This is a genomic window from Sneathiella sp. (assembly GCF_047631475.1).
Taxonomy (GTDB): Bacteria; Pseudomonadota; Alphaproteobacteria; order Sneathiellales; family Sneathiellaceae; genus Sneathiella.
The window spans coordinates 57672-113680 of sequence record NZ_JBLHZT010000007.1 but is presented as its reverse complement, the minus strand read 5'-3'; the positions used below and the strand labels follow the sequence as shown (position 1 = coordinate 113680).

Sequence of the window (56009 nt, the reverse complement as noted above, 5' to 3'; positions counted from 1 at the left end):
CAATCTCACCGGAGATATCATCTCCGACTGAATAACTGCTCTCGGTATTTTCGATACAAAAGCCGGCGGGTGACCAGTCTTTGGCGAGGTAAGCCTTTTCTCCAATAATGACCACAACGCGTGGTGCCGTATTTCTGTGATACAAGCGCCTATTTTTATCGTCAGGAATATCGTTCATTTTTTTATCCTGTTTCCTGCCAATTTTGTTCAATTGGGCTATCGATATTATATTACACTAGTTGTTAATGCGTGTTACAATAATTAAATACACTATTAACGGGAAAATTTAAGATTATCTTAACTTCTGGATCCGGTGCCCCTTATATGTCAAATCCTCAAAAAGTTTTACTGCTCACAGGCGCAAGCCGCGGTATAGGCCACGCCACTGTTAAAAGATTTAGTGCTGCAGGCTGGCGGGTTCTAACTGTTTCCCGACAGACTTTTTCAGAACACTGCCCTTGGGAGGGCGGCGAAGAAAGCCATGTTCAACTTGATCTGTCAGACACAGATGGATTGGCGGCCGGGATTGAAACCATTCGCGAAAAACTGAACGGCTCCCCTTTGCATGCCCTTGTGAATAACGCAGGAATTTCACCTAAAGGACCCAATGGAGAACGGTTCAGCACGTTGAATTCCGGATATGCGGATTGGTTACATGTGTACAACGTAAACTTGTTTGCCCCGCTTTTATTGGCACAAGGATTGTTTGATGAACTAGTGGCTGCGAAAGGCGCCATTGTTAATGTGACGTCTATTGCGGGCAGCCGGGTCCATCCTTTTGCCGGTTCCGCTTATGGTACATCAAAGGCCGCGTTGTCGGCTATGACACGTGAAATGGCCGCTGATTTTGGACCATTTGGGGTTCGCGTCAATGCAATTGCACCCGGTGAAATTGACACCGCTATTCTGTCGCCTGGGACAGAAGACATGGTGAAAGAGCTTCCGCTTCGGCGTTTAGGGCGCCCTGAAGAAGTTGCGTCGACGATCTACTTTCTATGTGATGCTCCGTCTTCTTATGTTACTGGGGCTGAGGTACATATCAATGGTGGGCAACATGTTTAATGCTGCCCACATTGCGGGTTAGGCTACGCGCCAGTTATTCTCATCCACATCGGCGGCAACCCGATCCAGGCCCCGTTTAAACCGGTCGAACATCGTGTTGATTTCGTCCTCTGTTATAATAAGGGGTGGGCACAGAGCCACATTATCACCGGCAACGGCCCGGCTGATTAATCCTTCATCCTGCATGTAAGCAACAGCTTTTGCACCTAACGTCAGGCTAGGATCGAAGGAGGCTTTCGTTTTTTTGTCAGCGACAATTTCAACAGCGCCTACAAGGCCGCAGACCCTAACCTCGCCAACCAGGGGGTGATCTTGTAGGTCGTTGAAGCGTTTTTGAAACAAAGGAGCGACTTTCTGGACATGCTCCAGAATACTTCTTTCTTCCATCAGCTCCAATGTCCGAAGCGCTACTGCAGCAGGAACCGGATGACCCGAATAGGTGTATCCATGCGCAAATGCACCGTGCTTTTCGCTTTGACGAACGAGTTCACCATAAATTTCCTGTGATACTAGAACCGCCGCAATGGGCAGATATGCGCTTGATAGTGCTTTGGCGCAGCTGAGGATATCTGGTTTGATACCAAAAGTTTCCGATCCCCACATATTTCCGGTCCGGCCGAAGCCACAAATGACTTCATCCGCAATCATCAGAATGTCATATTTCTTCAAAATCGCCTGAATTTTCTCAAAGTAGCCTTTTGGCGGTACAATGACACCCCCGGCTCCCATCACTGGTTCAGCTATAAACGCGGCCACTGTTTCAGGCCCTTCGGCCAGAATTTTTTGTTCCAATTCGGCCGCCATGCGGGTTGAAAATTCTTCTTCGCTCTCGCCCTCCAGCCCAAAACGGTAGTAGTGCGGACAGCTAGTGTGGGTGATGTTTTCAATCGGAAGGTCAAAGTCATTATGTAAAGGCGGCAGGCCTGTCATGCTGGCAGCTGCCACCGTTACGCCATGATAGGCCTTTTGCCGGCTGATAATCTTCTTTTTCTCAGGGCGACCCTTTGAATTGTTATAATACCAGACCAGCTTTACGACAGTATCATTGGCTTCTGAACCGGAATTGACAAAAAAAGCTTTGGACAGATCACTTGATGGCGCCATCTCGAGTAGTTTTTCTGCAAGTAAAATACCCGGCTCTGTCGATTTGCTGGCAAAGGAATGATAATAGGGAAGCTTGTGCATCTGCTTCGTTGCGGCGTCGATCAGCTCTTTTTCACCAAAACCAAAAGACGTGCACCACAACCCTGCCAGTCCTTCGATATATTCTTTCCCATTATCATCATAAACGTAAATGCCTTTACCCGTTTCGATGATGAGCGGACCCGTTTTTTCGTGTGCAGACAGATTGGTGTAAGAATGGATTACATTTCGGACATCCCGGCTGGCTAAAGAATTGCCTTGCGTAAAATTGGAGCTGCTCATCTGGATTTCTTTCTTGGTGGGTTACTTGATGTTTTCGGTCAGGCTACTCTTCTGTCATGAGGTCGTCAATTGGGGATGAGCTGTTGCCAGAAAAATCAGAACATGTGTAAATAGTGAAAAAAGAGGGGGATTGAATGGGTGCACTTAAGCTTACTTCAGCGGATGGCTTGTCGCTTCACGTCTACGAATGGTTGCCCGAAGGAGAGACGATGGGTGTTGTTCAGATTGCGCATGGCATGGCAGAGCATGGGGCGCGATACCAGCGTCTGGCTGAATTTTTAAATGGCGCAGGCTATGCCGTATATGCAAATGATCATCGCGGCCATGGATTGACAATCCCAGAGGGTCGCGTTCCCGGGCACATGGCGGATAAAGGGGGATGGCGTTTGGCGGTGGATGATTTATCTCTGATCAATGAAGAGATCAAGCGGCGCCATGCCAATAAGAAAGTTATCCTTATGGGGCATTCCATGGGCTCATTTATGGTGCAGGACTATTTGGCTCGTTATGGGGATACCATCGCCGGTGCCGCGTTAAGTGCAACCAACGGTCCCCCAGGCGGTCTAGGAAAGCTTGCGCAGCTTGTGTCACGTATTGAAAAGCTGCGCAATGGGAATGAAGGACACAGCACGTTACTTGCCAACATGTCATTTAAGGCCTTCAATAAAGCGTTTGCACCCAACAGAACAGAATTCGACTGGCTCAGCCGTGACGAACTGGAAGTCGATATGTATGTCGAAGATCCTCTATGCGGGTTTGATTGTTCTATTGCAACATGGATCGGCCTTCTGGATGCCTTGACCCGTATTGGGTCGGATCAGGCTATGTCGCAAATGGACAAAGAAATGCCGATTTACGTTTTTTCTGGAACTGAAGATCCGGTGGGAGAGAAAACTAAAGGGGTGGAGAGACTGCTTAAAGCCTATCAAAAAAATGGCTTCAAGAATGTTGAGCATCGGTTCTATAACGGGGGTCGGCACGAAATCTTGAACGAGACCAATCGGGATGAGGTCATGAAAGATTTACTGACTTGGATCGAGAAAACGGTGCAAAGTTAGCGGCGTGTCATTTCTTTCAGGCGTTTGATCCATGTTTCGATCCGTATTTTGTTCGCGTCGAAATCGGAGCGGCCATAAACGGAACGGCTGTATATTGCGAGGCTGCTTTTCCCGTCGCCAAGCGCATAAAACTTAACGGACACGATGTCAGGATATCGGACAAGGCGGGTTCTCTGTACCAGATCCTGCTGATTGTTGGTCCCCAGTTTTGTAAGTTTTTCGATCCGTTTTTGCTCTTTCAGCATTGCCACCCAGTTTCGTTTCAATTCCTCAAGTGGGACGTCAAAAACCGGACTGGTTTGTTGCTCCTGTGCGATGCAGGCAGAGGGTGGGCAGATCAGAAACTGATTTGGGTTTTCAGATAGTTGAAGCGTTTCGAAATTAGTGGGCTCAACATCGCCAACACGGAGCAGCGCCGTCAGTGGAATCTCGCCCAACGGTGTAAAGAAAATCGGAATGCTGAAGGCACCCAATGTGACAATGCACCATAGGATTACTTTCAGGATTTTTTTAATCATACAGCTTTGTTTCCAATGCTTCCGGTTCTCGAAACTGATTTGTAATCTTCTTGTAACACAGAGCACTGTATTCGCGAACCAGAATTGTTTGCTGTAAAACGTGATTTACTAAAAGAAGAGGGGAACGTTCAGATATACGCCAAACTCTTTTCCAAAATCGCAGGAAACCCGAGCATGGACCCGACCTTGCCTGTCCAGAAAACGTTGTTCAGTTTCGATGGGGAAGATGCCTTCATGCCAGATATTCGGGTGAATATATAAGCCTTGCGAGCCATCACACCAGAAAGCCACGACTTTGTCAGGACTGATATCGTCTCCCGGAAGTGCCAGGGGAACGACAAAAGGCTGGTTGCTCAATGGAAAGAAAAGCTGGCCACCATCCGGGTGGTAATTTATATGCCAAAGAAGAACCTGATTTCGCGCAACCGTTGGAGCCTCATTCGAGGCCTGTTGCGGGTCACAAGCCCAACCGAGAACATATTCACCAGAAACGGCATCATTACGCCCCATCAGAACATCGCCTTCCCAAAGCCCGGAAAAAACGCCTTCGACAAATCCGCCTTCGTCTCCTGTATCAGGGTCGACAGGGCGCCAGCCTTGTGCCGGCCAGCGGACGATTTCGATGTTCAGATCATCAGGGTTATCGACAAGCATACCGTATCCCTGGACAGTTTTTTCTGTAGCACGGACTAACGGGACATCAAACAAGGGGAGGGAGGGCTTTTCCTGAACGTCAAATAAGTAGGTAGGGACACTATGCATCATGTTTCTTTCCATCAGATTAGCCTGACTTGATTGTCTTCGTTCAACAATTAGGTGGCGCGTGCCCCAGCCCTTTTTATTTTAATGGCAGCGTCCTTTTCCTTGATTTGCTTTGATGTTAGGCGGGACCCGTCGGGGCTCCATCCTGGCGGGCCAAAAATATACATCCAAAAAGATTTGAGACTCCGTGCAGAAAGAATGTCTTTGAAGAGGCCTGCCCATTCATGCAGCGCAATAACAATCGGATTGAAACTGGCAATCTGTTTGACGATACCATATCGGCAGGGCTCGGCGTCATCTTCAGGCACGAATGTGCCAAACATTCTGTCCCAGATAATCAGGGTTCCCGCGTAGTTAGCATCCAGATATTGCGGGTTGATCGCGTGATGGACACGGTGATGCGATGGCGTATTGAAGATATATTCAAAAGGGCGCCACATCTTTTGAATGCATTCAGTATGGATCCAGAATTGATAAACAAGATTGATACCTTGCTGAAAGGCAATAAGCGCCGTAGGGAAGCCTAAAATGGAGAGTAAAAGCCAAGGCACCCAGGTGCCAGCCAGACCGCCGGTCCAGGTTTGGCGGAGGGCTGTGCTCAGGTTATAATATTGTGAAGAATGATGGTTGATATGGGCTGCCCACCAAATACGGTGCTCGTGACTGAGCCGATGAAACCAGTAATAGCAGAAATCCTCAGCGAAAAAGATCAGAACAAAGGCATACCAGTGATACCCGATATCGAAGAAACGATATTGATAGACCCAATGCGAAACGCTGGCGACGATACCAAGATTAATCAGTCCAATTGCGAAATTACCGAGTCCCATTGCAAGAGACGCGGCACTGTCCCGGGTCTCATAATTTGACTTGCGAGGGAAAAAACGTCCCAAAATTACTTCCATGATAATAAGCAGAACGAAAGCGGGAATAGCAAAGGTAACCGGATCAGGGAGAGGCATGGCTTTGTTCCTCCAAAAGCAACTTTTTAAGAGACGGCAAGGTCTTGTCCTCAAATGAGAGTTTGAGCGCCGGATGTCCCCAGTCTTGTCGGTCGAAATGGATTGTGGTGGGAGAGGCTGCAGAAAGGCGCAGGCCATCACGTTCAACCATTTGCACGACAATTTTATTGCCAAAGCTTCTGACTAAACGGAGTGTCTTATCCTGAACGGGGACGACAAGGGCGGCATGTTTGTCCGTGCTCATTAAAATGGATTGGATCTCGAGATCCGGTTGTTCAAACCGTAAATGTGTCCTGATTGCTTTTTCACTGAGAAATAAGTTTTTAGGGCCCGAAATAAGGCGGATCAAACCGATCATTATCAGGACCGCCAGAGCGGCCGCCGGAATCAGAATATAGGGTTCAATCTGCATAAAGGCCGCCTATAAGAATGTTATCATGTTGTATTATCACCAATTTTATGGACCAGAGACAACTAGTATTTACTGAAACCGATAGGTTTGTCCGCCTGACGTAGGGGCATGCCCGTATTGCTGTGATATCGCCGTTTTCTGTGCGATTACTCTTTACCAATCTTGGCAGTTTGCCTATGTTGCGTGTAACCAAAAACCAATAAACTGATATGGGAACAAACTATGTTGGGTCTTATCCAAGATCGGCCATTGCTGATATCCTCGCTAATTGAATATGCCGGAATTTATCACGGAGATGTTGAGATCGTTTCTCGGTCTGTAGAAGGTCCTATTCACCGGACCAATTACCGTGAAGTAAATCTTCGGGCAAAGAAGCTCGCTCAGGCGCTTGAAAAGCTTGGCGTCGAAACAGGTGATCGTATTGGAACGTTGGCCTGGAACGGTTATCGCCATGTCGAGATCTACTTTGGTGTTTCGGGCATGGGATCTGTTTGCCATACGATTAATCCCCGCCTTTTTCCAGAGCAGATCGCCTATATTGTCAATCATGCAGAAGACAAATTTATCTTCGTTGATTTGACCTTTGTGCCATTGATAGAAGCCGTTGCAGAGCATCTGCCGAATGTAAAAGGCTTTATTGTCATGACGGACGAAGCCCATATGCCCGAGAGCAAGCTGGATAACCTGCTTTGTTACGAAACATTGGTGGAAGCGGAAGATGGGGACTATGAATGGCCCGTTTTCGATGAAAATACCGCTTCCAGCTTGTGTTATACCTCAGGAACAACCGGTAATCCGAAAGGTGTCTTATATTCCAACAGATCAACCGTTCTGCACAGTTTCTGTGTTTGCACCAATGATGGCTTGGGTATCTGCAATCAGGACAGCATTTTGCCGGTTGTCCCGATGTTCCACGCCAATGCGTGGGGTATTCCTTATGCCGCGGCCATGTCTGGTGCGAAAATGGTAATGCCTGGCGCCGCCATGGACGGTGCCTCCATTTATGAACTAATGGAAGCTGAAAATGTCACCCTCTCAGCAGGTGTTCCAACCGTTTGGTTGATGCTGTTGGGTCATGTAAAAGAAAATAATCTGAAGTTTTCATCCATGAACCGGACGGTTATCGGTGGGTCGGCTGCACCACGCTCTATGATCGAAACTTTTGTCAATGATTATGGGGTTAATGTTGTTCATGCGTGGGGCATGACAGAGATGAGCCCGCTGGGAACAACAGGTAACCTTCTTAAGAAGCACGAAGATTTACCAGAAAGCAAAAAAATTGACATTCGCCTCAAACAGGGACGCGCCGTTTTTGGTGTTGATCTGAAGATTGTCGATGATGAAGGGGTTGAGCAACCGCGTGATGGCGTCGCGTTCGGTCGGTTACTGGTTCGCGGTCCTTGGATCACAAGCGGGTATTTCCGGGGTGAGGGCGGTAATGTCATTGATGAGGATATGTGGTTCGATACAGGCGACGTCGCCACTTTGGATCCTGATGGCTATATGCAGATCACGGACCGATCCAAAGACGTGATCAAATCAGGTGGTGAGTGGATTTCATCCATTGATGTTGAAAACGAAGCTGTTGGTTGTCCTGGTATTGTCGAAGCCGCTGTCATTGCTGTGCCCCATCCGAAATGGGATGAGCGCCCGCTCGTGATTGCTGTAAAAGAAAGTGGACATTCTGTCACCCGTGAGGATGTTATTCATCATCTAGAAAATACACTGGCAAAATGGCAGTTGCCTGATGATGTTGTGTTCGTTGACGAACTGCCGCATACAGCAACAGGTAAGCTATTGAAAACGAAGCTGCGCGAAGATTTTAAAGATTACAAGCTTCCAACGGCATAGTCGTTGATGTTTCGTGACAAAAAAGCACGGCTGTTTAGCCGTGCTTTTTTTGGTCTTTTTTAGAAGCGCGTTAATTCGGCTTGCCACATCTGTTCTGTTTGTAGGTTTCGATAACCTGAACAACATCATTGATTGTCAGGCCATCTCTTTTCAAAACGGCGAGAAAAATAGGGTCGGAAAACATCTCATCTATTTTGGGTTCTAAATGTATGTGTCCATCGCTTTTCATCGTGTGGCTCCTTTGCCATCTAAATTCGATGGCTCTCAAGTACACATGAAATACGACGCTTTTATGAACATTTTGTTTAGAAAATATGAGGCTGGCACAGACTTTAAGTCGCCGGGTTTTTGAGCTCGTTAAGACTTGTCGGTTTCTGTCGGATCTATTTTCAGGTCATCCAGTTTTTTGCGGGCCGCTTCCTGCTTCTTTTTATCAATTTCTTTTGATTGCTTGGTTCGCCCAAAGAGTAGCCGGTTGGAAGAAGCGGTTTTTTCCTCCTCTTTTTTTGCTTTCTGTTTTCTGAATTTATTCAGATTAACAACATCACCCATTACGATTTGACCCTTGTGTGAAACGACCCCTCATTCAACATTAGAATTTTTTTAGGTAATTGCAAGCTAAGCCACAGATCGGTCACACTATTCAGACATTTCAAGGAGTTTGCGCAAAACATACAGCCTCACGGCGCTGGAGAGGTTCCCAGATCGTTCTTCATCCAGGCGACCAATCAGAGCGTTTATGCTGATTGATTGATCTTCTGCCATTTGGCAGAACAAATCCCAGAATTCTTTTTCGACAGAAATGCTGGTGCGATGGCCTGATATGCTGACTGATCGTTTGATGATTTCGTCGGGCATATCAGGCTAGTCGTCTTTATTTTTTTCGAGCAAAGAAGTCATTGCCTTTGTCATCGGTTACGATAAAGGCTGGAAAGTCTTCGATTTCAATGCGCCAGATGGCTTCCATGCCAAGTTCTTCAAATTCCTGAACTTCAACCTTTTTGATGTTGTTCTGCGCAAGAATGGCCGCTGGTCCGCCAATTGAGCCCAAATAGAAGCCCCCATGTTTGGCGCAGGCATCAACGACCAATTTGCTTCTGTTTCCTTTCGCCAGCATGATCATGCTGCCGCCATGGGACATAAACTGATCCACATACCCGTCCATCCGGCCAGCGGTTGTTGGCCCAAACGATCCAGAGGCATATCCTTTAGGCGTTTTGGCAGGACCCGCATAATAAATGATGTGGTCTTTAAAATACTGCGGCAGATCTTCTCCGGCTTCTAATCTCTCCCGAAGTTTTCGGTGTGCAAGATCGCGGGCAACGATAATCGTACCGGTCAAACTAAGGCGAGTACGGATAGGATGCTGGCTGAGTGTTTTCAGCAGTTCATCCATCGGTTGGTTCAGGTCTACTTTTACAACATTTTCGTTCAAATGCTGGCTTGAGATCTCTGGCAGATATTTGGCCGGGTCTGTTTCAAGCTGTTCAAGAAAGACACCTTCTTTAGTAATCTTGCCTTTAACCTGACGGTCCGCGGAACAGGAAACGCCAATTCCAATTGGGACACTGGCACCGTGACGCGGCATGCGAATGACCCGCACATCATGGCAGAAGTATTTTCCGCCAAACTGAGCGCCAATACCAATATTCTGGGAAATCTTGTGGATAGCAGCTTCCATCTCGACGTCTCGATAGGCACGGCCGAGTTCGTTCCCTGTGGTCGGTAGCTCGTCATAATATTTGGTTGAGGCAAGTTTCACGGTTTTCATTGTATCTTCGGCAGAGGTGCCGCCAATTACAATGGCCAAGTGGTAGGGCGGGCAGGCCGCGGTTCCCAATTCGGTTATTTTTTCTTCGATAAAGGGAAGTAGCCGATCTGGGGACAGAACGCTTGGGACGGCTTGGTGGAGGAATGACTTGTTAGCTGATCCCCCCCCTTTTACAATGAACAAAAATTCATAAATATTGCTGTCTGTCGAATAAATATCGATTTGCGCTGGCAAATTTGTGCCGGTGTTTTTTTCATCAAACATGCTAATAGGTGCAAGTTGAGAATAACGCAGATTTGTCTCGGTAAAGGTTTTGAAGACGCCTTTTGACAAAGACTCTTTATCATTGCCGCTGGTCCAGACATACTGGCCTTTTTTGCCCATAATAACCGCTGTGCCTGTATCCTGACAGCTGGGTAGAACCATTCCCGCTGCGATGTTGGCATTTTTCAGTAATTCTGTGGCGACAAATTTATCGTTTTCTGACGCCTCGTCATCTTCCAGAATGCTGGCCAGCTGAGCCAGATGCGCCGGGCGAAGAAGGTGAGAGGAATCCCGGATTGCCTCTGCACATAGAAGTTCAAGTGCTTCAGGCTCGATCTTGAGAACTTCTTTGCCGTCCACATCGATTGTGGAAACGAAGTCATCCGTGAGTTTGCGGTAGGGAGTCGCACTTTCACCGAGCTGGAACATTTCCTGATATTGAAATTCTGGCATCTCTTCTCATCCTGGCGTAACTGTTTTTGAAATTATTTGGGTTGCGCAAGCAGTTGAAAACGACAAACGGCCTTCAACGCCTTCTGTTATTTTTTACGAAAGGCGTCCAGAGTGATCACTTCACCCGCTTTTGGTTCTTCTTTTTCGTCACTTGCAGACACATCTTCTAGCGCCTCATCATTCTGTGTCGCTGTTGTGTCGGCGGTCTCAAGGGTGTCATCTGGCCCAAGATTAAATTGCAAGCCGAATTGTACGGAAGGATCGGCAAATGCGGTTACGGCATCAAACGGAATTTCAAGTAATTCCCTCTGATGGTTGAAGCTTAGTTCAAGACTGAATTTATTCTGTTCGACGGTTAGGTTCCAGAATTGGTGCTGAAGAACAATGGTCATTTCGTCCTGATATCGTTCCTGTAAATGCGCGGGCAAGTTAATACCGGGGTAATTCGTTTTGAAGGTAATGTAAAAATGCTGCTGGCCAACCAGTCCATCCTTTGCGGCACAGCGAAGGGATTCCCTGACAACTTCCATCAGAGCTTTTTCAACCAGTTGATTATAATTTATTTCGCCGTCCATCACGCTAACCTTACTCCAGCTTTATCGTGTCATCTGCGTTTCGGCGCAGTTGCGGTATGTTCTTCCCAATCAAGTGGAGGGGCTTCTGTTGCCAGGTGCCCCTCCGAACCCCGTGTAGCGGCTGTTAAGCGGCTACGGCAAATGCTTCGTTGTTATCGTTAGCATTTGTAAAATTGACCCCGGTAACGGTGGTATCATGCCGAGCGAAAATTACATCTTTACTGCGCGCGTCGAACCTATTTCGCCCCCAGCAGAAAAACAGGGCGTTACTTTCCTGTGTTTCTGGTGGAGGCGCCGGGTACCGCCCCCGGGTCCGCAACGTTTATTCCACGCAACGTTTATCGCCATAGTTGGTTGCCCAACAAGCGTAATATAGATACTTGCTCGACAGATTGAAAGGGGGCAGTTTGGAAAATTCAAATAGGCTGTAATCGGCGCTCTTTTATGAAAAAGGTATGGTCGTGATCATTTTTTTCTGACTTCTCATGGAATTCAGAAAAGATCGTTTGCCAATCTTGGTCGATTAACGGTGAAAAGTGCGTGTCACCGGAAATGTTTGTATGGACGAGAGTTAAATAATACCGGTCAATCTGGTCAGCAAAAAGTTTATAGATTTCACCGCCGCCCACAATTGTGATTTCGTCAATTCCCTTTGCTTCCGCGTCTTGTTTGGCAAGACTGAGGGCTTGATCAATGTCATGCGCAACAAGGGCGCCGTCCACTGAATAATCGGTGTCACGGGTGAGGATAACGCTGGTTCTTCCAGGAAGGAGACCGGGAAGCGATTCAAACGTCTTACGGCCCATTATCATGGGCTTTCCAAGCGTCTTGCTTTTGAACCATTTAAGATCATTGGAGAGACGCCACGGAAGGGAATTGTCCGATCCGATCACGTTATTTTCAGAAACTGCCAGGACGGCACTAATAATCATTGGGGATACCTTGCTTCTAAACAGCGATTGGTGCCGGAATGTTCGGTTCTGCTAAGTAATCACGCACCTCGAAATCGTCGAAAGTGAACGAAAACAGATCCTTTACGTCTGGATTGATATGCAAGGTTGGAAGGGGGCCGGGTTTCCTCGACAGTTGCTGTTCGGCCTGATCAACGTGGTTAGCATATAAATGGGTATCGCCAAAACTGTGAACAAACTCACCGGCTTTCAATCCGCAAACTTGCGCAATCATGCGTGTGAGCAAAGCGTAGGACGCAATGTTAAACGGTACGCCCAAAAAGACATCGGCACTGCGCTGATAAAGTTGGCAGGAAAGTTTCCCGTCGGCCACGTAAAATTGAAAAAGGCAATGGCAGGGCGGCAATGCCATGTTTTCGACTTCTGCCGGGTTCCAGGCGGAGACAATATGGCGCCGGGAATCAGGGTTGGTTTTGATTTGCGCCAACAGGTTGCTTATCTGGTCAATCGTCGTCCCGTTTGGTCCGGGCCAAGAACGCCATTGTGATCCGTAAACGGGCCCGAGGTCCCCGTTTTCATCAGCCCATTCATTCCAGATGCGAACACCATTATCGTTCAGATATTTGATGTTTGTATCGCCTGCTAAAAACCAAAGCAATTCGTGGATAATTGATTTTAAATGCAGCCGCTTGGTCGTTAGCAAAGGGAATGTTTCACTCAGATCAAAGCGCATTTGGTGACCAAAAATACTATAGGTCCCGACACCGGTTCTATCGGATTTGAAGGTCCCAGTTTCTTTTACGGTTTTAAGTAGGTCCAGATACTGTTGCATATTTCTTCTGTGCTTGAAGTTTTCGGTCAAAATTTTACTCGCAAGCAAGATAGAATACTTGCGACTTCTCTGACAGTGCATAATATCGTTTATTCAGAAAAAGTAGGGAAATTTCACAATTAATGAATTTACAGAAGCAAGGCGTCAAAGCATCAGCCCGTGCAGAAAACTGTTTAAGATTTCTGCCTCATAACGCCTTATCTGTAGGGATTATCGGCGCGGGAGCAGAACTGCTCGCACAGGAATACAGGTCGATCAATCCAGTCGGCAACGTGACATTTGCACCTGATATAGCGGTCCTGACTGATGACCCTGATCACCTTTTGGAAAGCCTTCTTTTCCTTGGCTGCTCGGCCCAAACACAGAGTCTAAAGGGGATATTGAAACAGGCAAAAACTGTTCTGTCAGGATCAGGTGTTTGTATCCTGGAAATAAAAAACCCTCTGTTTTTCAAATTGCTGCCGGGCCAAAAATGGGAATCGAGCCTCCTTGAAAAACAATGGGCCCATACGAAAAAGAATATTTTGGATGGGTTGGGGGATGGTGGTTTTTTTGTCGATCAGACCCGGATATCGCGCAGCTCGGTACAGGAATTTGAAGTATGGATGGAGGGTCACGCGATCCAGAAGGGGCTTTCTCCTCAGATGAAAAAGCTGCTTTGTGCTCCGTTTTTTCTATATCGCCTTACGTCAAACCCTGTTTCCCGCTTGCAAATTCAGGCGAAGGTTCTCAAACCTGTGGGCGGCGTCAACGATGTCCGCATAAATGAGCCGCTGCGCGCGATGGCGTCATTGCCGGGCGTGACCTGTCATGCGTCAAGGCATATTGTCTTAAAGCCGCAACCGGCGAATGTTGATAAGATCATTCTTCTCCACCGGCCTATTTTGAAAATCGAACCAGCCTTGGCTGAGATACAAAAGATGCGCGAAGCGGGGTATCTTATTGTTACTGAATTTGACGATTATCCTTCCCTATGGCCGGAAATCGAAAAAAATGGGTATCTCTCGTTTCGAGGGGTGCATGCTGTTCAGACAACCACGCCCGAATTGGCCAACTATTTTCGAGAGTTTAATCCGACCGTTAAGATATTTGCAAATCAATTGGATCGGTTGCCTTCAAAACACCAGAAGTCCAGTGAAACGCCGGTCCGGTTGTTCTTTGGGGCGATTAATCGCCAGGATGATTGGCGACCAATTATGCCATCGCTTAACAAGGCGCTATCAGAGGCGACAACGCCTTATTGGGTTGATGTTGTGATGGACAGAGAGTTTTATGAAGCGCTGGAGACAGATCGGAAGACATTTACGCCACTTTGTCAGTATGATCTTTATAAATCTCATTTAAAACAGGCAGATATTGTTCTCATTCCCTTGCAGGACACGACCTTTAACCGAATGAAGTCTGACTTGAAATTTGTCGAAGCTGCGGCGCATGGTGCTGTGCCAATAGCAAGTGCAGTGGTCTATCCCGCATGTGACCCAGGGGGGGAATTTTCGATCATCTGTCATCAGGACGAGGCGTTTGGGGAGGCTGTCGCGGAGCTCTTAAACAATACCGAAAAACGGCAGAGACTTCAGAAAAACGGAGTGCAGTATGTAGTGCAGAACAGACTGCTTTCTCTGCACCTGACTGAGCGTGAAAACTGGTATCGGGGTTTGTTAAAGGACTTTGAAAAGCTGGACGATGCGTTAGCCGAACGCTTAACCCATTTTGCCCGCTAACTTTCTACTTTTTCATCCAGAAAGTGGCGGCCCTCAGAATCTTCAATTTCTAAAACCCATAAATCTCTGTCGAAATCGATTTGTTTTTCAATATAGCGATCGGCGGTTTCTTCATCGACCCAATCGGCACCCGTTCCCTTTAACCATTTGCGAGAGCCATCTTCAAAGTTGGTTGTCGGTGTTAAAACCATACATTGATTGTTCAGTCGATTTACTTTTATGAGCGCGGATCCAGCTGTTTCATCTCCGCGTCTGGTCACAAAAACAGGGATGTTTAGAAAGCTGCATTTGCGAATATGCGCTTTTATCCAAATCTCTGCTTTCAGCCGCGGTTCCATAAGATCTCCTGTCCGATCATTTTGTAAATCCGGCAGACCCTACGGGGAAATGGCTGCTTCCTCAAGCAGGATCTGGTCGCGTACCCGAAGCAACAAATTTCGGCGTCTCAGATCATTTTGTGTTTCGCAAAACGAAGCATCCTGTTCCAGCCTTTCCAAGACATCCGGTCCGTATTTATTCTGGTAGTGCTGGCAAAGGGTAAAAGACAAGCGTTCATGACGGCTCATTAAAACTCTCCTCTATTCTGATGTGACCTCCATATGGCGAAAGCAATCAACCTGATGGTCGTTTATCATTCCCACAGCCTGCATAAAGGCATATACGATTGTCGGTCCGACAAATTTGAACCCACGTTTTTTAAGATCTTTTGAAATGCACTGGCTAAGCGCTGTCTGCGCCGGTACTTCTGCCATGTTGGTCCAGCTGTTTTGCAGGGGAACACCATCAAGATAATTCCAAAGCAGGTTAGAAAATCCGTCTTCTTTTTCTTCTATTTCCAGAAAAAGCTGTGCCCCTGTGATCGTTCCCAAAATCTTGGCCTTGTTTCTTACAATGCCCTTATCCTGCATCAGGCTTTCAATTTTTTCCGGCGTGTAGCGAGCGATGATTTCGGGATTAAATCCATCGAAGGCAGCAATAAAATTGTCTCGTTTCTTTAAAATGGTGATCCAGGAAAGACCCGCCTGAAAACCATCCAGAATGAGTTTTTCGAAAAGAGCACGGCTATCCCAAACAGGGACCCCCCATTCGGTGTCGTGATAGGCTTGGTAAAGAGGATCGTCCCCACACCATTTACAGCGTCGAATTCCGTTCGCGTCTACGTTTACATCGCCAAGCATTACGGATTAACCCTCATGTTCTTTTTTTGTTCTCAGCAAATAATTATCGTTAATTTTTGTGTTTCGCAAACAATATTTACTCAGAATGTTCCGGCAGACGAACATAAGTCGGCTTGGTAAGTGCAATATTCTCCGGACTAACGGGGGCGCCTTGTTCAATTTTCTCCCATGCATCCAGCCGGGTAAGAGCAAGACCAAAGGGGGCGGTGAAGGATAAAACAGTGGCGGCTTCCTTTCCGTCCACTTTGAAAACATCGCCAACAGAAATATTCTCATCACTCTTAAACTGGAACAGGCGCTTGCGAATTTTTGCTCTGTGCTTGGTTCTGGCTGTCAGTTCCTGTCCGACATAACACCCTTTTGAAAAGCTGACCCCGTTTAGCTCTTCAAAGTTAATCTCCAACAGGAAATTTTTCTCAGGCTCAATATCACTACCCCCTTCGGGCACACCCAAGGATAATCTGAATTTCGTATAGTCATCAAAAGGGACACGCGCGGCGCTTGAAAAAAAGTCGGGTTGTGCTGCTGTGACCGGGCAATAGAAACGATAGCCCAGTTGCGGTAGCCGGGGATCCGCAAAAAGGAGGCTGCTCTTGTCCTCCTGTGCGCCCTGCTGATCATGGTAGGACGTTGCCAAAGCCTGCGCTGTATCTCCAAACAGGGCATATAGGTCAAGGTCGGCCGTGACGTCCTGAATGTCAACCTTTGCCCGGAGCTTATACATCGTCAGACGTTTAATTAAATCATCTTTGCGACTTGCCGGGCAATCCAAGTAAAGTGCTTTTTCTTTCTTGCTGATGATAAAATCGTGAAGAAATTTACCTTGCGGCGTTAGAAGCGCTGAATAAATAGACTGCGTTTTTTCCAGCAGTTTTAAATCATTTGTCACTAGATTTTGCAGAAACGCAAAGGCATCCTCGCCAGAGAGACATACCAGACTACGGTTTTCAAGTTTTGCAATGGACGCGACAGACATAATACAGCTTCTTTTTTTGAAAGACAGGGAGTGGATATCCTAGCATCGCTTATTCAGTATGCAAGGGCTGGGGGGTTGGCATTTTGTGACGGTGGGGGTAATAAAGGGCATTCTTAATTGAAAGGCTAAACACATGCGTGCCGATCTATTGATCAAAAACGGAACCGTTGTCTCTGCTCGCGGAATTGAACAAGCAGATATCGCGATTGAAAACGAAAAAATCGTTGCAATCGGATCTTTATCCAGCTGGTCTGCCAGCGAGGAAATAGACGCATCCGGGCTGCATGTGTTTCCTGGCGTTATCGATAGTCAGGTTCATTTTCGCGAACCCGGATTGGAGCATAAAGAGGATCTGGCAACTGGCACAGCCGCCGCGGCCATGGGCGGTGTTACCGCTATTTTTGAAATGCCAAACACCAAACCCTTGACGTTGACGGCCCAGGATATGGCCGACAAAGTACGGCGCGGCCGGGAAAAGGCGTGGACTGATTTTGCATTCTTTATCGGCGCGGCCGCTGAAAATGTTCCGAATCTTCCGTCGCTGGAACGTCAGGAAGGCGTTGCTGGCGTTAAGTTGTTTATGGGATCCTCCACAGGAAGTCTTTTGGTCGATCGGGACGAAGATATTCGCAAAGTCCTTGAAAATGGTGTTCGCCGCGTCGCAATTCATGCGGAGGATGAGCCCCGGTTGCTGGCACGCCAGCATCTTGCAGTCGATACGCCCGTCAATCACCCGGTATGGCGTGATGTGGAATGTGCAAGGCTAGCAACAGAGCGGGTTTTGCGGATTGCCCGTGAAACCGGTCGCAGAATCCACGTTCTGCATATTACAACGAAAGAAGAAATGGCACTGCTTGCCAAATACAAGGATGTCGCAACAGTTGAAGTGACCCCGCAACATCTGACTTTGCAGGCTCCAGACTGTTATGAAGAACTGGGAAGTTACGCACAAATGAACCCACCAATCCGGGAAGAAGCGCATCGGTCTGGCCTATGGGAAGCGTTACAACAGGGCGTGGTGGATGTCATCGGATCGGATCACGCTCCACACACAAAAGAGGAAAAAGCAAAGCCTTATCCTCAGTCACCGTCTGGCATGCCTGGGGTGCAGACTTTGTTTCCTCTGATGCTTGATCACTGTAACAACGGCAAACTGTCCTTGCAGCATCTGATGGACCTTACGTCGGCGGGGCCAGCTCGCGTGTATGGTATCGCCGGAAAAGGCAGACTTTCCCTCGGCTTTGATGGGGACATCACGCTGGTTGATTTAAAACGAAAACAAAAAATAGAAGAAAGCTGGCTTGCATCAAAATGCGGCTGGTCACCGTTTACTGGAAAAACCGTTACCGGTTGGCCCGTAGGGACCATTATTCGGGGTCGGCAGGTAATGCGCGACGGTCAACTACTTGGCTCGTCAGCCGGCCAGCCCGTGCGCTTTCAGGAAACGCTTTAATAGATTGGTCTGCGGCCCTGATTGAAAGGGCTGCAGGCTTCTTATTTGCCTTTTGCTACGAAATCAGGGTTGTCATAGCCGTCTTTGCCATATTTCAGTGGAGCGCCTTCCAGCGTTTCAACGGATCCGCCTGCCGCTTCCAAAATAGCCTGGCCAGCACCGATGTCCCACTCCATGGTACGGCCGAGCCGCGGATAGAGATCTGCTTTGCCTTCCGCGAGTAAACACAGCTTTAAAGAGGATCCTGCCGAGACCAGCTCGGCTACCTTAAATTTTGCAATATAGTGATCTGTTTCGGGTGTGCGGTGGGATCGGCTGGCGACGACTGTCAGGCCATCCGCTGGCGTCGTCCGAGCAGAAATCCGGATTGGTGTTTCCCGCCCTTCGAACATCCAAGCTTCACCGGCAGCGAAAGCAAAATATGTAATGTCTTTCGCAGGCACATTAATGACGCCCATGGTCGGTCTACCGTTTTCGATCAATGCAATATTTACAGTAAACTCACCGCGTTTATGGACAAATTCCCTTGTCCCATCCAAAGGGTCAACTAACCAGAAGGTGCCGCCGGACAGGTCGGGAATATGGCCGCCTGCAACGCTTTCTTCTGCGAGGATCGGAATATCTGGTGTGGCTTTTAGCAATCCGTCGATGATGATCTTTTCTGCCGCCACATCTGCTTCGGTTACGGGCGATTGATCACCTTTCAACGAGACATCAAAATCCTCGTTATAAATCGACAGGATTTTTTCCCCGGCTTTCAGGGCAATATCAGTGATGGTTTCACATAATTTTTTTCGATCACTCAACATTGGGCTTCCTGCATCCATAGGCATTGCGATAAGCTGCACAATATCGATATCTGCTGATCTGTCACCTGTTGATTGTCAGATCCTTCGGCCTTTGGATTGATTAGACTATATGAAACAGTTTGAACTGACACCGGATCCAAAAAATCCCGCTTTGAGTGAGACGATCAGCGGTCTTGATCATCTGGGAAATCCCATCCAAATTCCGGTTGTTGTGGAAAAACCGCTGACGCTGTTTTTAAACAAGCAGGAAATTGTCACCATGATGACGATCGGTGATTATCCCGAATATCTGGCGCTGGGGTATCTTCTCAATCAGAATATGCTGTTAGCCGATGATGAGGTGACCGGTGTCGATTATGATGACGATCTTGGCGTTGTGATTGTCAGAACTGTCCGGCAAACGGATTTCGAAGAAAAGCTTAAGAAGAAGACACAAACCTCAGGATGTGCTCAAGGGACTGCCTTTGGCGATTTGATGGAAAAGTTTGATGAGATTTCCCTGTCCCCTGACGCCACCCTTAAAACGTCCTGGCTATATAAACTGTCGAAGAAAATAAACCTCCAGCCGTCGTTATATCTTGAAACAGGGGCCATTCATGGATGTGTCTTATGTTGCGGTGAAACACCATTGATTTATATGGAGGATGTGGGGCGTCATAACGCAATTGATAAAATCGCAGGCTATATGTGGAAACATAAAATCTCGGCCCCGGACAAGATTTTTTATACGACAGGTCGGCTGACGTCGGAAATGGTCATAAAGACGGTTCAGATGCAAATTCCGATTCTGATTTCCAGAAGTGGTTTTACGGCGTGGGGCGTTAATCTGGCCCGTCAGGCTAATCTCACGCTCATTGGTCGCGCGAAAGGAAAACGATTTACCTGTTTATCCGCCCCTGAACGTTTGCAGTATGATGAAAACCCGGATCTCATTCCCGATGAAGAAAAGAAACATAAAAGAAAGTCCAGCGTATGACTGAGTTTACGAAAATTCCTTGCCTGGTGTTAGCGGGTGGACAGTCGCGCCGGATGGGAGGGGGGGACAAATTCCTGAAACGTCTTGGGGGGCGATCAATACTGGATCATGTTCTGGATACAATTGAGCCGCAGGTTGGCGATATCCTGATCAGCAGTAATTCGGATCTGAACGGAATGCGATACCCTGTTACACCTGATTGTCTGGGAGGGCACTTGGGACCTTTGGCCGGGATATTGACAGGGTTAGAGTATTTTTTGGAAAAGGGGGAAGCCGGGACGCATATGTTAAGCATTCCAGCGGATGCTCCTTTTATTCCGAAAGATCTGGTGGCGCGCTTGTCCGCGGGACTTTCTTCATCGTCGCCCGCCATTGTCATGGCCTATTCAAAAGGGCGTATTCATCCCGTCGTTGCTTTGTGGCCATTCTCATTGGCAGGGGCCTTACGCAAAGCTATTTGTGAAGAGGATCTTCGAAAGATTTTGGTGTTTGCAGAACGGTATAGTCTTACGAAAGTGTATTGGACAGAAGAGGAAGGGGATCCGTTTTATAATATTAATAAACCCGAAGATTTTTCTGAGGCGGAAAAACTGCTGGCGCCTTGACGCGCTGAAAATTAACGAATGCCTGTTTCAAACCCCTCAGAAGAATAGCCAAGTTCAGCCAGTCCTTCTTCGAGATAGTCGCCCAATTGTGGCATTCGAACCAGATAGTCTGAAATGTGGGTATCTTCCAATTGAGTTGCCTCCTCCAGTGCATCCTCCCATTCATCAAGCGAAAAAGTTCCCCGCCCAAGCCAGGCCAGTGCAACCAGATGCTGGCGTTCTTCTTCGTTGAATTTATCAATAATCCGTTTTAGGTCGAGATATCGATCGTCTTTTGGGGGTGAAAATTCCATTGTTTCATCAATCGTTGGGATTTCACTGAAATCATCGCCGCCTGAGTCTAATGTCGCATTCAAGGCTAAAGAGTTGATAATCAGATCACAGACTTTTTCGACAGCAATTTGAAGCATTCAGCATTCCTCCCATCTGAGCTTAAAACTATATCACAAAAATCTAAAATAAAACTATTATCAAAAACGGCCTTAATTCTAATCGTTATTCGAGCACGCCGAGGAGTTTCTTCTTTTGGCGATCCACAAGTTCGGTCAAGAACTGCGTTACAGCCTTTATTCGTGCCAGATCGTGAATATCTTCCGGTGTGTTCAGCCAAAAAGTTCTATTCACCTCAATCTCTTCAGGGAGCAAACATACAAGATCGGGGTGCTCGTCTGCGACGAAGCAGTGCATGATACTGATCCCGGCACCGGCGACAGTCGCCTGAAACTGAAAAACGATGCTTGAGCTTTTCAAGGTCACATTGGGGCTTGCGACAAACTCGCTCAGATATAGCATCTGTGGATCGGGTACCAGCTCGTCTATATAGGAAATGAAGTTGTGATCCTTCAAATCTTCCACCGTCTTAATGGGGGGATGTTTCGCTAAGTATTCGCGGCTTGCATAAAGCCGAAGACTGTAATCGGTCAGTTTTTTTGAAATCAACCGGCCTGAACGTGGCCGTTCCAAGGTGATGGACAGGTCGGCTTCCCTTTTGGAAAGGCTTACAAACCGATCATTGGCAACAAATTCCAGTTCGATTTCCGGATGCAGGGCCTGAAAGGAAGGCATATCTTTGGATAAGAACTGACTACCAAATCCCTCAGGAACGCCAAGTCTAACAACACCTGTCAGGTTCCGGTTTTCGCCGCCCACATGATCCTGAATGGTTGCAGACGCGCTCTCCATTGCTTCGGCATGTGGCAGCAACCGCTCCCCCGCCTGTGTCAAAACATATCCGCGGGTTGTGCTTTCGAACAATTTGGCATCTAATTGTTTTTCTAAAGACAGGATGCGGCGGCTGACAGTAGTATGGTCCACCTTTAAGGCTTTTGCGACTTCCGTTAAACGGCCTTTACGGCAGAGTTCGAGGAAAAATCGTATGTCATTCCAGTCGAACATGGTGCCCCTCTTCAGTGTGTAAATATGCACATAGCTTGTGCAATCTTATCTAATTACTTTGCATTTTTACCCATGTAAAGTCGAAGAATCGAAATCTCTCGCGGGGAGCGAAACAAATGACAGAACAGATCAAGCATTATATTGGCGGACAGCATGTTGCCGGTACATCAGGGCGTTTTAGCCCGGTTTATAATCCAAGCACAGGCGAACAGTCTGCGGAAACACCACTGGCGACAGAAGCAGAAGTCGGCAATGCCATTCAGGACAGTCTGGAAGCATTCCCGGGCTGGGCGGCAACATCACCAATTACCCGCGCCCGTGTGATGTTCAAGTTTAAAGAACTTGTTGAAGCCAATATCGATGACCTTGCAGCGTTGCTCTCTTCCGAGCATGGTAAAGTACATTCCGACGCGAAAGGCTCCATTATTCGCGGGCTGGAAGTCGTTGAGTTTGCCTGCGGTATTCCGCATCTTCTAAAAGGCGAATTCTCTGATAATGTTTCTTCTGGCATTGATATGTACTCCATGCGCAAGCCTTTGGGCGTTGTTGCAGGTATCACACCTTTTAACTTCCCGGCTATGGTTCCAATGTGGATGTTTGCTGTGGCCATTGCCTGCGGTAACACATTCGTTCTGAAGCCTTCTGAAAAAGATCCTTCACTGCCAACACGGTTGGCTGAACTGATGCTGGAAGCGGGTGCACCAAAAGGCGTCTTGAATGTTATTCATGGTGATAAAGTTGCTGTTGATACGTTGCTTGACGATGAGCGTGTAAAGGCGATTAGCTTTGTAGGGTCCACTCCTATCGCGCGGTATGTTTACTCACGTGCAGCCGCCGCTGGTAAGCGCGTTCAGGCAATGGGCGGCGCTAAAAACCACATGCTGATCATGCCTGATGCTGATATGGATAAAGCAGCGGATGCGTTGATTGGTGCTGGTTATGGTTCTGCCGGTGAACGTTGTATGGCGATCTCTGTCGCGGTTGCTGTCGGTGATGCTGGTGATCAGCTTGTTGAGCGTCTGGCGCCGCGTGTGCGCGCATTGAAAGTTGGACCAAGTGCCGCTGATGGCGATATGGGACCATTGGTAACCGCAGAACATCTTGCCAAAGTTAAGGGCTATGTCGACCTTGGTATCGAAGAAGGTGCCGACCTTGTGGTCGACGGCCGGGATTTCTCGATGCAGGGTTATGAAAATGGCTTCTATATGGGTGGTTGCCTGTTTGACAATGTTCAGACAGATATGCGCATCTATAAAGAAGAAATTTTCGGACCGGTTCTGTCTGTTGTTCGGGCGCCAGATTTTAACGCTGGTATCGAAATGATCGACAAGCATGAATTTGGTAATGGAACGACCATTTTCACCCGGAACGGTGATGCGGCTCGGGCGTTCTCAAACAATGTTGAAGTTGGTATGGTTGGCGTGAACGTTCCGATCCCTGTTCCGTTGGCATTCCACAGCTTCGGTGGTTGGAAAGCATCTGCGTTTGGTGATCACAATCAGCATGGTCCAGAAGGTGTTCGCTTCTACACGAAAGTTAAGACTGTAACGTCTCGCTGGCCGGACTCAATTAAAGCCGGTGCAGAATTCGTGATGCCGACACATAAATAAACATCAATTGATATGCTTTACGCTCCGGGGAACCGGAGCGTAAAGTAATTCGGGAGGATATCATGGCAAAAATCGGTTTTATTGGTGTCGGTAACATGGGCGGCCCAATGGCCCTCAACTTACTGAAAGCGGGTCATTCGGTTAAGGTTTTTGATCTGTCAAAAGAAGCTGTCAAGATTTGCACGGATGCAGGTGGTATCGCCGCCGAAAGTGCGACTGACGCTGCAAAAAGCGTTAATATTGTTGTCAGTATGTTGCCAAAAGGGGATCATGTCCGGGCGGTCTATCTTGGAGACGGCGGGGCAATTGCAGCTGCAGACGAAGGCACATTATTTATTGATTGTTCAACAATTGATGTTGCTACAGCGCGCGAAGTTTCGGGCGCCGCGGCGGCAAAAGGCATGTTGATGGTCGATGCGCCTGTAAGTGGTGGTGTTGGCGGGGCTGCGGCTGGAACCCTTACCTTCATGGTGGGCGGTCCGGCAGGCGCTTTTGAAGCAGCGAAACCTATCCTTGAAGCGATGGGCAAAAATATCGTGCATACGGGCGCTTCAGGAAACGGACAGGCAGCGAAAATCTGCAATAACATGATTTTGGGTATTTCCATGATCGCAGTCTCTGAGGCGTTTGTTCTGGGCGAAAAATTGGGTCTTGAACATCAGACGCTTTTCGATATTGCCTCGACCGCATCAGGGCAATGCTGGTCACTGACAAGTTATTGCCCGGTTCCGGGTCCTGTCCCCGCCTCACCGGCAAACAATGATTATAAACCAGGATTTTCTGCGCAGAATATGTTGAAAGACCTGATGCTTTCACAAGAAGCTGCCGATGGGTTTGATGCGGAAACTGCCTTGGGTAAAGCGGCGACAGAATTGTATAAGAGTTACGTTTCTGGTGACGGCGAAGCCGCCGATTTCTCAGGTATTATCAATATGATCCGAGAATCCTGACACCTGTCAGCTATTCTGCTAAGTATCATCCCGGGCAGGCGTGGCTTGTCCGGGATTTTTATTGGAGGGGTGAATGGTAAAAAAGATCACATCTGGTTCAACGTTTGAAAAAGACATTGCCTATTCCCGTGCTGTTGTGGATGGAAATTATGTTTTCGTCTCGGGTACAACCGGGTTTGACTATGAAACAATGACCTTGCCTGAAAGCGTTGAGGAACAAACGGTGCTTTGTTTTAAGAATATAGAAGAAGCACTAAAAAAAGCCGGCTCGTCGCTAGATCATGTGATGCGGGTTCACTATATTCTGCCCAACCGGGATGATTTCCCTGCCTGCTGGCCAATTATTCGGGAAAATCTAGGCGTGGCGCAGCCTGCGGCAACCATGTTTGTCGCGGGATTGATGGATCCTAATATGAAGATAGAAATCGAAGTGACGGCTAAGCTTCAATAAGTTTCCGAACGAGGGCAGGTAACGCGCTTATAGAATCGAGTTGCCAGAAATGATGGCTGTCTTCCGGGGTCTCCGCATGCTCCAGGGCCCAGGTTTTGCTATGGGGTATATGAACGCCATAGGCACCAGCGTTGAGGGCGGGAAGGATGTCAGATTTTAGTGAATTTCCGATCATCATGCTTCGTTTTGGGCCGTCCCCATATTGATCAAAAATAGTTTGATAGGTTTCTTTTGACTTTTCGCTGACAATTTCAACGCCGTCAAAATAGTCACCGAGACCGGATTGCGCTAGCTTCTGTTCCTGATCAAAAAGATCGCCTTTTGTAATAATGATCAGCCGAAAATCGTCAGATAACTGTTTTAAAATTTTTTCTACATTGGGAAGCGGGGCCGTTGGATGGTCTTTCATTTCCCGCCCGGCCTGAATAATTTTCTGAATATCCCTCGCGGGGATTTGTCCGCCCGTCACTTCAATAGCGGTTTCGATCATGGATAAAGTAAATCCTTTGATCCCATAGCCGTAATAACCCAGATTGCGCCTTTCCGTAGCGATTAATGATTTTGACAGATCTGCCGCATCGACATGCTGCGCGATCAGGTCATGAAACCGGGCTTCCGTCAGATGGAAAATCTCTTCGTTTTCCCACAAAGTGTCGTCAGCATCAAAAGCGAGGGTGGATAACATGTTGAACCTTTACAGACGAGAAATTCATGCTTATGCGTAAGGATAGGCTTCCCCGCCTGCCAAATAAAGTTGCACTTTCATACAATCTGGCAGACTAATACAAAATGATAGAAAAAAATTCAGATAATATTCGCGGGGCCTTTTTTATGGCTGCCTGCATGGCGGCTTTTGGTATCAACGATGCGTTGATGAAGCTGGGTTCAGAGCATTTTTCTCTGGTCCAGGCAATCTTTGTCCGATCTATTTTTACAACAGTTCTGATCGGGGCATTTGCCTATTATAAGGGGGCCTTCAAGTCGGTGGTGCCGTCTAAAGACCGTAAATTAATCGCGGTGCGTGTGGCCGCGGAGGTTTGCGGAGCCTATTTCTTTTTGACCGCTATCTTTAATATGCCGCTTGCCAATGCGACCGCGATTTTGCAGTCCTTGCCGCTTGCTGTGACGCTGGGAGCAGGACTGTTTCTGGGAGAAAAAATTGGATGGCGTCGATATGGTGCGATTTTGATCGGATTTACAGGGGTCCTGATTATTGTTCGGCCGGGTGCCGAAGGCTTTAACAGCTATGCTTTTTACGCCGTTGCAGCCATTGGGTTTATCGTTGTTCGTGATCTATCTACCCGAAGAATATCATCGTCTGTTTCTTCGTTGTTGGTCTCATTTCTTACATCACTTGCGATAATGATTGTTGCCGGTGCCCTGCTTCCATTTTCAGAGTGGACGCCATTGTCTGTTCATAATGTATCGTTTTTACTGGCCGCTTCATTTTTCGTCGTTTTTGGGTATGTCTTGAGCGTGTCCTCGGTCAGGGTTGGGGAAATCGCCTTCGTGTCCCCTTTTCGGTATACGATTTTACTTTGGTCAATATTGCTTGGGATCGTTCTTTTCGGTGATTATCCCGATCAGTGGACAATTGTCGGCAGTTCAATCGTTGTTGCGATGGGTATCTATACCTTTTACCGTGAGCAAAAGCGGTCCAAAGCCTGATGATTATTTGTCCAGAGAAGCGCTGATTTTTCGCCCATATTCATCTTGATGATTAGGGTCGAGAAGGCGGGACAAAGCTTGTTCCGCGAGGTCATCGGGTAAGACTGTGCGCCGTCGTTCGGAAATCAAATCAGCAACAAAGTCGGGTGTATGTTCCGGGTGTGGCTGCAAAGAATAGCAGGTTTCTGAATATTGCAGGCCAGCAAAGGGGCAAAAATCAGACCGGTGAGTGATTTCAGCGCCGGGCGGTAATTCAACGACCTGATCCTGATGAAACGCGAGAAGCTTTACTGTTTCTCCGGAACGCACATTCACATATTCATGTGGTCCGATCCCCCAACCGCGGGTCGATTTTTCAACTTTTCCGCCCAGTGCCTGCGCCATAATTTGATGGCCGAAACAGATCCCGACAGTCGGTTGTTGGCTTGCCGCCAATTGGCGAATAAAATCCTCGAGTGGCGGTATCCAAGCATGATCTTCATAAACACCGTGTTTGGAGCCTGTGATAATCCAGGCATCGCAGTCGGTTGGCGCATCGGGAAATTCTCCGTCGACAACAGAATAGGTTCTGTAGTCAAACCGATTTTCGCCCAACATTGTAATGAACATTTCTGGATATTCGCCATGATCAGCGCCCAGAGAGCCACCGATATATCCGGTGCGTAAAATACCAACTGTTTTCTTCATTATGCTAATTTTTCAACTTTTACTGCGCAAAATTTTACTTCAGCGATTTTACCAAATGGATCAAGCGCATCGTTCGTTAAAAGATTAGCGGCTGCCTCCGTAAAACAGAAGGGGATAAAAACCATGCCACTTTGAACGGCGCTATCCATCCGTGTTTTTATTTTCAAATGACCTCGCCGTGACGATATAGCGACCTTGTCTCCGGCATTGATGCCCAATTCTTCGAACATCGATGGGGGCATCTGCACGGTAGGTTCCGGCTCAACTGCGTCCAACACATGGGACCGCCGGGTCATCGATCCGGTATGCCAATGTTCCAGCAGGCGACCCGTCGTCAGAATAACAGGATAGTCTTTGTCGGGTGTCTCATCCGGTGAAATCAGACTTGCGGGTACAAATTTACCGCGCCCTGATGCGGTCGGGAATATATCGGTGAAAATGATGGCTTGTCCAGGATCCTCAGCACTCTTGCACGGATATATAACCGCATCTTCTTTTTCAACTCGGTCCCAGCTAAGACCCTTTATACTGTTCATAATCTGGGTGAGCTCATTGAACACTTCTTTTGGATGGGTGTAGTTCCAGTTCAGGCCCATTCGCTTGGCAATTTCCTGAATGATCCACAGATCCTGCCGTGCATCCCCTGGTAAAGGAACAGCAGCGCGGCCCATCTGAACCTGACGATTGGTATTTGTGACCGTTCCATCTTTTTCAGGCCAGGCTGAAGCGGGCAGAACGACATCTGCATAGGCCGCCGTCTCTGTGATAAACAAATCTTGAACCACAAGCGTATCCAGCATGGACAATGCTTCACGGGCGTGGGTGACATTGGGATCTGACATCGCCGGATTTTCGCCCATGATATACATGCCGGTAATTTCTTTTTTGTGGATCGCTTCGGTAATTTCAACAACCGTAAGTCCACTTTTTTCCGGAATTTTGGTGCCCCAGAAGGTTTCAAACTTTCCCCGGATCGCAGGATCTTCAACGGATTGATAGTCTGGTAAGAACATCGGGATAAGCGCAACATCGGAGGCACCCTGCACATTATTCTGACCCCGCAATGGATGCAGGCCGGTTCCCGGTCTGCCTATTTGTCCTGTCATCAGGGCCAGTGAAATAAGGCAACGGGAATTATCGGTGCCATGAACATGCTGGCTGATGCCCATTCCCCAGAAAATGATGGCCGATTTTGCCGTGGCAAAGAGCCGGGCAACAGTTCGGACTTCCTCCGCTGCAATTCCGGTTCGCTCTTCCATACGAATTGGATCATAGTCTTTCAGATGATCGGCCAATGTCACAAAATCGTCTGTGTGGCGCGAGATATAATCTTCATCGGTCAGATCTTCTTCAACAATCACATGCATGATTGAATTCAGCAATGCCACATCAGATCCTGGTTTTTCTCTCAATTCGTGGGTCGCCAATTTGGATAAAGGTTGGCCGCGAGGGTCAATAACGATGAGTTTCGCCCCTCGTTTCACTGCATTTTTGAAAAAGGTTGCTGCCACTGGATGGTTGACGGCTGGATTGGCGCCAATAACCAGAATCACATCTGAATTGGCAGCCTCGTTAAACGGGGCAGATACGGCGCCAGAACCAACGGTTTCAAGCAGGGCAGCTACCGAAGATGCATGACATAGACGAGTACAATGATCGACATTGTTTGTACCAAAGCCAGTCCGGATCAGTTTCTGAAACAGGTATGCTTCTTCGTTTGATCCTTTCGCTGAGCCAAAGCCCGCCAAGGCATCTCCGTTTTTTTCGTCTCTTATTTTTTTCAGCCCGTTGGCCGCAATATCAAGCGCTTCCTCCCAACTGGCTTCGCGAAAATGTGTAAAGGGGTTGGCCGGATCAAGTGTTGAGACGTCGCTCTTTGCCACGCCTTCTTTGCGAACAAGAGGTTTGGTCAAGCGTTCTGGATTGTGAATGTAGTCGAAGCCAAACCGCCCTTTCACGCATAAACGTCCCTCGTTGGCCGGGCCATTTCTTCCTTCAACGGCTACTATTTTTTCGTCCCGCACTTTATAGGTCAATTGGCATCCAACACCGCAGAAGGGGCAGACGCTATCAATTTCTTTTTCAGTGCCAGGGCTGTCTAACATTGTTTTTTCAAGCAACGCACCGGTCGGGCAGGCTTGAACGCACTCACCGCAAGCGACACAGGTGCTTGACCCCATAGGATCATCGAAATCAAAAACGATTTTTGAATGAGCTCCGCGGTTAGCCATGCCAATAACATCATTTACCTGAACGTCTCGACAGGCGCGAACACATAAATTGCAATTGATACAGGCGTCCAGATTGACGGTCATGGCAGGATGGCTGATGTCAGCTTCTGGCGTTGTTCTAGGGGAGAACCGGCTGCCATGGGTGTTCGTAAGGTCAGCCATTTTCAAAAAATGACTACCGTTAGTATAGGCGCTTCCCTCCTTCGGTTGATCCGCGTTTAGCAGTTCAATCACCATTTTTCGGGCGTTGCTGGCGCGGTTGCTTTTTGTTGAGACGATCATGCCTTCGGAAGGTTTGCGAACGCAACTTGCGGCGAGCACACGTTCTCCCTCAATTTCAACCATACAGGCCCGGCAGTTTCCATCGGCTTCATAACCGGGTTTGTCAGCATGACAAAGATGGGGAATTAAAGTTCCTTTTTCTTTGGCGACATCCCAAATGGATTGATCAGAACGGGCGGTTACTGATTTTCCGTCTAAGGAGAAGGTTACTATATCGGTCATGCCAAATCCTCCGGGAAAAACTTGATAAGCGACAGTAGGCCGTTCGGAGCAGCCTGGCCCAGCCCACAAATGGAGGCATCCCTCATGCAATCACTTAATTCAATCAAAAGGTCCTGATCCCAATTTTCCTGTTGCATAAGGGCTAAAGCCTTTTCCGTGCCGGCCCGGCACGGTGTACATTGTCCGCAGCTTTCATCTTCAAAGAAACGCATCAGGTTTCGGCCGACCGATTTCAGGTCATCTTTATCGGATAGGACAATGACAGCGGCGGACCCGACAAAACATCCGTGGTGTTCAAGTTTGCCAAAATCCAGCGGGATATCGGCCATTGAGGCAGGCAGAATACCACCAGACGCACCGCCTGGCAGATATCCTTTAAAGCTGTGGCCGTCTTTCATTCCCCCGCCAAACTCATCGATCAGCTCCTGAGCTGTTATACCAGCGGGTGTTAAATAGACACCGGGTTTGTTGACATGTCCGGACAGAGAAAATGTTCGAAATCCGTTTGATCCGTGTCGTCCGCCCTGCTGATACCAGTTTTCGCCTTTTGCAATAATTTCAGGGAGCCAATAAAGCGTCTCCACATTGTTGATCAGGGTCGGACGGCCGAACAATCCTACATGTGCAGGGAAGGGGGGTTTATGGCGGGGGAGTGCGCGTTTTCCTTCCAGGCTTTCCAACATGGCGCTTTCCTCACCGCAAATATAGGCGCCAGCCCCTCGCCTCAAAAAGATAGGACACTCTTTGTTCAGTCCTTCGCCTTGAACGGTCTCAATTGCTTTGGATAAGATCCGGGCTGTGTCAGGATATTCATCGCGCAGGAAGATATATATAGCCTCTGCCTTGACGATTTCGGCGCCGATGAGCATCCCTTCCAAAAACTGGTAGGGATTGGTGTTCATGTAATGCCGGTCTTTAAACGTCCCGGGCTCGCTTTCATCCGCGTTCACGGCCATATATCTTGGTCCGGGGACGGATAGAACCGATTCAAGTTTAGCGCCATGGGGAAAGCCCGCCCCGCCTAAACCACGGTGACCACTGGTCTTCAACTGTTCTATGATTTCTTCGGCGGTAAGGGCAGAGGCCTGCAAATCTTTCAGAACGTTAAAGCCGCCTGATGTGCAATAGTCTGAATAAGAGACAGTCGGTTGAGGGGGATCCTGTGGTGTTCCTTCTTCGGCGAGAGCATCTTTTATTTTTGTGGTTGTCGCCGTTTCAACATACTGGTTTTTTAGTCGCACAACCGGGGCTTTGTCACAGCGTCCCATACAGGCACCATGCGTAACCTTGATTTTATCTCCATAAATCTGGTGGAGTTCTGATCTGAGTGCCTTGGAACCAGTCAGTTCACAGGTCAGGCTGTCACATACCTTAATGGTCATTTCAGGGACGTCGGTTAGGTTTCCGACAACGTTGAAATTATGATAAAAAGTTGCAACTTCATACACTTCAGCCAAGCCAAGCTTCATTTCCTGCGCAAGGGCGACCAGATGATCGTGTGTGAGCGCCCCAAAATGATCTTGCAGAAGATGAAGATGTTCTATGAGCTGATCACGCCCTGTCAGTTGATTACGCAATAGTGCCTTTACATCCGCGACAGCATCAGCCTTTGGCTGGCGCCCTTTTGCATAATGTTTGGCTTTGCGTTTTCCAAGGCCTGGCGCCTTTGAACTTAATTGAAATGAGGCAGACTTGCCCATAGACTTATTCCCTACCCAGCCGCGTAATTGTCTAATTTCGTTCTTTGCGAACGTCTTCCTCACTTACCGTGACGAGTTCAATTACGCTGGCAATAATGAGTTGCTTTCCAGCATGTTCAAAATTCACTGTAATTCTGTCGGCGACACAGGATTGAACCTGTCCAATCCCCCAGTCCGGTTGTTGAGGATGCTTGACATATTGTCCCGGCGAAAAAAAAGCTAACATAATTACATCACTCTGTTGATTGTTACATAGGGAGTGTAGCAAACTGTTGCCGAGACGACAAAAATTGTTCCATTGTGTCTCATAGGTAATGGTCATGTGTATGGTGAAAGAATGATAGATTTAAAGCTGGCAGCCTTGATGAGCTCGAAACTCTGCCATGATGTTATTGGGCCGGTTGGCGCCATTAACAATGGCGTGGAGCTTTTAAATGACGAATCTAATGCTGATATGCGAGACCAGGCAATGGATCTTGTTAGCCAAAGTGCCGGCGAAGCAGCCGCCAGGCTCCAGTTTTACCGGTTGGCATTTGGCATGGCAGGTGGATTGGGGGCAGACGTTTCCATCCGTGATGGTCGCACATTATGCCGCGAATTTATGAGTTACGGCAAAGTGACTTTAGATTGGCCCGATGATGCTGGGGCCGCAGACAGTCTGTCAAAAGATGCCGTGAAGATCGTTTGTAATCTTGTGGCAATTGCGGCGGGAGCCCTGCCACGGGGCGGAAATCTGGTGGTTGCCGGCGACGTGACATCAGACAATTGGGGTTTTTCCATTACCGCAACAGGCCCGCGGGCAGGCTTGCGGGAAGAAATTACCCGAACTTTGCTGGATGGCTATGACGAAGAACAGCTGACCGCGCAGAATGTGGCGGCCCAATATATAATGGCGCTATCTGCAAATAATGGATTTAAGGTTGCGATCGATTCTATTGAAGAAGATAAAGTCGTATTGAGTGTGGCTTCTTCTTAAGATTTTTCGCATTTACTGGTTTAAAGCCTGGCATTCTGTCAGGCTTTTTTTATGCCGATTGCGGATTGAGCCGCTAATTAGGCCCTTTAATGCCCCGCATTACGCTTCAACTCCCTTGGGATAGACAATATTTTAGATAAGTTTGATTTTTCTGCTTCTCGATCCGTTTACCGTAACTGCTTGTTAACCTCTTTCGCGCATTCTTACGCAAATTGGGAAGACTAAATTGTTTATTTGCGGACCTGCGATTAAGTAGGGAGAGAAGAGCACCATGGATGACCTGTTAAGCGAATTTTTGACCGAAACCAACGAGAATATCGGTATTGTAGATGCGGCTTTGGTTGCGCTTGAGCAAAATCCGGACGACGGTACACAGATCGATAATATTTTCCGACTGGTACATACCATTAAAGGAACCTGCGGGTTCTTGGGCCTTCCAAGATTGGAAGCTGTGGCCCACGCCGGTGAAAATGTTCTTGGTAAGATACGAGACAACGAACTGGCGGTTACCGCAGATGTGGTCACCATCATTCTCGAAGCAATGGACGTAATTAAAGACGTTCTTGAAGTTCTGGAGCAAACGGAAGCGGAACCAGAAGGGAACGATGCTGATCTTATTGCACGTTTGAACGAAGTCGCTTATGGCGGCGGCGCGACGGCGACACCTGCCGCAGCACCAGAGCCTGAACCAACACCGGAACCTGTTGTGAAGGAACGAGAGTTGAAAGTCGGTGAAGTTTCTGAAGCTGAGTTGGAGGCCGCGTTTGCATCGGCTCCAGGACCAGAGGAGCTTGCTGCAGAAAGTGAGCCTGAATTGCGTCCCGGTGAAGTTTCTGAAGCCGAATTGGAAGCCGCTTTCGCAGCCGCCCCTGGCCCAGAAGATGACATTGCAGTAGATCCGATGATTGCCGAACCTGTTGCAGAAGAAGTCGAAGTCGCGCCTGTTCCAAAGATTGTTCCAGAAAAAGCCAAAGAGGCAAAAGCTGCCCCTGAAGTGGCCCATAAAGAAACATCGCTTGCCAATCAGAGTATTCGCGTCAATGTCGAATTGCTTGAAAATCTGATGACAATGGTGAGTGAACTGGTCTTGACCCGTAATCAGCTGCTTCAGATGGTTCGTGGAATGGATGACAATGAATTTACGGTTCCTTTGCAGCGTCTAAGTCATGTTACAACGGAATTGCAGGAAGGTCTGATGAAGACCCGCATGCAGCCGATTGGAAATGCCTGGTCGAAGTTGCCGCGTATTGTACGTGATCTCAGCCATGATCTGGACAAGAAAATCGATCTGGTCATGCATGGCGCAGAAACGGAACTTGATCGTCAGGTGTTGGAGCTTATTAAAGATCCGCTGACCCACATGGTCAGGAACTCAGCTGATCACGGTCTGGAAACACCGGGCGAGCGCCTGGCTGCGGGTAAAAAAGAAACTGGTAAAATTGTTCTGGATGCGTATCACGAAGGTGGTCACATCATCATTACCATTTCTGACGATGGTCGCGGTTTGAACAGCGAAAAAATCAAAGCCAAGGTGATCGAAAATGGCTTGGCTTCTGAAGCTGAACTGGATGGAATGAACACCCAGCAAATTCAGAACTTTATCATGCGCGCTGGTTTCTCGACGGCCGAAAAAGTTACAAACGTTTCGGGTCGTGGTGTTGGTATGGACGTTGTCCGGTCCAACATTGAGAAAATTGGCGGAACAATCGAGCTTAAATCGGAAGATGGTAAGGGCTCAGTCTTTACAATCAAAATTCCGCTAACCCTCGCAATTGTCTCTGCGCTGATTGTTGAATGTTGCCATGAACGTTTTGCTATTCCTCAGATCAGTGTGGTGGAGCTTGTTCGCGCCTCTACAGATGGTCGCAGTGACAACACAATTGAAATGATCAATGATAGTCCGGTCCTGAGATTGCGGGATCGACTGCTGCCGCTGGTCCATCTTAACGATATTCTTCGCCTTGAAACAGCGGCAGACGAAGTCGCCGAACAAAGTGAAAATAAAGGATCTGAAGAGTTCATTATCGTCAGTCAGGTTGGTGCCTATACGTTCGGTATCGTTGTTGACCGTGTGTTTGACACAGAAGAGATTGTTGTGAAGCCGGTTGCCCCGATCTTGCGGGATCTGTCTATCTTCTCCGGAAATACTATTCTGGGTGATGGTAGCGTTATTATGATCCTTGATCCGAACGGTATTGCCGCCAAATCCGGAGAAAATGTTGTGGGTGATCATTCTGTCGAAGAAGAAGGTCAACACGTTTCTGCTGAAAATGACAAAGTTGCGATGCTGATTTGCCGCGCAGGCGGACAAGAGCCAAAAGCAGTTCCACTGTCTCTGGTCGCGCGTTTGGAAGAGGTCGACGTTGATACGATCGAAACGACAAACGGTCGGATGGTCGTTCAGTATCGCGGTAAAATCATGCCGCTGGTTACAATGAACGAAGATGCGAAGATTGTCGAAACTGGCAGACAGCCTATCTTGGTGTTCAGCGATAATGACCGGACGATGGGACTGGTTGTTGATGAAATCGTCGACATCGTGGACGAGCAACTGAATGTTGAAATGGCCTCAAGCGTTGAAGGTGCCATCGGTAGTGCCGTCATTCGTGGGAAGGCGACCGATATTATTGATGTCGGGTTCTATCTACAGAAATGTTTTGGCGATTGGTTCTCATCAGGTGAAACCGCCGCATATGGCAGCCAGACGTCTTCACAGCGGGTATTGCTGGTTGATGACAGTCCGTTCTTCCGTAACATGCTGGTTCCGCTTTTGTCTGTTGCTGGATATGAAGTCAGTACCGCAGAAAATCCGTTGGAAGCATTGTCAATGAGAGACGCGGGCAAGCATTTTGACGTCATCGTTAGTGACATTGAAATGCCGGAAATGGATGGTTTCCAGTTTGCTGAAGAAGTGTTGGGAGATGAACGCTGGGCCGACACCCCAATTGTTGCTTTGTCGTCTCATACAACGCCACAGGATTTCGATCGTGGGCGCAAAGTCGGGTTCTCTGATTATGTCGCGAAATTTGATCGGGATGCCTTGATGAATACATTGTCGCAGACGTTGCGCGCGAGTGGAGGTGCAAAATGAGTAACACTGAAATGCAGGAATATGTAACCGTAAGGATTGCTGATCAGAGATTTGGGATCCCCGTATTGCAGGTTCATGATGTCCTTGGCAGTGTAAAACTGACAAATATTCCTTTGGCTCCGCCTGAAGTTGCCGGCGCACTGAACCTTCGCGGTCGGATTGTGACCTGCATCGATGTTCGCAAACGCCTTGGCCTGAGCCCTTCAGAGGAACATAAAAATCCAATGAGTGTGGTCGTTGAACATCATGGAGAGCCATATAGTCTCCTGATTGATTCAGTAGGTGAGGTGTTGAGCCTGCGTCAGGATAAACTGGAAATGAATCCAGGCACGATGGATGCTCGCTGGCGCGAAGTCTCCTCCGGTATCTATCGGACGGAAGATAAACTGTTGGTAATTCTTCAAATTGACCGTCTTCTGGACTTTGCCGTCGGTGCAAATGTCGCTGCCTAACACAAAACAAGGTTGATAGTTATTATGGCTTCTTGTCTGATTGTTGATGATTCAAAAGTGGTACGAATGGTCGCCCGACGTATTCTGGAAGACCTGAAATTTGACATTCTGGAAGCAGAAGATGGCCGGGGTGCCTTAGATCAGTGCCTTGAAAAGATGCCAGATGTTATTCTGCTCGATTGGAACATGCCGGTCATGAACGGTATTGATTTTCTGCATTCTCTTAGGCAGACCGAAGGCGGTGCAGATCCGGTCGTTGTTTTTTGTACAACAGAAAATGATATGGCCCACATCCGTGAAGCCATTTCGGCCGGTGCCAACGAATATATCATGAAGCCGTTCGACCGAGCGATTATCGAAGCAAAATTCTCTCAGGTAGGGGTACTCTAGTGAGCGTTCTGGGGACACCCGCAGTAAAAGAAACAGATGGTAAAATGCAACATCCCTATCGGGTAATGATCGTTGACGATTCCGCCGTGATCAGAGGTTTTCTGACCCGATGGCTGAAAGACGAAGAGTCAATTGAAGTTGTTGCTTCTGCAAGTAATGGCGTATATGCCCTTCGTGAGTTTGAGCGGGCGCGGCCAGAAGTCGTTGTTCTGGACATTGAGATGCCAGAGATGGATGGTATGACTGCCCTGCCAAAATTGATCGAGATGGATGCTGAAGTAAAAGTGATCATGGCGTCAACCTTGACCTTACGAAATGCCAATATCAGTATGCAGGCAATGGCCAAAGGTGCGGCAGACTATATTCCAAAGCCTGAAAGCACACGCGAAGCCAAAGACAAAGACAATTTCCAACGGGAACTTGTCGAAAAGATTAAGGCGCTGGGGGCAACCCGTCGCAAAAAATCCGGTCAGGCTGCGCCTTCATCAGATGGACAGGTCAAGCGGCCTACGGCCTCTGCTGAGCCGGTTAAGAAGAGTTTATATCGAAATACAACGGTAACATTACGCCCGAATAAAGCGATTGGATTGCCGCAGGCGCTGGCAATCGGGTCATCCACAGGTGGACCGCAGGCTCTATTTTCGGTTTTCGAAAAGTTAAAAGGCAAAATTTCTTTGCCCATCTTCGTAACTCAGCATATGCCTGCCACGTTTACAGCAATTCTTGCCGAACACCTGACCAAAATCTTCGGCTTGCCTGTTGCAGAGGGCATAGATGGAGAAAAGGTTGTTGGCAATAGAGTTTATCTGGCGCCAGGAGATTGGCATATGACGGTAAAGAAAGACGGTGCGGACACGGTTCTGAGTTTGAATCAAAACCCCCCTGAAAATTTCTGCCGTCCCGCAGTGGACCCAATGTTGCGTAGCCTGATCGACGTATACGGATCTCGCGTTCTGACTGTAATTTTGACTGGAATGGGACACGATGGATTAAAGGGAAGTGAACTCCTTTCGCAGGCCGGCGGTACCCTTATTGCACAAGACGAAGCATCAAGTGTTGTCTGGGGTATGCCTGGAGCCGTCGCAACAGCCGGCTTATGCAATTCGGTTCTTCCAATACAGGATATTCCAGCAGCAATTGAAAACGCAGTTATGGGGAGGCCTCTATGAACACTCAGGACTTCCAACTTTTAAGCGGTATTGTTTTTGAACGGTCCGGCTTGGTTTTGACAGAAGAAAAAGTTTATCTTCTGGAAAGCCGCCTTGTTCCGTTAGCCCGTCAAAGAGGAATGAACACCCTTGAAGATCTGGCAAACGAACTTCGCCGGACAAATGACGAGAAGCTGAAAGAAGAAATAACTGAAGCAATGACGACGAATGAGACGTTTTTCTTCAGGGACACAAAACCGTTCGACATCTTCAAGGAAACTGTTCTGCCACGCCTATTGGAAACCCGTAGTTCAAAGAAATCCTTACGGATTTGGAATGCGGCCTGTTCTTCTGGGCAAGAGCCTTACTCGGTGGCAATGCTTCTAAAAGAGGAAGCAGCCAAAATGGCAGGTTGGCGCGTAGAAATTCTTGCCACTGATATATCCAATGAGGTTCTGGAAAAAGCCAAAGCCGGATTATATTCTCAGTTTGAGGTACAGCGGGGACTGCCGATCCAGCTGCTGATTAAATATTTTCAGCAGATGGGCGAAATGTGGCAGATTGACAGCTCTATTCGCGCGATGGTCAAGTTTCAGAAAATGAACCTGTTGGACAACCTTGCCCTTCTTGGCAGTTTCGACGTGATCTTCTGTCGTAACGTTTTGATCTATTTCGATCATGAAACCAAAGGGAAAGTACTTACCCAAATGCACAAAATTCTTGAAAAAGATGGTGCGTTGTTCTTGGGTGGGGCTGAGACTGTCTTGGGTATTTGCGATGAGCTCAAACCGATTACCGGACTGAAAGGCGTGTACACATCAGCGTCAGCCGGAATGATGGCGCAAACAGGGTAGGCGTAGAACGCGACAGACGACATTTTGATGTTTCGTTTGTTTTCGAAGTTCCGCTGGAACGCTAAAATCTAGAATTTGCACAATAAAAAACCGCATTTGACAGTGTCAGATGCGGTTTTTTGATTGAATTGGTGTTTAGCTGGCTTTCGCTTGATTGCCTTCATCCGGATCGCGCAACACGTAACCACGTCCCCAGACTGTTTCAATATAGTTGTCGCCGTTTGTGGCCGATGCAAGCTTCTTACGGAGCTTACAGACAAATACATCGATGATTTTCAGTTCAGGCTCGTCCATACCGCCATAAAGATGATTTAGAAACATCTCTTTGGTCAGGGTCGTTCCTTTGCGAAGGCTGAGTAACTCCAGCATGCCGTATTCTTTACCAGTAAGGTGAAGGCGCTGCCCATCGACCTCGACAGATTTAGAATCAAGATTAACAGTCAGTTTGCCTGTGTTAATCGTAGACTGTGCATGACCTTTCGAACGTCGGACGATGGCATGTATCCGTGCCACAAGTTCGTCTTTGTTAAAAGGTTTGGTTAGATAATCATCCGCACCAAAGCCCAGCCCCTTAACCTTATCATCCGGTTCAGACATGCCTGACAGGATTAAGATAGGTGTCGACACTTTCGCTGTTCTCAGTTTCTTTAAAACGTCGTAACCGGACATATCAGGGAGACCAAGGTCCAGAATGATAATGTCATAGTCATACAGCTTACCAAGATCCACGCCCTCTTCGCCGAGATCCGTGGAATATACGTTGAGCCCTTCTGCATTCAGCATCAATTCGATGCCTCTCGCCATTGAGCTGTCGTCTTCGATCAATAATACCCGCATTGAGATAAACCTCCTGTAAGGCGATATTGTTAACATTTTAACTTAATAAAAGGTAAATGCCATAAATAAAAATTAACTAAAATTAACAGGGGGTGCGGATTTATCCTTAACCAAACCTTAAAAATTAGATGTCAGTATGCTCTCATTCGATACCAAATCCCATTAACGGTGCTGTGGAGACGTCGTGCTAAGTGTAATTTCTGAAATTCATCGGGTGAGTCCTGAACAGTTTTATGGCCGGGTTGCGGGCATTCAGGGACTGCTTGTTGAGGTAGGCGGTATTCAGCGCCATTTAAGCATTGGCAGCCGCGTTGAATTGCTGGCTCGCGGGAATAATCTGGTGCCATGTGAGGTTGTCGGATTTCGCAATGACCGGGCTTTATTAATGCCGTTCGGATCGCTGGATGGGATCGGCATGGGGTGCAAGGCGTTGATAGCAGAGCAGGATCCCGTCATCTATCCCGATGCAAGTTGGCTTGGTCGCGTGGTGAACGCCATGGGGGAACCGGTAGACGGGGGGCCGCCCCTTCGAAAAGGAAATATTGGGGTCGCGCTCAAAAGTCTCGCGCCGCCTGCGCATTCCCGTCAACGGGTGGGCGGAAAAATCGATTTGGGCGTGCGCTCGCTAAATTCATTTGCGACTTGCTGCCGTGGCCAACGGATGGGCATTTTTGCCGGTTCTGGTGTCGGTAAATCAGTTCTTTTATCCATGCTTGCGCGGAATACAGCTGCGGATGTGAACGTGATTGGCCTGATTGGTGAACGGGGACGCGAGGTTCAGGAATTTCTTGAAGATGACTTGGGTCCTGAAGGCCTTGCCCGCAGTATTGTTGTTGTGGCTACATCTGATGAGCCTGCCCTGATGCGCCGACAGGCTGCGTATCTGACCCTTGCGCTCTCTGAATATTTCAGGGATCTGGATAAGGATGTTCTGTGTTTGATGGATAGTGTAACCCGTTTTGCCATGGCGCAGCGCGATGTTGGCCTGTCCGGGGGCGAACCGCCAGCCAGTAAAGGCTATACACCTACTGTTTTCAGTGAATTGCCCAAGCTGCTTGAAAGAGCAGGGCCTGGACCCGGAAAAGGGACCATTACAGGGTTGTTTACTGTTTTGGTCGAAGGCGATGATCATAACGAGCCGGTTGCCGATGCTGTTCGCGGCATCCTTGATGGGCATATTGTTATGGAACGGAAAATTGCAGAACGGGGCCGATATCCGGCAATTAATGTTCTGAAATCTGTGTCGCGCACAATGCCAGGCTGCAACAATGAAGAAGAGAACCAGATTGTCAGTGTCGCAAAACAGTTATTGTCCACTTATGACGACATGTCAGAAATGATTCGCCTGGGGGCGTATCGGCGTGGAACAGATCCGAATGTTGATGCCGCAATGTTCTATTTCCCCTTGCTGGAAAAATTTATGTCTCAGCAAAAAGAAGAAAATACCAGCCTTGAGGACTGCTACGCTGAACTTGCTCGCATTCTGAATACAGAAATGACGGTTGAGCAGGAAGAATTTCAACAAAACTAAAAATTATTTCCTGACTTGATAACCTTTTGGAAATCATCGTTGCGTACTGTTGGTAGTGAACAGCCCAGTGAAAAGGAATGCGAAAATGTCAGATGTTGACAAACTCGAGGGGATCATGAGACGCCACGCTAAAATTCGCAAAGCTCCCTATCGGGACATGCTTTCATTTTTTGATTATGGGCATTTGCCGACGAGTCTTCAGCAGTTCAGCAAGCCTTTTCACACGTTGGCCCATTCACTTGTTGATGCGTTGCCGGATCATCCGCAAAAAATGATTGCCTTGCAGCGTCTGCTGGAAGCAAAGGATGCCTCGGTTCGCATTGCTGTCGCCAGTTCCATAGAGAATCGGGAGCAAACAAAGCTCAAAATCGCTAAGGGATATGGAAGCGGTCAGTCGGCGGAAGAAATATATGCGGGCTTAAAAAAGGACAATCCGGATACAAAGCTGAAACTAGAGCAGGTTGAAGAATATATTCTGTTATTGCAAGGCGAAGCGGAGGCATAAGTTGGTGGCAAACGGCATTACAAATCTGATCCGCATCCATAAATGGAAACTGGACGAAAAACGTCGGGCGATTTCCGATATGGAGCACTTACTTGCCGGTTTTCAGGACCAGCTTGCTAAGCTCGATCGAGAGCAGGAAGTGGAGCAACGGATAGCATCAGAAAGTGCAGAGACGGGTTTTGCCTATGCCAATTATGCGAAAGCTGCAAAGGCGCGTCGTCAGAATTTGATTGCCAGCATTGAAGAAACAGAACAGATGGTCGCGATTGCCCAAGAAGAAGTTGCCGAAATCTTTCAGGATCTTAAAAAATACGAAATTTCTGAGGAAACCCGATTGCGTTTGCTAAAAGAGCAGCAAAACAAGCGACTACAGGAAGAAATGGACGCCCTGTCCATCGAAATGCACCGCCGGAAGATGGTCAGCGGATAGCGGGTATCACGTGCGAATGAATTCTGGCCCGGTATTTTCCCATTCTTCTGTCGGATGAACCGGGAACGGCATGATTTTCTGAAAAACAAGGCTCCCTTTAATCCCTGTTATTTCAAGGTTCGTCGTGAATATTTCGCCCACTTGTTGTTTTAAGGCGTCTTCAACAGGAAGCTGAGATCTGAAAACCAAATCAAAACGGGCTTCCTTGAATAGGCCATCCAATTGCACAGGGCCGGTTTTCGTCAAATCCAGTTCAATAACAAACCGGGTTGATTCGCGTTCATTGGTTTCCGGGTTTTCCTGATGCTGGCGGTAAAACATTTTTATCTGTCGTAACGCGTGTTCATGCAGGAAGGGAAATGAAAATAGTTTCCAGTCCTGACCACCACTATCGGTATTCAATCGCGAAAATGTTGCGAAATCATCGTCGAGCTTTTGGAGCAGGTTTCTGTTGCCTGTACTTTCAAGCGATCGTCTGAACTCCTGGCCAAGCCATTTATCCATAGATCCACCATTTAATGCAGAGATTAAAAACAGAAGACTGCTGGCGAGCTGGTTGTTGGCCGTTGGGATTCGGGTATTCATCAGGGTGGCTGCCTGCTCTGGATTTTGTAGGGCAAGCAGGTTCATTGCTGCGCGCAGATTTTCCCAATCATTCAGAATTGCCAAGTGGGGAATTTTAAAAATGCCTGTGGCTGCGGGAGGCGTTGTGAGTGGAAAGGTTTGCAAGTCTTCCCGAAAAGCGGCAGTTATCTGCGAGCCCACTTGCGGTGCGGTTTGGGCCGAATATTGAATATTACCAAGCCCTTGTACTTGCGCCGTAACATTTGACACAGCAATATTTTGGCCCATTCCTGTAATTTTTGGCGTCGTCGCGCTTGTTATAATGCCGCTTAAAGCTAGTGACGCGGCCGGCAGGGAGGCTTTTGCTGAATTCGGCGCAATGGATAACGATATTCTTTCGCCGCTGGTCAGGGCGCTAAATCGTGTAAGAGGGTTTTGATCGGTATTAAGCAGGGTTGCCCGCGCCAATATAACCGAACCTTCAGGGATCGGATCCATTCTGGTTGCCATGGGATTAACAGATGGCGGTATAAAGGGAATGCCGGGCGATTTGGTATGTGCATAGGCGGCGACGCCGGACTGAGCGGATTGTCCGCTAGGAACCTTTCCGTCGCCAGCATTCATCGATGCCAGCGGCACTGAAACATTCGTAAAGTTACTTCCGGGCGTTGGTGCTGGTACTGTTGTCTGAGCGGATGCCTGTGACGGAGCCGGAGCCGTTGTTGCCGTGGATGATGTTGCCGCGGCTCCCGTTGATGCCGCCGATGGGTGTGCTTGTGACAGCGAGGGTGTTTTGTGCCCTAAAATTTCCGCAAGATTTTTGGAAAGAGCAGGCAGGTCTGCGGTTTTTGGAATCTGGCCGGATCCATAGCCTTCCAAAGGTGTTTGCGCCGGTACAATGGACAGCAGTCTGACAGAAGGAGGTGCGGCGAGCTTTTCACCATTGATCGCAATAATCCTCGCGACGATCAATTCGTCAACCGTGTCGACCTCCAGAACGATGTGCGAGCCAACCGGTAACGGGTTTGCTGTTGTCATTCTGAAGTTGCCAATCTCTGCATGAAGCATGGTATCACCACCGGATGCCCGGGCGGTTACAATGGCTGCAATTCGCGCCCCTTCAGAAAGATCAGAAACGCTGGAGGCATGTGGGATCGTCGAACCCGTTCCTCCTCCTGTGGGGGATGTGGGTGTGACCGGGGTGATCTGCTGTTGTGTAGAAGATGCCCCTCTATTGGTGTCAACAGACGGTGTGACTGCACCACCAGGTGTCGATTTTATCCCGCTCATAGTGCCTTTCTGTCATTAAACAGAACCCCGGATTAACGAAGCCGCTATGGCTTCGATATCAGCTGCTGCCGGGCTTGTCGGATAACGACTTAACAATGCGGCCTGCGACCGAATAGCGCCTGCAACCCTATCATCCTGTTGAACAATACCGGCAAGCGGTGGGTCCAATTTCAGAAAATTGCGGCAGGCGGTAAGTAGTTTATCATAGACTTTTTGCCCGTCATTCTTTGACTTTACCATATTTACAAGAATTCTGGTATCAGAACCGGTTTGTTGCTGATGGGTCACTTTGATGAAGGCATAAGCATCAGTAAGGGAGGTCGGTTCTCCATTTGTCACGACCAGCTTTGGTCCGGAGGCCGATGCCAATGTGCGAACCGCTTCATCGATACCAGCACCAAGATCAAGAATAATAAAATCGTAAACACTTCCCAAGCGAATGAGTTCCTGATGGATAGCGGCAAGATGCTCACTATCGAGAGTACCCAGCGACCCCGAACCAGACCGTCCTGCAATAATGTCGAAATTGCCTTCCTCATAATGAAAGGCCACTTCAGATAATTTCTTGTCCCCGGCAATCACCGACGCCAGATCAAATTCCGGCATGAGTCCAAGTTGGATATCCACATTGGCCAGGCCAACATCACCGTCGAATAACAAGACTTTTTTACCGGCATTTGCCAGCGCATGTGCAAGACTGGTGGACAGGATTGTTTTACCAACGCCCCCTTTGCCGGAGGCAACGGTGATTAGATTTTTCCCGGTTCCCTGTGTCGCAGGATGCGCATCAGGGCGTTGTGTCATTGGGCTTTCTAGTTCAGTCATTTTGTTGCCTTGCTAAATTCGTTACTGATGTCAGATTGGGTCGGATCTCTGAGGATCAGTCGTGCCAGGTTGACGGGGGTAATTGCATGTAATCCTGTCGCAACTGCTGGGGACACACTCGCGTAGGAGAAACTTAAATTTGCGGTATCTGCGGCGGTAAATAATCCACCATACCGGCGGGTTGTATCTAACCGTGTTGCGATAAGGCGTTTCGCGCCAATTGAAGCAAAGCGGCTTGCCAAGTCACTCATTTCGGAGCTGTCGGTTCCAGCCGCCAGCACAGCGACGGCTTCCCCCTGTGCTGCGATGATTTTGGCAGTCAAGTCTCCAACCTCTTCTTCATCATATGGATTAATGCCGCCAGTATCGATAAGGGTGTGGGTGCCGTCCTTAAACTTGCTGTTTTGCATTAGTTTATGAAGGTCCTGAGCATTTTCAACCACGTGCAGATGCAAACCCAGAATATCGGTGAACGATTTCAGTTGGTCGACGGCACCAGCACGGCTCATGTCCGTTGTAATCACATTGACATCCCGGTTTTCCATTTTCGCGGACGCTGCCATTTTTGCAATTGTCATTGTTTTACCAACCCCGGGAGGGCCGATTAACATCAAGGGTGCTTTGCGGGCAGAAAATCGCGGTGAGTATTTAAAATGGCGATCCAATGAAGCTGCCAGCGCCAATGCCAGATCATCGGTTTCAACCGACAGGGCCGTTCTGCAAATGCGTTCTGCAAGCAGCGTTGGAATGCCGTGATACGCCATTGCGCGAACCAGCATTTCCATGTCGGGCGTGACAGCTTCGCCCTTTGGCTTTTCAGAAGCCGCTTTTGAGGCCTCGTCTCGCGATTTTTGGACAGATTTGGTTTGCTTCGCCGTAACAAAGGGCTTCGGCTCAGGTGTTGGATCAATTGGCGTAGTGGCTACTTTCTTTGCCGCCGCTTTTTTTGGCTTTTGTTGATCCGCTTCCAATTTCCAGTCGCTATCCCAACCGGAAGCCCAATTATCTTCCAGTTTTATTTTTTGCGGTGTCGGATCCGGTTGTTCAATCGCCGCCGTAACCTGAATTTCTCCGGTAGGCAGATCCTGAGTCGCCAGAATGATAGCTTCATCACCCAGAGTAAGGCGAACCTTATTCATGGCGTCTGTAACAGTTGGTCCAGTGAAGGATTTTATACGCATCCTTTAGTTTCCCTAGACTTGCGAAAGTGTTTTAAGTTTTGCTTTTGGGTGAATTTCGTTCTGCGACATAACCACAGTTGATGGCCTGAACCTTTCAACGATCGAGCGAACATAAGGGCGAATTCCTGGGCTTGTCAGAAGAACTGGATTGTGCCCCTGCTGGGCAAGGGTATCAAAAATTTCGCGCACATTGCCAATGAATTCCTGCAACAGGCTCGGGGCCATGGACAATTGTTTTTCTTCACCTTGTCCAACAAGGCTTTCTGCAAAATTCTGTTCCCATTGTGGGGACAGGGTGACAAGTGGAATAAAACCGTCCATCGCCGTGTTTGTCGCAGAAATCTGGCGGGCCAGACGTGCGCGTACATGTTCAGTAATCATATTGATATTCTGAGTGTACCCACAGGCTTCTGAAATTCCTTCAAGTATAGTTGCCAGATCCCGTACAGAGATGCGTTCCGTCAACAGGTTCTGAAGAACACGCTGAACCCCGCTTACGGAAATCATTGTCGGAATCATGTCGGCCACCAGTTTCTGATGTGCTTTGGGAAGTTCGTCCATCAACTTCTGCGTTTCTGCATAAGACAGCAGATCAGGCATATGGTCTTTCATAAGCTCGGTCAGGTGAGTGGTGATGACGGTCGCCGGATCAACGACAGTGTAGCCACGGAAGGAGGCTTCTTCGCGTTGCCCTTCGTCCACCCAGACGGCAGGAAGGCCAAAGGTTGGTTCCGTAGTCTCTTCGCCCGGTAGGTCGATTGGAAGACCTTGTGGGTCCATAACCAACAGGTGGTTCGGGCGGACGTTCCCTTCACCAGCTTCCAGTTCTTTAACGCGAATGACATAGTTATTGGCTGGCAACTGCATGTTATCCAGAATGCGGACACTGGGCATAACAAATCCCATATCGCTTGCGATCTGCCGACGAAGGGCCTTGATCTGGTCGGTCAGGCGATAACCTTCATTGTCATTGATGAGTGTGAGAAGGCCATAACCGAGCTCCAGCCTCAAGTCGTCAATGGCCAATGCCGTTGAGATCGGCTCTTCCGCAGGCACAGCTTCCTTCTGTTCTTCCAGAAGTTGCTGCTGTTCATCCTCTGCAACCTGTTCTCGTTGTCTGGACATCACGAAGGCGGCGTAGCCGGTTCCTGCGGCCAGAAGAAGGAAGGGAAGCATTGGGATGCCGGGTAACAGGGCAAGTGAAATCAATAGAAATGAACTGACACCAAGTGCCCGTGGATAGCCGCCAAGCTGCCCGATAAGCGCCTTATCCGCCGTTCCGACAACACCCCCGCGTGAAACAAGCATACCTGCGGCAACAGACACGATAAGTGCTGGGATCTGACTGACCAGACCATCACCAACGGTAAGAAGAGTATAACTTTCTGCTGCTTGAGAGAAAGTAATTCCCTGCTGTGCAACGCCGACAATGATGCCGCCAATTATGTTGATGAATGTAATCAGCAGGCCAGCAATGGCGTCACCACGAACAAATTTTGAAGCACCATCCATCGATCCGAAAAAGGCACTCTCATCTTCCAGTTCTTTCCGTCTGGCCCGGGCAGTATTTTCATCAATCATCCCTGCAGACAAATCGGCGTCGATCGCCATTTGTTTACCGGGCATTGCGTCCAGAGAAAACCGTGCTGCGACTTCGGCGATACGGCCTGAACCCTTTGTAATAACAACAAAATTTACAATCACCAGAATGGCAAAAACGATAATACCAATTACGAAGTTGCCGCCCATGACAAAGTCACCAAAGGCTTCAATAACACTACCTGCCGCTCCAGGACCTGTATGGCCTTCGGACAAAATCAAGCGTGTCGATGCAAGGTTAAGCGATAGGCGAAGCATGGTCGCAATCAATAAGACCGTCGGAAAAGATGAAAAATCCAAGGGCTTACTGATAAACAGGCAGGTCATCAAAATGATGACCGAGAAGGTGATGGAGATCGCCAGACTGAAGTCCAGAAGCCAGCTTGGCATTGGCAGAATAAGAACCACAAGGATCCCGACCACACCCAGGGCCAGGCCAATATCGCCCTGTCCCATAATCCTCGCCAGTTTTCCAAAAGATAACCCCTTTTGGTCTCCAGCAGGCTGTTGTTGGCTATCACTCATTTACATCAGGACTTTCTGTTTCCAACCGAGGGTCAGAGTTTAATAGAGTGCCCGTTGGGCAGTTCCTGCTTGAGGAACAGGGGTTCCTTCGCCGGAATACAATTTCAATTTATTGCGCAACGTCCGAATGGAAATGCCAAGGATATTAGCCGCATGTGTCCGGTTTCCAAGGCAATGCTCGAGTGTATTCAGAATTAAGTCCTTTTCCACATCCGCGACAGTTCGACCGACCAACGCGGCCTCAGAGGCCTGACCCTCAGGAGAACCAGCAGATCCGCTCGCCGATGCGACTGAAGTCGTGCCGCCCATCGCAGAAGAGGGGATGTCACTTCCGTCAGGCATCAAGATCGCTTCCGGGCCAATATCCGGACCGGTTGCCAGTAGAACGGCGCGGTGTATACTGTTTTCCAGTTCCCTGACATTGCCCTGCCACGGGTTCTTTTTCAGTTTTGCCATGGCGGCTTCACTTATTTCCCGTAATTCAATACCGTTCATTTCAGAATATTTTTTTACGAAATGTTTGGACAGCGTTACAACATCGGAAGGCCGTTGGCGCAACGGTGGAATTTTAAGGGTCACCACATTAAGGCGGAACAACAGATCTTCGCGGAACGTTTTTTCCTGCACGGCTTCCGCCAGATTGCGGTTTGACGTTGCGAGAATGCGAATATCAACAGGGACCGGCTTAGTGCCGCCGACACGATCAATTACGCGTTCCTGAATGGCCCGGAGCAATTTGGCCTGGAGCGAAATGTCCATTTCGCTGATTTCATCGAGAAGAAGCGTGCCGCCATTGGCCTCTTCAAATTTACCAATGCGCCGTGCGATTGCCCCAGTAAAAGCCCCTTTTTCATGGCCAAATAATTCTGACTCAAGCAGGTTCTCAGGAATAGCAGCACAGTTCACGCAGACAAAAGGTTTGTCCGCGCGGTTGCTTTTTGAATGTAGGTAGCTCGCCATAACCTCTTTACCGGTTCCAGTTTCTCCATTGATGAGAACAGAAGCCGCTGACGGAGCAATCTGATCCGCTAACTTGACAACTTCGGCCATTGCCGGGTCACTGAAGACAAGCTGAGAGCTTTCTTCCGCGACGGCTTCAAGGACGGCCGCAATCAGTTCTGGATCTGGGGGCAGGGGAAGAAACTCTTTTGCGCCGGCCCGAATTGCATTAGCGGCCGCAGTAGCTTCTGTATTGACCCCGCAGGCAATGATAGGAAGATTGATCCGTTCATTGATCAGGCTTTCGACAAGATGACTGATCGCTAGATTGACGTCAATCATTGCCATATCGGCCCCTTTACCAGAACGCAGGGATGATAATGCCATTTCAATATCGTCCACCTGGCTTACCTTTGCCCCGCGCGACATTGCAATCTGACTAGCAGCACCGATTTGACCGTTTAGTGATCCAATTATAAGCAAACGCATCTGCTTACTCTCCTACAACTTATTTATAAAACTGCACGCGTTCTTCAGGCGGCAGCAATGTGTTAAGTACCATTTCGAGGCGGCGTGGGTTTTCTTGACGTCCAATAGACGTCGCCCCAGCGATATAGATACGGTTCATTAGAACTTCTTCAGCGGAATTCCGCTCCAGCTTGGTGGCGAGTGGGCTGAAAAACATATTTGCCAACACAGCCCCGTAGAATGTCGTTAATAGCGCAACAGCCATCGCCGGGCCGATAGCCGACGGATCGTTCAGATTGCTCAACATTTGAACCAGACCAACCAATGTACCGATCAATCCCATTGCAGGCGCCACTTCTGCGGCTCTGTGCAGGATCCCCGCAGACGACGAGTGCCGGGCCATCATGCCGTTTAAATCGTTCATCAGGATACGGTTCACTTCTTCTGCGGGCAATCCGTCGACGACCAGTTGAAGGGCTTTATGCTGAAAGCTTTCCGTGCTCACAGACTGCAAATGGTTTTGCAGGTGCAGGACGCCTTTCCCTCGGCATTGCTCAGCAAGCTCCAGCATATTGACAGCAATGTCATTTGCTTTTCGGTTTGCAGTCAGAAGAGTTCTGAAAATCAGTTTTTGTGATCTCAAAACTTCCAGAATTGAAAAACTCATCATCGTAACCAGAAAGGTTCCCCCAATAACGATGAGGACAGAGGGCAGATTGTAGAAGGCTGTCATAGAGCCCCCAACAATAACAGCCGCTGTAACAACAGCGAAACCGCCAAAAAGTCCAAAGAGTGTTGCGAAATCAAGATTCATTTTTGTTATTTTCCTATCGGCGGTCCGATTTGATGATTTCGGTCATCGTGACACCAAGGCGATCCTCAACAACAACAACCTCACCACGGGCAACCAATCTATTATTAACGTATATATCAATCGCTTCACCGACTTTGCGGTCCAGCTCTACCACCGCGCCGCGTCCGAGCTTTAAAAGCTGACTGACCTGCATGCGTGATTTGCCCAGAACGGCGGATACATGAACGGGGATATCGAAAACGGCTTCCAGATCGGCTGCTGTCCTTGAAATTTCTGAATCATCTGATGGCATGTCCATATTGGACGTGTCAGCGTTTTCACCGCCTTCAGCGTCTGGATCCATATTTGCGGTGTCACCAGCGTTCTCCGCTGTGAGCTCGTCCAATTCTAGATCTTCATTATCTGCCACAGTTCTTCTCCTTTAAGCACCAAGTCGAATATTGGTGATTTCTCTAATTGGTGTTGCCGCCAGACCGAACAAACCGGTCAACAATTTCACTGATTTTTTCCCGGGTGTCCTCCAGGTTCTTTTCCACACCGCCGTCGGCCCATTCAACGCGGCAATCCGCATTTTGTTTGGTATCATCGGGAAGCAAGATAACGTTGCCTTGAAACCCGGTTGCCTGAGTGAGTGTCTCTACTCTTTCGGATAGGGCATTACAAACAGGCTCACTGGCGCGGACAACGATCCGCGGCTCGTCGTGTAAATCGATCAAGCAGTTTTCGATCATCTTCATTACTTCCTTTTCAGGATGAAGACTGATCAAGGCTGGTGCCAGTTTGTCTGCGATGGCATAGGCCATGCTTGCAGCTTCGCATCTCATATTTTCCAGCTGTCCAGTATGCTGTTGGCTTAATTGCTGCAACTGCTGGTTCATATTCTCCAGCACTTGCGTAATCGCGGCCTCAACACCGTTCAGAGCCTGGGCTTGACCTTCGGCAAATCCAGCTTGCTGTGCTTCCAGACACAATGCCTGTTTATCTTCTTCGGTGTACAATAAGGGCGGGGCTTCCGGTTCCGCTTCCTTCTTCTTCTTCGAAGGAATTGAAGCCGTTCCGAACTCAGTATCGAACAGAAATTTGGAGTTGCTACTCATAAACTAATGACCTTAATAAACCAGCTCATCATCACCGCCACTATCGGCGAGCATGATTTCACCTTTATCTGCCAAATCCTTCGCGACAGAGACAATTTCCATCTGTGCTTCATCTACATCTTTCAGACGAACAGGGCCCATGGCTTCCATATCTTCGCGCAGGATTTTTGCGGCACGTTCAGACATATTGGTAAAAAACAGATCCCTTACTGCATCAGAGGCACCTTTCAGGCAAATGCCAAGACGGTCTTTGTCTGCATTTCTAAGCAGTGTCTGAACACCTGCAGGATCCAGTTTCAACAGATCCTCGAAGGTGAACATCAGCGCTTTAATTTTTTCTGCGCTATCTCTGTTTCTCTCTTCCAGGGCAGCAATGAAACGGCCTTCCGTGTTGCGGTCAAAGTTATTGAAAATGTCAGCCATCATCTCATGGCTGTCAGCTTTACTGGTCTTGGCAAGGTTGCTCATGAATTCACTGCGTAAGGTGTCTTCAATTTTATCGAGAACCTCTTTTTGGACAGACTCCATCTGAAGCATCCGGTTGACCACTTCCAACGAAAAGTCCTCGGGCAGTGTCGCCAGAACCTTGGCCGCGTGATCTGGATTGATTTTGCTCATGACCACAGCAACAGTTTGCGGATATTCATTTTTCAAATAGTTGGCGAGGACGGCTTCGTTCACATTTGCCAGTTTGTCCCACATGGTTCGGCCAGCTGGTCCACGGATTTCCTCCATAATACCTTCGACCTGGTCACTTGGTAACGACTTAAGCAGAAGACGCTCCGTTGCCTCATAGTTACCGATCAGGTTACCGGTTGACGAGATGCTGCCTGCAAATTCCATAAACAGAGCTTCCATAACTTCAGCTGGAACCGTGCCTAATGAAGACATTGCCTGTGAAATTTCTTTGATTTCTTCATCATCCAACCGGTTCCAGATGGTTGCAGAATGCTCTTCACCAAGCGCCAGCATGAGGACGGCAGCTTTATCGGGACCTGAAAGTTGTTTAATATCTGAGATAGCCATAATTCTGTCCTGAATTAATTGTCTTGGTAGAGCCAGCTGCGAACAATTGTGACCGCTTCATCTGGGTGTTTTTCAATGATTTCACCGACCTTTTTAAGGGCTGATGTTTTTACCTGACCTTCAACCTTGGCCATGTCGATCATTTCGTCGAGCTCTGTCAGCGTTTCCGACTGTAGGGCGGTTTCGCCGTCGGGTCCAGTCAGCACATTGCCACCATCAACTCCTGCGACCCCACCTCCCGGGAGGGCGGCAGTACCACCGCCGGGAAGGGCGCCAGCCAAGGCTCCCATTGATCCATCGGCGCCAATAAGCGGATCAGCTGTACTGTCGATATTCAGTGCGCGATTAAGAAGCGGGCGAACAACCAGCAACAATGCAAGGACTGCGACGATTGCGAGAACAGCCATTTCCCCCATTTTGAACAGGTCTTTTTTGTTCAAACCCATGAAGATTTCTTCTTCCGCTGGGTCGCCTTCAATAATTTCGGTTGGGATCTGCACAAAGGGCATATTGACCACTTCCACCACGTCGCCGCGCTCTTCGTTAAACCCGATTGCAGATTTGACCAACGCGGAAACCTGTTCAAGCGCATCATTATCCAGCGGCTCGTAGGTCGTATTGCCGTCAGCATCGACGGCGGCGCGCCCGTTCACCAAAACAGCTACGGTAAGCCGCTGAATGAGGCCGGCTTCACGAACCTCAGTCGTTACGGTCTTAGAAATTTCGTAATTGACTGTTTCTTCTGTTCGGCTGGCTGAATTCTGGCTAGTCGTCCCGCCGCCATTTCCAGCGTCTGCTTCTGGAAGATTGTTGGCAACCGTTACGGTACCATCATTTCCGCCTTCCCCTTCATTGGCAGAGCTGGTTTCTTCGACGACCTGTGTCGAGCGAACAACCTGTCCATCAGGGTTATAGGTTTCAGACTGAACTGTTCTTTGGTCAAAGTTAATGACGGCGCTGACTTCTGCGCGCACGTTGCCTTTCCCAAGGGAGCGCTCAAGAAGTGACTCGATCTGGTCTTTCAAGCGGCTTTCATGGGTAATTCGTAAATAATCAGTCTGACTGCCCATTCCATTGCCGGGGGTATCTTTGCCATCGCCTCGCGCAAGCAGATTTCCGCGATCATCAACGATTGAAATACGGTTGGTGTTCAGCGTTGGGACGGCTGCTGCAACAAGATATTGGATGGCAGTAACCTGTTCTTCCATCAAACGGCCTTTTAGCTTAAGCGCGATTGAGGCTGATGCTTCGCGTTTTTCGCGGCTAAAGACTTCTCTTTTAGGCAAAACCAGATGTACCCGCGCAGCGGAGACATTTTTCATCGCACGAATGGTCCGGCTCAACTCGCCTTCCAAAGCGCGAATAAGATTAACATTTTGGACAAAGTTAGTCGTGCCGAACGTATCTGAACTGTCGAAGATTTCGTATCCGACTGAACCACCGTTTGGAACACCGTCCTGTGCCATTTGCAGGCGAATACGAGAAACCTGATCCGACGGAATTAAAATGCTTCGGCCGTTATTGCTTAATTCATAAGGAATATTCAATTCTTCAAGCTTACTGACAATCGCACCTGAATCTTCAGCTTCCAAATTCCCATATAATAGTTCGTAATTTGTGCTGCTGATTCTGGTTGCCATGAACATTATTAATGCGAGTAAACCAACAGCGACACCGGCAAGTATCGCTATTCGCACTGTTCCGAGGCTTTGGAGTAATTGGTTTAAACCGTTCACGCGGGCACCTATAAGCAAAAAGTATTGACGTCGAAGACTATCCTCAAGAACGGAATTTAGACTGACTTGATAAACAGAACGTTAACAAGCGGCAATATTTGCCCAGTAACAGGAAATTTTTGCCTATCTGTGTAAGTGTTTGAATTAGAAAAGTAAAATAAACGCAAAAAACCCGACGTTTGGACGCCGGGTTGTAATCTTGCGGATGAATTCGGTATGGTAATGGGCGAGGTTAATCGCCCACTACTGGAAAACCGGGGGGACGGTATTGCTGTAAACGGGTTGTCCGTAAACCGGGGAGGCCGTGCTTATCAATAGCTTTCTGCCAGGATAAGAATTCCTCAACCGATAGTTTGTACCGATTACACGCATCGTCCAGGCTGATCAAACCGCCTCGAACAGCGGCCACGACCTCTGCTTTACGACGAATGACCCACCTCTTCGTGTTCTTTGGTGGCAGATCCTCTATTGTCATGGGCTTTCCGTCCAATCCAATGATCTGGCTAATTTTTATGTCAGTTTGGGACTGCATGTTGGCGCTACCTTGCTCCGACTTAACTTCCTATGAGGCCAATGTACCGCCGTGGATTTAACAAACCGCTAAAGAGGTTGGTTAATTTTTTGTTTCGCTCCCTTTTTCTGACGTTAGGGAGCGAAACATTAATAAAATCAATAAGTTAAAAATTATCGTTTAATTCTGATCAGCTCTTCAAGCATTTCATCAGCTGTTGTAATGATTTTACTGGCCGCTGAATATGACCTTTGAGTGACGATCATTCGGGTAAATTCTTCGGCAATATCGACTGTGGAGGCCTCCGTTGCCGAGGAGATTATTCGCCCGGCACCGCCAAGCGTGGCCTCTCGAAGGGTGAAGGTTCCTGATTCTGGGGTTTCGTCATACGCATTCCCGTCCTTATTGGTCAACTCGTTAGGATTGGGGAAGGTCGCGACCGGTATTTTGTAGATATAGCGGGATGTACCATTATCGAATTTCGCGATAACGTTACCCTCTTCATCAATAAATACAGAGTTAAAGGCTCCGAAAAGCGCACCATTGACTTCTGATGAAACCAATTCTGAGTTCCCTGCAAAACTGGTGAAGCCATCTGACTGATCATCTGACCCGAAATTAAGGGTGATGTTTTGCGGGCTTGTAATACCCAATGTAGCCGCCCACGGAATTGTAATCGTATTCGTCTGGGTCGTATTACCAGAAGAAAGATCAAGAGTACCGTCTGTGTTGAAGGACACGACCTCTGTGGACAAAACATCTTCTGTGCCGTCCTCGTCAAGATCCGCGGTGATTTCCACAGTCCATTCGTTCGGTGTTGCACCTGTTCCCGTTTTTAGGAAATTAAAACTGACAGAATGAGCCGCGCCAACACTATCGTAGACCTGGAAAGAACGGACGAAATGAGGAGTCGTTGCTCCACTTGTCATGTCACCGGCAACATAGCCCGCGCCAAAGCTGGCCTGAGTTTTTGCCAGGTTCATTTTCAAACCAATTGTAGAGGTTGGTTCGGCGTTACCGGTCAAACCTGAAACATTTACCGGCTCCAATGCAGATAGATCTGACTGGTTGGTTGGAATGTTACCGTTTGGATCAATTTCCCACCCTTGCAGATAGTAACCTTGTGCATTTCTCAGGCGACCTTCACTATCCGGCTCAAACGTTCCTGCGCGGGTAAACAGATAGTTACCGCCAGACTGAGTGGTGTCGGCCAGTGTATGCACAACAAAGAACCCCTGACCCGCGAGGGCCATATTGGTACTGTTGGACGATCCGGTTACCAGCCCTTGGTGATCCACACGGGATGTCGGGTGAACTGTAACACCGCCCGGACTATACGTTGTTGCTGTTGCACTTTCTGTTACCAGGGTAGAGAAAACAGCGCGCGTATCCTTATAGCCAATTGTATTGGCGTTGGAGATATTGTCTGAGATCATTCCCATGGACATGG

At 48.3% G+C, this 56009-nt stretch carries 58 protein-coding genes and 1 other RNA gene (2 of these 59 cut by a window edge); 20 read left to right on the top strand and 39 right to left on the bottom strand.

The features are described from left to right. Positions 1 to 178, bottom strand: the 5' portion of a protein-coding gene (locus ACJAYR_RS04885) for a PilZ domain-containing protein (protein ID WP_415235547.1). 164 nt of this gene lie to the left of the window's left edge; only the first 178 of its 342 coding nucleotides appear in the window; the start codon lies at positions 176 to 178; its stop codon lies off the left edge, out of view. 146 nt (positions 179 to 324) lie between these two features. Here ACJAYR_RS04885 and ACJAYR_RS04880 point away from each other — a divergent pair, with 146 nt between their 5' ends. Beyond that, a complete protein-coding gene (locus ACJAYR_RS04880) occupies positions 325 to 1062 on the top strand; it encodes an SDR family NAD(P)-dependent oxidoreductase (RefSeq protein WP_415235546.1) in 738 nt (245 codons plus the stop codon). 18 nt (positions 1063 to 1080) lie between these two features. Here the strand turns inward: ACJAYR_RS04880 and ACJAYR_RS04875 are convergent, their stop codons facing one another. After that, positions 1081 to 2487 carry an aspartate aminotransferase family protein gene (locus tag ACJAYR_RS04875; protein WP_415235545.1) on the bottom strand — a complete coding sequence of 469 codons (1407 nt, stop codon included), beginning with the start codon at positions 2485 to 2487 and terminating at the stop codon, positions 1081 to 1083. Positions 2488 to 2621: 134 nt separating this feature from the next. Here ACJAYR_RS04875 and ACJAYR_RS04870 point away from each other — a divergent pair, with 134 nt between their 5' ends. Continuing rightward, a complete protein-coding gene (locus ACJAYR_RS04870) occupies positions 2622 to 3545 on the top strand; it encodes a lysophospholipase (protein WP_415235544.1) in 924 nt (307 codons plus the stop codon). On the opposite strand, the gene ACJAYR_RS04865 is transcribed toward ACJAYR_RS04870, so the two are convergent. From ACJAYR_RS04865 to ACJAYR_RS04850, 4 genes are all read right to left on the bottom strand, one after another. After that, complete coding sequence (locus ACJAYR_RS04865; RefSeq protein ID WP_415235543.1) at positions 3542 to 4063, bottom strand: DUF1499 domain-containing protein; 522 nt, start codon at positions 4061 to 4063, stop codon at positions 3542 to 3544. The genes ACJAYR_RS04870 and ACJAYR_RS04865 overlap by 4 nt on opposite strands. Positions 4064 to 4171: 108 nt before the next feature. Next, positions 4172 to 4825, bottom strand: coding sequence for an ureidoglycolate lyase (locus ACJAYR_RS04860; protein ID WP_415235555.1), 654 nt, complete (start codon positions 4823 to 4825; stop codon positions 4172 to 4174). Between the two features lie 50 nt (positions 4826 to 4875). After that, positions 4876 to 5787 (bottom strand): sterol desaturase family protein, encoded by a 912-nt coding sequence (locus ACJAYR_RS04855; RefSeq protein ID WP_415235542.1) that lies wholly within the window; start codon positions 5785 to 5787, stop codon positions 4876 to 4878. After that, on the bottom strand, positions 5774 to 6199 hold the full coding sequence (locus ACJAYR_RS04850) for a hypothetical protein (protein WP_415235541.1): 426 nt from the start codon (positions 6197 to 6199) through the stop codon (positions 5774 to 5776). The genes ACJAYR_RS04855 and ACJAYR_RS04850 overlap by 14 nt, the downstream gene beginning before the upstream one ends. Positions 6200 to 6421: 222 nt before the next feature. Between ACJAYR_RS04850 and ACJAYR_RS04845 the strand changes: the two genes are divergently transcribed. Further along, positions 6422 to 8050, top strand: coding sequence for a 3-(methylthio)propionyl-CoA ligase (locus ACJAYR_RS04845; RefSeq protein ID WP_415235540.1), 1629 nt, complete (start codon positions 6422 to 6424; stop codon positions 8048 to 8050). A gap of 70 nt (positions 8051 to 8120) precedes the next feature. On the opposite strand, the gene ACJAYR_RS04840 is transcribed toward ACJAYR_RS04845, so the two are convergent. The 8 genes from ACJAYR_RS04840 to ACJAYR_RS04805 form a co-directional block, all read right to left on the bottom strand. Beyond that, positions 8121 to 8279 (bottom strand): hypothetical protein, encoded by a 159-nt coding sequence (locus ACJAYR_RS04840; protein WP_415235539.1) that lies wholly within the window; start codon positions 8277 to 8279, stop codon positions 8121 to 8123. A 128-nt stretch (positions 8280 to 8407) separates the two neighbouring features. Continuing rightward, complete coding sequence (locus ACJAYR_RS04835; protein WP_415235538.1) at positions 8408 to 8602, bottom strand: DUF4169 family protein; 195 nt, start codon at positions 8600 to 8602, stop codon at positions 8408 to 8410. A gap of 87 nt (positions 8603 to 8689) precedes the next feature. Further along, positions 8690 to 8908, bottom strand: coding sequence for a ribbon-helix-helix domain-containing protein (locus tag ACJAYR_RS04830; RefSeq protein WP_415235537.1), 219 nt, complete (start codon positions 8906 to 8908; stop codon positions 8690 to 8692). A gap of 16 nt (positions 8909 to 8924) precedes the next feature. After that, a complete protein-coding gene (locus ACJAYR_RS04825) occupies positions 8925 to 10538 on the bottom strand; it encodes a fumarate hydratase (protein ID WP_415235536.1) in 1614 nt (537 codons plus the stop codon). An 86-nt stretch (positions 10539 to 10624) separates the two neighbouring features. Continuing rightward, entirely contained in the window at positions 10625 to 11113 is a 489-nt protein-coding gene (locus tag ACJAYR_RS04820) for an SspB family protein (RefSeq protein ID WP_415235535.1), read from the bottom strand. 72 nt (positions 11114 to 11185) lie between these two features. Further along, positions 11186 to 11515, bottom strand: a transfer-messenger RNA (tmRNA) gene (gene ssrA, locus ACJAYR_RS04815). A gap of 14 nt (positions 11516 to 11529) precedes the next feature. Further along, positions 11530 to 12045 carry a dihydrofolate reductase gene (locus tag ACJAYR_RS04810; protein WP_415235534.1) on the bottom strand — a complete coding sequence of 172 codons (516 nt, stop codon included), beginning with the start codon at positions 12043 to 12045 and terminating at the stop codon, positions 11530 to 11532. Between the two features lie 16 nt (positions 12046 to 12061). Next, positions 12062 to 12856, bottom strand: coding sequence for a thymidylate synthase (locus ACJAYR_RS04805; protein WP_415235533.1), 795 nt, complete (start codon positions 12854 to 12856; stop codon positions 12062 to 12064). A 122-nt stretch (positions 12857 to 12978) separates the two neighbouring features. Here ACJAYR_RS04805 and ACJAYR_RS04800 point away from each other — a divergent pair, with 122 nt between their 5' ends. Then, positions 12979 to 14577 (top strand): hypothetical protein, encoded by a 1599-nt coding sequence (locus tag ACJAYR_RS04800; RefSeq protein WP_415235532.1) that lies wholly within the window; start codon positions 12979 to 12981, stop codon positions 14575 to 14577. Here the strand turns inward: ACJAYR_RS04800 and ACJAYR_RS04795 are convergent. From ACJAYR_RS04795 to ACJAYR_RS04780, 4 genes are all read right to left on the bottom strand, one after another. Further along, a complete protein-coding gene (locus ACJAYR_RS04795) occupies positions 14574 to 14915 on the bottom strand; it encodes a DUF1491 family protein (protein WP_415235531.1) in 342 nt (113 codons plus the stop codon). The two genes, ACJAYR_RS04800 and ACJAYR_RS04795, sit on opposite strands and share 4 nt — an antisense overlap. A gap of 39 nt (positions 14916 to 14954) precedes the next feature. After that, complete coding sequence (locus ACJAYR_RS04790) at positions 14955 to 15143, bottom strand: hypothetical protein (RefSeq protein ID WP_415235530.1); 189 nt, start codon at positions 15141 to 15143, stop codon at positions 14955 to 14957. 12 nt (positions 15144 to 15155) lie between these two features. Next, positions 15156 to 15755: a DNA-3-methyladenine glycosylase I gene (locus ACJAYR_RS04785; protein WP_415235529.1), complete on the bottom strand. Its 600-nt coding sequence runs from the start codon at positions 15753 to 15755 to the stop codon at positions 15156 to 15158. A 76-nt stretch (positions 15756 to 15831) separates the two neighbouring features. After that, positions 15832 to 16731 carry a YgfZ/GcvT domain-containing protein gene (locus ACJAYR_RS04780; protein WP_415235528.1) on the bottom strand — a complete coding sequence of 300 codons (900 nt, stop codon included), beginning with the start codon at positions 16729 to 16731 and terminating at the stop codon, positions 15832 to 15834. Positions 16732 to 16864: 133 nt separating this feature from the next. On the opposite strand from ACJAYR_RS04780, the gene ACJAYR_RS04775 reads away from it, so the two are divergent. After that, positions 16865 to 18184: a dihydroorotase gene (locus ACJAYR_RS04775; RefSeq protein ID WP_415235527.1), complete on the top strand. Its 1320-nt coding sequence runs from the start codon at positions 16865 to 16867 to the stop codon at positions 18182 to 18184. A 41-nt stretch (positions 18185 to 18225) separates the two neighbouring features. Here ACJAYR_RS04775 and cysQ read toward each other — a convergent pair whose 3' ends face one another. Beyond that, positions 18226 to 18993, bottom strand: a complete 768-nt coding sequence (gene cysQ / locus ACJAYR_RS04770; protein ID WP_415235526.1) for a 3'(2'),5'-bisphosphate nucleotidase CysQ — start codon at positions 18991 to 18993, stop codon at positions 18226 to 18228. Positions 18994 to 19102: 109 nt separating this feature from the next. On the opposite strand from cysQ, the gene ACJAYR_RS04765 reads away from it, so the two are divergent. Both ACJAYR_RS04765 and mobA read left to right on the top strand, forming a co-directional pair. Then, on the top strand, positions 19103 to 19969 hold the full coding sequence (locus ACJAYR_RS04765) for a formate dehydrogenase accessory sulfurtransferase FdhD (protein WP_415235525.1): 867 nt from the start codon (positions 19103 to 19105) through the stop codon (positions 19967 to 19969). Then, complete coding sequence (gene mobA, locus ACJAYR_RS04760) at positions 19966 to 20574, top strand: molybdenum cofactor guanylyltransferase MobA (protein ID WP_415235524.1); 609 nt, start codon at positions 19966 to 19968, stop codon at positions 20572 to 20574. The genes ACJAYR_RS04765 and mobA overlap by 4 nt, the downstream gene beginning before the upstream one ends. An 11-nt stretch (positions 20575 to 20585) precedes the next feature. Here the strand turns inward: mobA and ACJAYR_RS04755 are convergent, their stop codons facing one another. After that, the gene (locus ACJAYR_RS04755) at positions 20586 to 20984 is read right to left on the bottom strand and encodes a DUF3775 domain-containing protein (RefSeq protein ID WP_415235523.1); all 399 of its coding nucleotides are present in this window, start codon (positions 20982 to 20984) and stop codon (positions 20586 to 20588) included. 85 nt (positions 20985 to 21069) lie between these two features. Beyond that, complete coding sequence (locus ACJAYR_RS04750; protein WP_415235522.1) at positions 21070 to 21969, bottom strand: LysR family transcriptional regulator; 900 nt, start codon at positions 21967 to 21969, stop codon at positions 21070 to 21072. 116 nt (positions 21970 to 22085) lie between these two features. On the opposite strand from ACJAYR_RS04750, the gene ACJAYR_RS04745 reads away from it, so the two are divergent. The 3 genes from ACJAYR_RS04745 (at position 22086) to ACJAYR_RS04735 (ending at position 24980) form a co-directional block, all read left to right on the top strand. Next, the gene (locus tag ACJAYR_RS04745; protein WP_169542916.1) at positions 22086 to 23579 is read left to right on the top strand and encodes a CoA-acylating methylmalonate-semialdehyde dehydrogenase; all 1494 of its coding nucleotides are present in this window, start codon (positions 22086 to 22088) and stop codon (positions 23577 to 23579) included. Positions 23580 to 23641: 62 nt separating this feature from the next. Further along, positions 23642 to 24529 carry a 3-hydroxyisobutyrate dehydrogenase gene (gene mmsB, locus ACJAYR_RS04740; RefSeq protein WP_415235521.1) on the top strand — a complete coding sequence of 296 codons (888 nt, stop codon included), beginning with the start codon at positions 23642 to 23644 and terminating at the stop codon, positions 24527 to 24529. Between the two features lie 73 nt (positions 24530 to 24602). Then, a complete protein-coding gene (locus ACJAYR_RS04735) occupies positions 24603 to 24980 on the top strand; it encodes a RidA family protein (RefSeq protein ID WP_415235520.1) in 378 nt (125 codons plus the stop codon). Here ACJAYR_RS04735 and ACJAYR_RS04730 read toward each other — a convergent pair. Then, on the bottom strand, positions 24967 to 25665 hold the full coding sequence (locus tag ACJAYR_RS04730) for an HAD family hydrolase (RefSeq protein WP_415235519.1): 699 nt from the start codon (positions 25663 to 25665) through the stop codon (positions 24967 to 24969). The two genes, ACJAYR_RS04735 and ACJAYR_RS04730, sit on opposite strands and share 14 nt — an antisense overlap. 104 nt (positions 25666 to 25769) lie before the next feature. On the opposite strand from ACJAYR_RS04730, the gene ACJAYR_RS04725 reads away from it, so the two are divergent. Further along, complete coding sequence (locus tag ACJAYR_RS04725; protein WP_415235518.1) at positions 25770 to 26648, top strand: DMT family transporter; 879 nt, start codon at positions 25770 to 25772, stop codon at positions 26646 to 26648. Between the two features lie 3 nt (positions 26649 to 26651). On the opposite strand, the gene ACJAYR_RS04720 is transcribed toward ACJAYR_RS04725, so the two are convergent. From ACJAYR_RS04720 to ACJAYR_RS04705, 4 genes are read right to left on the bottom strand one after another with little or no spacing between them, the layout of a single operon-like run. After that, positions 26652 to 27335, bottom strand: a complete 684-nt coding sequence (locus ACJAYR_RS04720) for a type 1 glutamine amidotransferase (protein ID WP_415235517.1) — start codon at positions 27333 to 27335, stop codon at positions 26652 to 26654. After that, on the bottom strand, positions 27335 to 30070 hold the full coding sequence (fdhF, locus tag ACJAYR_RS04715) for a formate dehydrogenase subunit alpha (RefSeq protein WP_415235516.1): 2736 nt from the start codon (positions 30068 to 30070) through the stop codon (positions 27335 to 27337). Before fdhF ends, ACJAYR_RS04720 begins: the two co-directional genes overlap by 1 nt. Beyond that, positions 30067 to 31770, bottom strand: a complete 1704-nt coding sequence (locus ACJAYR_RS04710; protein ID WP_415235515.1) for an NAD(P)H-dependent oxidoreductase subunit E — start codon at positions 31768 to 31770, stop codon at positions 30067 to 30069. The genes fdhF and ACJAYR_RS04710 overlap by 4 nt, the downstream gene beginning before the upstream one ends. A 31-nt stretch (positions 31771 to 31801) precedes the next feature. Next, complete coding sequence (locus ACJAYR_RS04705; protein WP_169542908.1) at positions 31802 to 31996, bottom strand: DUF3553 domain-containing protein; 195 nt, start codon at positions 31994 to 31996, stop codon at positions 31802 to 31804. Positions 31997 to 32107: 111 nt separating this feature from the next. Between ACJAYR_RS04705 and ACJAYR_RS04700 the strand changes: the two genes are divergently transcribed. From ACJAYR_RS04700 to ACJAYR_RS04675, 6 genes are all read left to right on the top strand, one after another. Beyond that, the gene (locus ACJAYR_RS04700; protein ID WP_415235514.1) at positions 32108 to 32746 is read left to right on the top strand and encodes a histidine phosphotransferase family protein; all 639 of its coding nucleotides are present in this window, start codon (positions 32108 to 32110) and stop codon (positions 32744 to 32746) included. 271 nt (positions 32747 to 33017) lie between these two features. Next, a complete protein-coding gene (locus tag ACJAYR_RS04695; RefSeq protein ID WP_415235513.1) occupies positions 33018 to 35837 on the top strand; it encodes a chemotaxis protein CheW in 2820 nt (939 codons plus the stop codon). Next, positions 35834 to 36289, top strand: a complete 456-nt coding sequence (locus ACJAYR_RS04690; protein WP_169542905.1) for a chemotaxis protein CheW — start codon at positions 35834 to 35836, stop codon at positions 36287 to 36289. Before ACJAYR_RS04695 ends, ACJAYR_RS04690 begins: the two co-directional genes overlap by 4 nt. A 24-nt stretch (positions 36290 to 36313) precedes the next feature. Further along, positions 36314 to 36679: a response regulator gene (locus ACJAYR_RS04685; protein WP_415235512.1), complete on the top strand. Its 366-nt coding sequence runs from the start codon at positions 36314 to 36316 to the stop codon at positions 36677 to 36679. 44 nt (positions 36680 to 36723) lie between these two features. Next, a complete protein-coding gene (locus ACJAYR_RS04680; RefSeq protein WP_415235554.1) occupies positions 36724 to 37848 on the top strand; it encodes a protein-glutamate methylesterase/protein-glutamine glutaminase in 1125 nt (374 codons plus the stop codon). Continuing rightward, positions 37845 to 38681, top strand: a complete 837-nt coding sequence (locus ACJAYR_RS04675; RefSeq protein ID WP_169542903.1) for a CheR family methyltransferase — start codon at positions 37845 to 37847, stop codon at positions 38679 to 38681. The genes ACJAYR_RS04680 and ACJAYR_RS04675 overlap by 4 nt, the downstream gene beginning before the upstream one ends. A 135-nt stretch (positions 38682 to 38816) precedes the next feature. Here ACJAYR_RS04675 and ctrA read toward each other — a convergent pair whose 3' ends face one another. Further along, on the bottom strand, positions 38817 to 39518 hold the full coding sequence (gene ctrA, locus ACJAYR_RS04670; protein WP_169542902.1) for a response regulator transcription factor CtrA: 702 nt from the start codon (positions 39516 to 39518) through the stop codon (positions 38817 to 38819). Positions 39519 to 39702: 184 nt separating this feature from the next. On the opposite strand from ctrA, the gene fliI reads away from it, so the two are divergent. The 3 genes from fliI (at position 39703) to ACJAYR_RS04655 (ending at position 41984) form a co-directional block, all read left to right on the top strand. After that, complete coding sequence (fliI, locus tag ACJAYR_RS04665) at positions 39703 to 41049, top strand: flagellar protein export ATPase FliI (protein ID WP_169542901.1); 1347 nt, start codon at positions 39703 to 39705, stop codon at positions 41047 to 41049. An 85-nt stretch (positions 41050 to 41134) separates the two neighbouring features. Next, positions 41135 to 41554, top strand: coding sequence for a hypothetical protein (locus tag ACJAYR_RS04660; protein WP_415235511.1), 420 nt, complete (start codon positions 41135 to 41137; stop codon positions 41552 to 41554). 4 nt (positions 41555 to 41558) lie between these two features. Continuing rightward, positions 41559 to 41984 (top strand): hypothetical protein, encoded by a 426-nt coding sequence (locus ACJAYR_RS04655; RefSeq protein WP_169542900.1) that lies wholly within the window; start codon positions 41559 to 41561, stop codon positions 41982 to 41984. 6 nt (positions 41985 to 41990) lie between these two features. On the opposite strand, the gene ACJAYR_RS04650 is transcribed toward ACJAYR_RS04655, so the two are convergent. The 12 genes from ACJAYR_RS04650 to flgE form a co-directional block, all read right to left on the bottom strand. Further along, positions 41991 to 43838: a hypothetical protein gene (locus ACJAYR_RS04650; RefSeq protein ID WP_415235510.1), complete on the bottom strand. Its 1848-nt coding sequence runs from the start codon at positions 43836 to 43838 to the stop codon at positions 41991 to 41993. Positions 43839 to 43853: 15 nt separating this feature from the next. Next, complete coding sequence (locus ACJAYR_RS04645; protein ID WP_415235509.1) at positions 43854 to 44663, bottom strand: MinD/ParA family protein; 810 nt, start codon at positions 44661 to 44663, stop codon at positions 43854 to 43856. Further along, positions 44660 to 45844, bottom strand: coding sequence for an AAA family ATPase (locus ACJAYR_RS04640; protein ID WP_415235508.1), 1185 nt, complete (start codon positions 45842 to 45844; stop codon positions 44660 to 44662). The genes ACJAYR_RS04645 and ACJAYR_RS04640 overlap by 4 nt, the downstream gene beginning before the upstream one ends. Positions 45845 to 45856: 12 nt before the next feature. Next, positions 45857 to 47968, bottom strand: a complete 2112-nt coding sequence (flhA, locus tag ACJAYR_RS04635) for a flagellar biosynthesis protein FlhA (RefSeq protein WP_169542896.1) — start codon at positions 47966 to 47968, stop codon at positions 45857 to 45859. A gap of 39 nt (positions 47969 to 48007) precedes the next feature. Continuing rightward, the gene (locus ACJAYR_RS04630; RefSeq protein WP_415235507.1) at positions 48008 to 49396 is read right to left on the bottom strand and encodes a sigma-54 interaction domain-containing protein; all 1389 of its coding nucleotides are present in this window, start codon (positions 49394 to 49396) and stop codon (positions 48008 to 48010) included. Between the two features lie 19 nt (positions 49397 to 49415). Further along, a complete protein-coding gene (locus ACJAYR_RS04625; RefSeq protein ID WP_169542894.1) occupies positions 49416 to 50189 on the bottom strand; it encodes a motility protein A in 774 nt (257 codons plus the stop codon). Between the two features lie 13 nt (positions 50190 to 50202). After that, on the bottom strand, positions 50203 to 50487 hold the full coding sequence (gene fliN / locus ACJAYR_RS04620; RefSeq protein WP_343052792.1) for a flagellar motor switch protein FliN: 285 nt from the start codon (positions 50485 to 50487) through the stop codon (positions 50203 to 50205). A 154-nt stretch (positions 50488 to 50641) separates the two neighbouring features. Beyond that, positions 50642 to 51286, bottom strand: coding sequence for a hypothetical protein (locus ACJAYR_RS04615; RefSeq protein ID WP_415235506.1), 645 nt, complete (start codon positions 51284 to 51286; stop codon positions 50642 to 50644). A gap of 12 nt (positions 51287 to 51298) precedes the next feature. After that, positions 51299 to 52312, bottom strand: a complete 1014-nt coding sequence (gene fliG / locus ACJAYR_RS04610) for a flagellar motor switch protein FliG (RefSeq protein ID WP_169542892.1) — start codon at positions 52310 to 52312, stop codon at positions 51299 to 51301. A 14-nt stretch (positions 52313 to 52326) separates the two neighbouring features. Continuing rightward, positions 52327 to 54048: a flagellar basal-body MS-ring/collar protein FliF gene (gene fliF / locus ACJAYR_RS04605; protein WP_415235505.1), complete on the bottom strand. Its 1722-nt coding sequence runs from the start codon at positions 54046 to 54048 to the stop codon at positions 52327 to 52329. Positions 54049 to 54280: 232 nt separating this feature from the next. Then, the gene (locus tag ACJAYR_RS04600) at positions 54281 to 54580 is read right to left on the bottom strand and encodes a DUF1153 domain-containing protein (protein WP_169542890.1); all 300 of its coding nucleotides are present in this window, start codon (positions 54578 to 54580) and stop codon (positions 54281 to 54283) included. Positions 54581 to 54732: 152 nt separating this feature from the next. Then, positions 54733 to 56009 carry the 3' portion of a flagellar hook protein FlgE gene (gene flgE, locus ACJAYR_RS04595; RefSeq protein ID WP_415235504.1) on the bottom strand. The gene runs 52 nt beyond the window's last position, so only the last 1277 of its 1329 coding nucleotides appear in the window; its start codon lies beyond the right edge, outside the window — the gene reads right to left on this strand; it ends in the stop codon at positions 54733 to 54735.

What these genes read in the sequence shown, in the direction of transcription:
- ACJAYR_RS04880 (WP_415235546.1), top strand. Translation starts at nt 325, where the DNA reads ATGTCAAATCCTCAAAAAGTTTTACTGCTCACAGGCGCAAGCCGCGGT.
- ACJAYR_RS04875 (WP_415235545.1), bottom strand. Translation starts at nt 2,487, where the DNA reads ATGAGCAGCTCCAATTTTACGCAAGGCAATTCTTTAGCCAGCCGGGAT.
- ACJAYR_RS04870 (WP_415235544.1), top strand. Translation starts at nt 2,622, where the DNA reads ATGGGTGCACTTAAGCTTACTTCAGCGGATGGCTTGTCGCTTCACGTC.
- ACJAYR_RS04865 (WP_415235543.1), bottom strand. Translation starts at nt 4,063, where the DNA reads ATGATTAAAAAAATCCTGAAAGTAATCCTATGGTGCATTGTCACATTG.
- ACJAYR_RS04860 (WP_415235555.1), bottom strand. Translation starts at nt 4,825, where the DNA reads ATGCATAGTGTCCCTACCTACTTATTTGACGTTCAGGAAAAGCCCTCC.
- ACJAYR_RS04855 (WP_415235542.1), bottom strand. Translation starts at nt 5,787, where the DNA reads ATGCCTCTCCCTGATCCGGTTACCTTTGCTATTCCCGCTTTCGTTCTG.
- ACJAYR_RS04850 (WP_415235541.1), bottom strand. Translation starts at nt 6,199, where the DNA reads ATGCAGATTGAACCCTATATTCTGATTCCGGCGGCCGCTCTGGCGGTC.
- ACJAYR_RS04845 (WP_415235540.1), top strand. Translation starts at nt 6,422, where the DNA reads ATGTTGGGTCTTATCCAAGATCGGCCATTGCTGATATCCTCGCTAATT.
- ACJAYR_RS04840 (WP_415235539.1), bottom strand. Translation starts at nt 8,279, where the DNA reads ATGAAAAGCGATGGACACATACATTTAGAACCCAAAATAGATGAGATG.
- ACJAYR_RS04835 (WP_415235538.1), bottom strand. Translation starts at nt 8,602, where the DNA reads ATGGGTGATGTTGTTAATCTGAATAAATTCAGAAAACAGAAAGCAAAA.
- ACJAYR_RS04830 (WP_415235537.1), bottom strand. Translation starts at nt 8,908, where the DNA reads ATGCCCGACGAAATCATCAAACGATCAGTCAGCATATCAGGCCATCGC.
- ACJAYR_RS04825 (WP_415235536.1), bottom strand. Translation starts at nt 10,538, where the DNA reads ATGCCAGAATTTCAATATCAGGAAATGTTCCAGCTCGGTGAAAGTGCG.
- ACJAYR_RS04820 (WP_415235535.1), bottom strand. Translation starts at nt 11,113, where the DNA reads ATGGACGGCGAAATAAATTATAATCAACTGGTTGAAAAAGCTCTGATG.
- ACJAYR_RS04810 (WP_415235534.1), bottom strand. Translation starts at nt 12,045, where the DNA reads ATGATTATTAGTGCCGTCCTGGCAGTTTCTGAAAATAACGTGATCGGA.
- ACJAYR_RS04805 (WP_415235533.1), bottom strand. Translation starts at nt 12,856, where the DNA reads ATGCAACAGTATCTGGACCTACTTAAAACCGTAAAAGAAACTGGGACC.
- ACJAYR_RS04800 (WP_415235532.1), top strand. Translation starts at nt 12,979, where the DNA reads ATGAATTTACAGAAGCAAGGCGTCAAAGCATCAGCCCGTGCAGAAAAC.
- ACJAYR_RS04795 (WP_415235531.1), bottom strand. Translation starts at nt 14,915, where the DNA reads ATGGAACCGCGGCTGAAAGCAGAGATTTGGATAAAAGCGCATATTCGC.
- ACJAYR_RS04790 (WP_415235530.1), bottom strand. Translation starts at nt 15,143, where the DNA reads ATGAGCCGTCATGAACGCTTGTCTTTTACCCTTTGCCAGCACTACCAG.
- ACJAYR_RS04785 (WP_415235529.1), bottom strand. Translation starts at nt 15,755, where the DNA reads ATGCTTGGCGATGTAAACGTAGACGCGAACGGAATTCGACGCTGTAAA.
- ACJAYR_RS04780 (WP_415235528.1), bottom strand. Translation starts at nt 16,731, where the DNA reads ATGTCTGTCGCGTCCATTGCAAAACTTGAAAACCGTAGTCTGGTATGT.
- ACJAYR_RS04775 (WP_415235527.1), top strand. Translation starts at nt 16,865, where the DNA reads ATGCGTGCCGATCTATTGATCAAAAACGGAACCGTTGTCTCTGCTCGC.
- cysQ (WP_415235526.1), bottom strand. Translation starts at nt 18,993, where the DNA reads ATGTTGAGTGATCGAAAAAAATTATGTGAAACCATCACTGATATTGCC.
- ACJAYR_RS04765 (WP_415235525.1), top strand. Translation starts at nt 19,103, where the DNA reads ATGAAACAGTTTGAACTGACACCGGATCCAAAAAATCCCGCTTTGAGT.
- mobA (WP_415235524.1), top strand. Translation starts at nt 19,966, where the DNA reads ATGACTGAGTTTACGAAAATTCCTTGCCTGGTGTTAGCGGGTGGACAG.
- ACJAYR_RS04755 (WP_415235523.1), bottom strand. Translation starts at nt 20,984, where the DNA reads ATGCTTCAAATTGCTGTCGAAAAAGTCTGTGATCTGATTATCAACTCT.
- ACJAYR_RS04750 (WP_415235522.1), bottom strand. Translation starts at nt 21,969, where the DNA reads ATGTTCGACTGGAATGACATACGATTTTTCCTCGAACTCTGCCGTAAA.
- ACJAYR_RS04745 (WP_169542916.1), top strand. Translation starts at nt 22,086, where the DNA reads ATGACAGAACAGATCAAGCATTATATTGGCGGACAGCATGTTGCCGGT.
- mmsB (WP_415235521.1), top strand. Translation starts at nt 23,642, where the DNA reads ATGGCAAAAATCGGTTTTATTGGTGTCGGTAACATGGGCGGCCCAATG.
- ACJAYR_RS04735 (WP_415235520.1), top strand. Translation starts at nt 24,603, where the DNA reads ATGGTAAAAAAGATCACATCTGGTTCAACGTTTGAAAAAGACATTGCC.
- ACJAYR_RS04730 (WP_415235519.1), bottom strand. Translation starts at nt 25,665, where the DNA reads ATGTTATCCACCCTCGCTTTTGATGCTGACGACACTTTGTGGGAAAAC.
- ACJAYR_RS04725 (WP_415235518.1), top strand. Translation starts at nt 25,770, where the DNA reads ATGATAGAAAAAAATTCAGATAATATTCGCGGGGCCTTTTTTATGGCT.
- ACJAYR_RS04720 (WP_415235517.1), bottom strand. Translation starts at nt 27,335, where the DNA reads ATGAAGAAAACAGTTGGTATTTTACGCACCGGATATATCGGTGGCTCT.
- fdhF (WP_415235516.1), bottom strand. Translation starts at nt 30,070, where the DNA reads ATGACCGATATAGTAACCTTCTCCTTAGACGGAAAATCAGTAACCGCC.
- ACJAYR_RS04710 (WP_415235515.1), bottom strand. Translation starts at nt 31,770, where the DNA reads ATGGGCAAGTCTGCCTCATTTCAATTAAGTTCAAAGGCGCCAGGCCTT.
- ACJAYR_RS04705 (WP_169542908.1), bottom strand. Translation starts at nt 31,996, where the DNA reads ATGTTAGCTTTTTTTTCGCCGGGACAATATGTCAAGCATCCTCAACAA.
- ACJAYR_RS04700 (WP_415235514.1), top strand. Translation starts at nt 32,108, where the DNA reads ATGATAGATTTAAAGCTGGCAGCCTTGATGAGCTCGAAACTCTGCCAT.
- ACJAYR_RS04695 (WP_415235513.1), top strand. Translation starts at nt 33,018, where the DNA reads ATGGATGACCTGTTAAGCGAATTTTTGACCGAAACCAACGAGAATATC.
- ACJAYR_RS04690 (WP_169542905.1), top strand. Translation starts at nt 35,834, where the DNA reads ATGAGTAACACTGAAATGCAGGAATATGTAACCGTAAGGATTGCTGAT.
- ACJAYR_RS04685 (WP_415235512.1), top strand. Translation starts at nt 36,314, where the DNA reads ATGGCTTCTTGTCTGATTGTTGATGATTCAAAAGTGGTACGAATGGTC.
- ACJAYR_RS04680 (WP_415235554.1), top strand. Translation starts at nt 36,724, where the DNA reads ATGCAACATCCCTATCGGGTAATGATCGTTGACGATTCCGCCGTGATC.
- ACJAYR_RS04675 (WP_169542903.1), top strand. Translation starts at nt 37,845, where the DNA reads ATGAACACTCAGGACTTCCAACTTTTAAGCGGTATTGTTTTTGAACGG.
- ctrA (WP_169542902.1), bottom strand. Translation starts at nt 39,518, where the DNA reads ATGCGGGTATTATTGATCGAAGACGACAGCTCAATGGCGAGAGGCATC.
- ACJAYR_RS04660 (WP_415235511.1), top strand. Translation starts at nt 41,135, where the DNA reads ATGTCAGATGTTGACAAACTCGAGGGGATCATGAGACGCCACGCTAAA.
- ACJAYR_RS04650 (WP_415235510.1), bottom strand. Translation starts at nt 43,838, where the DNA reads ATGAGCGGGATAAAATCGACACCTGGTGGTGCAGTCACACCGTCTGTT.
- ACJAYR_RS04645 (WP_415235509.1), bottom strand. Translation starts at nt 44,663, where the DNA reads ATGACTGAACTAGAAAGCCCAATGACACAACGCCCTGATGCGCATCCT.
- ACJAYR_RS04640 (WP_415235508.1), bottom strand. Translation starts at nt 45,844, where the DNA reads ATGCGTATAAAATCCTTCACTGGACCAACTGTTACAGACGCCATGAAT.
- flhA (WP_169542896.1), bottom strand. Translation starts at nt 47,968, where the DNA reads ATGAGTGATAGCCAACAACAGCCTGCTGGAGACCAAAAGGGGTTATCT.
- ACJAYR_RS04630 (WP_415235507.1), bottom strand. Translation starts at nt 49,396, where the DNA reads ATGCGTTTGCTTATAATTGGATCACTAAACGGTCAAATCGGTGCTGCT.
- ACJAYR_RS04625 (WP_169542894.1), bottom strand. Translation starts at nt 50,189, where the DNA reads ATGAATCTTGATTTCGCAACACTCTTTGGACTTTTTGGCGGTTTCGCT.
- fliN (WP_343052792.1), bottom strand. Translation starts at nt 50,487, where the DNA reads ATGGACATGCCATCAGATGATTCAGAAATTTCAAGGACAGCAGCCGAT.
- ACJAYR_RS04615 (WP_415235506.1), bottom strand. Translation starts at nt 51,286, where the DNA reads ATGAGTAGCAACTCCAAATTTCTGTTCGATACTGAGTTCGGAACGGCT.
- fliG (WP_169542892.1), bottom strand. Translation starts at nt 52,312, where the DNA reads ATGGCTATCTCAGATATTAAACAACTTTCAGGTCCCGATAAAGCTGCC.
- ACJAYR_RS04600 (WP_169542890.1), bottom strand. Translation starts at nt 54,580, where the DNA reads ATGCAGTCCCAAACTGACATAAAAATTAGCCAGATCATTGGATTGGAC.